General features: G+C 41.4%; 70 protein-coding genes, 1 rRNA gene, 2 pseudogenes and 2 other annotated features (1 of these 75 cut by a window edge). Of the genes and pseudogenes, 68 read left to right on the top strand and 5 right to left on the bottom strand.

Going from position 1 to position 55162, the window contains the following annotated elements; genetic code table 11:
- The 60 genes from ispF to rpsI (BLR93_RS16945) all read left to right on the top strand — a co-directional run.
- A protein-coding gene (gene ispF / locus BLR93_RS17250; RefSeq protein ID WP_093217360.1) for a 2-C-methyl-D-erythritol 2,4-cyclodiphosphate synthase crosses the window boundary here: on the top strand, positions 1-314 show its 3' portion. It extends 169 nt beyond the left edge of the window; the window shows 314 of its 483 coding nt (coding positions 170-483); its start codon lies beyond the left edge, outside the window; its stop codon occupies positions 312-314.
- 145 nt (positions 315-459) lie between these two features.
- Entirely contained in the window at positions 460-1929 is a 1470-nt protein-coding gene (gltX, locus tag BLR93_RS17245) for a glutamate--tRNA ligase (RefSeq protein ID WP_093217357.1), read from the top strand.
- A gap of 43 nt (positions 1930-1972) precedes the next feature.
- Positions 1973-2186 (top strand) — a binding site (T-box leader).
- Between the two features lie 156 nt (positions 2187-2342).
- Complete coding sequence (cysE, locus tag BLR93_RS17240) at positions 2343-3011, top strand: serine O-acetyltransferase (RefSeq protein ID WP_093217355.1); 669 nt, start codon at positions 2343-2345, stop codon at positions 3009-3011.
- Positions 2992-4392, top strand: coding sequence for a cysteine--tRNA ligase (gene cysS / locus BLR93_RS17235; RefSeq protein WP_093217352.1), 1401 nt, complete (start codon positions 2992-2994; stop codon positions 4390-4392). Before cysE ends, cysS begins: the two co-directional genes overlap by 20 nt.
- A 5-nt stretch (positions 4393-4397) precedes the next feature.
- Positions 4398-4796: a Mini-ribonuclease 3 gene (locus BLR93_RS17230; RefSeq protein WP_093217350.1), complete on the top strand. Its 399-nt coding sequence runs from the start codon at positions 4398-4400 to the stop codon at positions 4794-4796.
- 6 nt (positions 4797-4802) lie between these two features.
- The gene (gene rlmB / locus BLR93_RS17225) at positions 4803-5546 is read left to right on the top strand and encodes a 23S rRNA (guanosine(2251)-2'-O)-methyltransferase RlmB (RefSeq protein WP_093217347.1); all 744 of its coding nucleotides are present in this window, start codon (positions 4803-4805) and stop codon (positions 5544-5546) included.
- Positions 5547-5549: 3 nt separating this feature from the next.
- The gene (locus BLR93_RS17220) at positions 5550-6059 is read left to right on the top strand and encodes an NYN domain-containing protein (RefSeq protein WP_093217344.1); all 510 of its coding nucleotides are present in this window, start codon (positions 5550-5552) and stop codon (positions 6057-6059) included.
- Between the two features lie 86 nt (positions 6060-6145).
- Positions 6146-6802 carry an RNA polymerase sporulation sigma factor SigH gene (gene sigH, locus BLR93_RS17215; RefSeq protein WP_093217341.1) on the top strand — a complete coding sequence of 219 codons (657 nt, stop codon included), beginning with the start codon at positions 6146-6148 and terminating at the stop codon, positions 6800-6802.
- A 70-nt stretch (positions 6803-6872) separates the two neighbouring features.
- The gene (rpmG, locus tag BLR93_RS17210; RefSeq protein ID WP_093217338.1) at positions 6873-7022 is read left to right on the top strand and encodes a 50S ribosomal protein L33; all 150 of its coding nucleotides are present in this window, start codon (positions 6873-6875) and stop codon (positions 7020-7022) included.
- Positions 7023-7062: 40 nt separating this feature from the next.
- The gene (secE, locus tag BLR93_RS17205; protein ID WP_093217336.1) at positions 7063-7242 is read left to right on the top strand and encodes a preprotein translocase subunit SecE; all 180 of its coding nucleotides are present in this window, start codon (positions 7063-7065) and stop codon (positions 7240-7242) included.
- 134 nt (positions 7243-7376) lie between these two features.
- A complete protein-coding gene (gene nusG, locus BLR93_RS17200) occupies positions 7377-7910 on the top strand; it encodes a transcription termination/antitermination protein NusG (RefSeq protein ID WP_093217333.1) in 534 nt (177 codons plus the stop codon).
- 320 nt (positions 7911-8230) lie between these two features.
- Positions 8231-8656, top strand: a complete 426-nt coding sequence (rplK, locus tag BLR93_RS17190) for a 50S ribosomal protein L11 (RefSeq protein WP_139184437.1) — start codon at positions 8231-8233, stop codon at positions 8654-8656.
- Between the two features lie 213 nt (positions 8657-8869).
- Complete coding sequence (rplA, locus tag BLR93_RS17185; protein ID WP_093217327.1) at positions 8870-9565, top strand: 50S ribosomal protein L1; 696 nt, start codon at positions 8870-8872, stop codon at positions 9563-9565.
- Between the two features lie 62 nt (positions 9566-9627).
- Positions 9628-9778: a sequence feature (ribosomal protein L10 leader region), on the top strand.
- Between the two features lie 57 nt (positions 9779-9835).
- Positions 9836-10336, top strand: a complete 501-nt coding sequence (gene rplJ / locus BLR93_RS17180; RefSeq protein WP_093217324.1) for a 50S ribosomal protein L10 — start codon at positions 9836-9838, stop codon at positions 10334-10336.
- A gap of 87 nt (positions 10337-10423) precedes the next feature.
- Complete coding sequence (rplL, locus tag BLR93_RS17175) at positions 10424-10789, top strand: 50S ribosomal protein L7/L12 (protein WP_093217321.1); 366 nt, start codon at positions 10424-10426, stop codon at positions 10787-10789.
- A gap of 125 nt (positions 10790-10914) precedes the next feature.
- On the top strand, positions 10915-11517 hold the full coding sequence (locus tag BLR93_RS17170; protein ID WP_093217319.1) for a class I SAM-dependent methyltransferase: 603 nt from the start codon (positions 10915-10917) through the stop codon (positions 11515-11517).
- Between the two features lie 608 nt (positions 11518-12125).
- The gene (gene rpoB, locus BLR93_RS17160) at positions 12126-15662 is read left to right on the top strand and encodes a DNA-directed RNA polymerase subunit beta (protein ID WP_093217314.1); all 3537 of its coding nucleotides are present in this window, start codon (positions 12126-12128) and stop codon (positions 15660-15662) included.
- A gap of 67 nt (positions 15663-15729) precedes the next feature.
- Positions 15730-19338 carry a DNA-directed RNA polymerase subunit beta' gene (gene rpoC / locus BLR93_RS17155; RefSeq protein ID WP_093217312.1) on the top strand — a complete coding sequence of 1203 codons (3609 nt, stop codon included), beginning with the start codon at positions 15730-15732 and terminating at the stop codon, positions 19336-19338.
- A 184-nt stretch (positions 19339-19522) separates the two neighbouring features.
- Entirely contained in the window at positions 19523-19774 is a 252-nt protein-coding gene (locus BLR93_RS17150; protein ID WP_093217310.1) for a 50S ribosomal protein L7ae-like protein, read from the top strand.
- Between the two features lie 104 nt (positions 19775-19878).
- A complete protein-coding gene (rpsL, locus tag BLR93_RS17145; RefSeq protein WP_053217621.1) occupies positions 19879-20292 on the top strand; it encodes a 30S ribosomal protein S12 in 414 nt (137 codons plus the stop codon).
- Between the two features lie 49 nt (positions 20293-20341).
- Positions 20342-20812, top strand: coding sequence for a 30S ribosomal protein S7 (rpsG, locus tag BLR93_RS17140; RefSeq protein ID WP_093217307.1), 471 nt, complete (start codon positions 20342-20344; stop codon positions 20810-20812).
- A 39-nt stretch (positions 20813-20851) separates the two neighbouring features.
- A complete protein-coding gene (gene fusA / locus BLR93_RS17135; protein ID WP_093217305.1) occupies positions 20852-22930 on the top strand; it encodes an elongation factor G in 2079 nt (692 codons plus the stop codon).
- Positions 22931-23060: 130 nt separating this feature from the next.
- Complete coding sequence (gene tuf / locus BLR93_RS17130; RefSeq protein ID WP_093217302.1) at positions 23061-24251, top strand: elongation factor Tu; 1191 nt, start codon at positions 23061-23063, stop codon at positions 24249-24251.
- Positions 24252-24714: 463 nt separating this feature from the next.
- Complete coding sequence (gene rpsJ / locus BLR93_RS17125; RefSeq protein WP_093217300.1) at positions 24715-25023, top strand: 30S ribosomal protein S10; 309 nt, start codon at positions 24715-24717, stop codon at positions 25021-25023.
- A gap of 31 nt (positions 25024-25054) precedes the next feature.
- Complete coding sequence (gene rplC / locus BLR93_RS17120; protein ID WP_093217297.1) at positions 25055-25684, top strand: 50S ribosomal protein L3; 630 nt, start codon at positions 25055-25057, stop codon at positions 25682-25684.
- A 24-nt stretch (positions 25685-25708) separates the two neighbouring features.
- Positions 25709-26332, top strand: a complete 624-nt coding sequence (gene rplD / locus BLR93_RS17115; protein WP_093217294.1) for a 50S ribosomal protein L4 — start codon at positions 25709-25711, stop codon at positions 26330-26332.
- A complete protein-coding gene (gene rplW, locus BLR93_RS17110; protein WP_093217292.1) occupies positions 26332-26622 on the top strand; it encodes a 50S ribosomal protein L23 in 291 nt (96 codons plus the stop codon). The genes rplD and rplW overlap by 1 nt, the downstream gene beginning before the upstream one ends.
- 31 nt (positions 26623-26653) lie before the next feature.
- Positions 26654-27484, top strand: a complete 831-nt coding sequence (gene rplB / locus BLR93_RS17105; RefSeq protein ID WP_093217289.1) for a 50S ribosomal protein L2 — start codon at positions 26654-26656, stop codon at positions 27482-27484.
- 57 nt (positions 27485-27541) lie between these two features.
- On the top strand, positions 27542-27820 hold the full coding sequence (gene rpsS, locus BLR93_RS17100; protein ID WP_093217287.1) for a 30S ribosomal protein S19: 279 nt from the start codon (positions 27542-27544) through the stop codon (positions 27818-27820).
- 18 nt (positions 27821-27838) lie between these two features.
- The gene (gene rplV, locus BLR93_RS17095; protein ID WP_093217284.1) at positions 27839-28180 is read left to right on the top strand and encodes a 50S ribosomal protein L22; all 342 of its coding nucleotides are present in this window, start codon (positions 27839-27841) and stop codon (positions 28178-28180) included.
- A 3-nt stretch (positions 28181-28183) separates the two neighbouring features.
- Positions 28184-28825 carry a 30S ribosomal protein S3 gene (gene rpsC / locus BLR93_RS17090; protein ID WP_093217282.1) on the top strand — a complete coding sequence of 214 codons (642 nt, stop codon included), beginning with the start codon at positions 28184-28186 and terminating at the stop codon, positions 28823-28825.
- Between the two features lie 17 nt (positions 28826-28842).
- Entirely contained in the window at positions 28843-29277 is a 435-nt protein-coding gene (gene rplP, locus BLR93_RS17085) for a 50S ribosomal protein L16 (protein WP_093217279.1), read from the top strand.
- Positions 29267-29467, top strand: a complete 201-nt coding sequence (gene rpmC / locus BLR93_RS17080) for a 50S ribosomal protein L29 (RefSeq protein WP_017473656.1) — start codon at positions 29267-29269, stop codon at positions 29465-29467. The genes rplP and rpmC overlap by 11 nt, the downstream gene beginning before the upstream one ends.
- Before the next feature lie 26 nt (positions 29468-29493).
- Positions 29494-29757, top strand: a complete 264-nt coding sequence (gene rpsQ, locus BLR93_RS17075; RefSeq protein WP_093217277.1) for a 30S ribosomal protein S17 — start codon at positions 29494-29496, stop codon at positions 29755-29757.
- 42 nt (positions 29758-29799) lie between these two features.
- Positions 29800-30168 (top strand): 50S ribosomal protein L14, encoded by a 369-nt coding sequence (gene rplN, locus BLR93_RS17070; protein WP_093217274.1) that lies wholly within the window; start codon positions 29800-29802, stop codon positions 30166-30168.
- 35 nt (positions 30169-30203) lie between these two features.
- Positions 30204-30515, top strand: a complete 312-nt coding sequence (gene rplX, locus BLR93_RS17065; RefSeq protein WP_093217272.1) for a 50S ribosomal protein L24 — start codon at positions 30204-30206, stop codon at positions 30513-30515.
- 26 nt (positions 30516-30541) lie between these two features.
- Positions 30542-31081: a 50S ribosomal protein L5 gene (gene rplE / locus BLR93_RS17060; protein WP_093217269.1), complete on the top strand. Its 540-nt coding sequence runs from the start codon at positions 30542-30544 to the stop codon at positions 31079-31081.
- 30 nt (positions 31082-31111) lie between these two features.
- Positions 31112-31297, top strand: a complete 186-nt coding sequence (locus BLR93_RS17055) for a type Z 30S ribosomal protein S14 (RefSeq protein ID WP_026569056.1) — start codon at positions 31112-31114, stop codon at positions 31295-31297.
- 29 nt (positions 31298-31326) lie between these two features.
- The gene (gene rpsH / locus BLR93_RS17050) at positions 31327-31725 is read left to right on the top strand and encodes a 30S ribosomal protein S8 (protein ID WP_093217267.1); all 399 of its coding nucleotides are present in this window, start codon (positions 31327-31329) and stop codon (positions 31723-31725) included.
- A 30-nt stretch (positions 31726-31755) separates the two neighbouring features.
- Positions 31756-32292 (top strand): 50S ribosomal protein L6, encoded by a 537-nt coding sequence (gene rplF, locus BLR93_RS17045; protein WP_093217264.1) that lies wholly within the window; start codon positions 31756-31758, stop codon positions 32290-32292.
- Between the two features lie 32 nt (positions 32293-32324).
- Positions 32325-32687: a 50S ribosomal protein L18 gene (gene rplR, locus BLR93_RS17040; protein ID WP_093217262.1), complete on the top strand. Its 363-nt coding sequence runs from the start codon at positions 32325-32327 to the stop codon at positions 32685-32687.
- Positions 32688-32708: 21 nt separating this feature from the next.
- Entirely contained in the window at positions 32709-33212 is a 504-nt protein-coding gene (gene rpsE, locus BLR93_RS17035; RefSeq protein WP_093217259.1) for a 30S ribosomal protein S5, read from the top strand.
- Positions 33213-33225: 13 nt separating this feature from the next.
- Entirely contained in the window at positions 33226-33408 is a 183-nt protein-coding gene (gene rpmD / locus BLR93_RS17030; RefSeq protein WP_093217257.1) for a 50S ribosomal protein L30, read from the top strand.
- 31 nt (positions 33409-33439) lie between these two features.
- Positions 33440-33877, top strand: a complete 438-nt coding sequence (gene rplO, locus BLR93_RS17025) for a 50S ribosomal protein L15 (protein WP_093217254.1) — start codon at positions 33440-33442, stop codon at positions 33875-33877.
- Positions 33877-35172 carry a preprotein translocase subunit SecY gene (secY, locus tag BLR93_RS17020; protein WP_093217252.1) on the top strand — a complete coding sequence of 432 codons (1296 nt, stop codon included), beginning with the start codon at positions 33877-33879 and terminating at the stop codon, positions 35170-35172. The genes rplO and secY overlap by 1 nt, the downstream gene beginning before the upstream one ends.
- Before the next feature lie 96 nt (positions 35173-35268).
- Entirely contained in the window at positions 35269-35922 is a 654-nt protein-coding gene (locus BLR93_RS17015) for an adenylate kinase (RefSeq protein WP_093217249.1), read from the top strand.
- Positions 35919-36665: a type I methionyl aminopeptidase gene (map, locus tag BLR93_RS17010; RefSeq protein ID WP_093217247.1), complete on the top strand. Its 747-nt coding sequence runs from the start codon at positions 35919-35921 to the stop codon at positions 36663-36665. Before BLR93_RS17015 ends, map begins: the two co-directional genes overlap by 4 nt.
- Before the next feature lie 16 nt (positions 36666-36681).
- Positions 36682-37017, top strand: a complete 336-nt coding sequence (locus BLR93_RS17005) for a KOW domain-containing RNA-binding protein (protein WP_093217243.1) — start codon at positions 36682-36684, stop codon at positions 37015-37017.
- The gene (gene infA, locus BLR93_RS17000) at positions 36995-37213 is read left to right on the top strand and encodes a translation initiation factor IF-1 (protein ID WP_003464670.1); all 219 of its coding nucleotides are present in this window, start codon (positions 36995-36997) and stop codon (positions 37211-37213) included. Before BLR93_RS17005 ends, infA begins: the two co-directional genes overlap by 23 nt.
- A gap of 29 nt (positions 37214-37242) precedes the next feature.
- Positions 37243-37356, top strand: a complete 114-nt coding sequence (gene rpmJ / locus BLR93_RS16995; protein ID WP_003156543.1) for a 50S ribosomal protein L36 — start codon at positions 37243-37245, stop codon at positions 37354-37356.
- A 23-nt stretch (positions 37357-37379) separates the two neighbouring features.
- Positions 37380-37745, top strand: a complete 366-nt coding sequence (gene rpsM / locus BLR93_RS16990; RefSeq protein ID WP_093217241.1) for a 30S ribosomal protein S13 — start codon at positions 37380-37382, stop codon at positions 37743-37745.
- A gap of 23 nt (positions 37746-37768) precedes the next feature.
- A complete protein-coding gene (gene rpsK, locus BLR93_RS16985; protein ID WP_093217238.1) occupies positions 37769-38158 on the top strand; it encodes a 30S ribosomal protein S11 in 390 nt (129 codons plus the stop codon).
- Between the two features lie 240 nt (positions 38159-38398).
- Positions 38399-39343, top strand: coding sequence for a DNA-directed RNA polymerase subunit alpha (locus BLR93_RS16980; protein WP_093217236.1), 945 nt, complete (start codon positions 38399-38401; stop codon positions 39341-39343).
- Between the two features lie 48 nt (positions 39344-39391).
- Positions 39392-39745: a 50S ribosomal protein L17 gene (rplQ, locus tag BLR93_RS16975; protein ID WP_093217233.1), complete on the top strand. Its 354-nt coding sequence runs from the start codon at positions 39392-39394 to the stop codon at positions 39743-39745.
- A 326-nt stretch (positions 39746-40071) separates the two neighbouring features.
- The gene (locus tag BLR93_RS16970) at positions 40072-40911 is read left to right on the top strand and encodes an energy-coupling factor ABC transporter ATP-binding protein (RefSeq protein ID WP_093217230.1); all 840 of its coding nucleotides are present in this window, start codon (positions 40072-40074) and stop codon (positions 40909-40911) included.
- Positions 40887-41756, top strand: a complete 870-nt coding sequence (locus BLR93_RS16965; protein WP_093217228.1) for an energy-coupling factor ABC transporter ATP-binding protein — start codon at positions 40887-40889, stop codon at positions 41754-41756. The genes BLR93_RS16970 and BLR93_RS16965 overlap by 25 nt, the downstream gene beginning before the upstream one ends.
- Positions 41749-42546 (top strand): energy-coupling factor transporter transmembrane component T family protein, encoded by a 798-nt coding sequence (locus BLR93_RS16960; RefSeq protein ID WP_093217225.1) that lies wholly within the window; start codon positions 41749-41751, stop codon positions 42544-42546. Before BLR93_RS16965 ends, BLR93_RS16960 begins: the two co-directional genes overlap by 8 nt.
- A gap of 20 nt (positions 42547-42566) precedes the next feature.
- Positions 42567-43307 (top strand): tRNA pseudouridine(38-40) synthase TruA, encoded by a 741-nt coding sequence (gene truA / locus BLR93_RS16955; protein ID WP_093217222.1) that lies wholly within the window; start codon positions 42567-42569, stop codon positions 43305-43307.
- 311 nt (positions 43308-43618) lie between these two features.
- Positions 43619-44056 (top strand): 50S ribosomal protein L13, encoded by a 438-nt coding sequence (rplM, locus tag BLR93_RS16950; protein ID WP_026569074.1) that lies wholly within the window; start codon positions 43619-43621, stop codon positions 44054-44056.
- An 18-nt stretch (positions 44057-44074) separates the two neighbouring features.
- Entirely contained in the window at positions 44075-44467 is a 393-nt protein-coding gene (rpsI, locus tag BLR93_RS16945) for a 30S ribosomal protein S9 (protein ID WP_093217220.1), read from the top strand.
- A 96-nt stretch (positions 44468-44563) separates the two neighbouring features.
- Here the strand turns inward: rpsI (BLR93_RS16945) and BLR93_RS16940 are convergent, their stop codons facing one another.
- Both BLR93_RS16940 and BLR93_RS16925 read right to left on the bottom strand, forming a co-directional pair.
- Positions 44564-44959, bottom strand: coding sequence for a tyrosine-type recombinase/integrase (locus BLR93_RS16940; RefSeq protein WP_245690189.1), 396 nt, complete (start codon positions 44957-44959; stop codon positions 44564-44566).
- Positions 44960-46573: 1614 nt separating this feature from the next.
- A complete protein-coding gene (locus BLR93_RS16925) occupies positions 46574-47035 on the bottom strand; it encodes a hypothetical protein (protein ID WP_093217212.1) in 462 nt (153 codons plus the stop codon).
- A gap of 126 nt (positions 47036-47161) precedes the next feature.
- On the opposite strand from BLR93_RS16925, the pseudogene rpsI (BLR93_RS16920) reads away from it, so the two are divergent.
- Both rpsI (BLR93_RS16920) and BLR93_RS16915 read left to right on the top strand, forming a co-directional pair.
- Positions 47162-47227: pseudogene (gene rpsI / locus BLR93_RS16920) on the top strand (30S ribosomal protein S9); the annotation flags it as partial.
- 64 nt (positions 47228-47291) lie between these two features.
- A pseudogene (locus BLR93_RS16915) lies at positions 47292-47578 on the top strand (hypothetical protein); the annotation flags it as partial.
- Between the two features lie 73 nt (positions 47579-47651).
- Here the strand turns inward: BLR93_RS16915 and BLR93_RS16910 are convergent.
- Entirely contained in the window at positions 47652-48020 is a 369-nt protein-coding gene (locus BLR93_RS16910) for a hypothetical protein (RefSeq protein ID WP_093217210.1), read from the bottom strand.
- A gap of 899 nt (positions 48021-48919) precedes the next feature.
- Between BLR93_RS16910 and cwlD the strand changes: the two genes are divergently transcribed.
- Together cwlD and BLR93_RS16895 are read left to right on the top strand one after the other, a co-directional pair.
- Complete coding sequence (gene cwlD, locus BLR93_RS16900; protein ID WP_093217204.1) at positions 48920-49633, top strand: N-acetylmuramoyl-L-alanine amidase CwlD; 714 nt, start codon at positions 48920-48922, stop codon at positions 49631-49633.
- Positions 49634-49741: 108 nt separating this feature from the next.
- Positions 49742-50797, top strand: a complete 1056-nt coding sequence (locus tag BLR93_RS16895; protein ID WP_093217202.1) for an Mrp/NBP35 family ATP-binding protein — start codon at positions 49742-49744, stop codon at positions 50795-50797.
- Positions 50798-51113: 316 nt separating this feature from the next.
- Here BLR93_RS16895 and gerD read toward each other — a convergent pair whose 3' ends face one another.
- A complete protein-coding gene (gene gerD / locus BLR93_RS18425) occupies positions 51114-51788 on the bottom strand; it encodes a spore germination lipoprotein GerD (RefSeq protein WP_093217199.1) in 675 nt (224 codons plus the stop codon).
- Between the two features lie 141 nt (positions 51789-51929).
- Between gerD and BLR93_RS16885 the strand changes: the two genes are divergently transcribed.
- Complete coding sequence (locus BLR93_RS16885) at positions 51930-52598, top strand: KinB-signaling pathway activation protein (RefSeq protein WP_093217196.1); 669 nt, start codon at positions 51930-51932, stop codon at positions 52596-52598.
- 19 nt (positions 52599-52617) lie between these two features.
- Here BLR93_RS16885 and pdaB read toward each other — a convergent pair whose 3' ends face one another.
- The gene (gene pdaB, locus BLR93_RS16880; protein ID WP_093217194.1) at positions 52618-53379 is read right to left on the bottom strand and encodes a polysaccharide deacetylase family sporulation protein PdaB; all 762 of its coding nucleotides are present in this window, start codon (positions 53377-53379) and stop codon (positions 52618-52620) included.
- 229 nt (positions 53380-53608) lie between these two features.
- On the opposite strand from pdaB, the gene BLR93_RS16875 reads away from it, so the two are divergent.
- The 3 genes from BLR93_RS16875 to BLR93_RS16865 form a co-directional block, all read left to right on the top strand.
- Positions 53609-53815, top strand: a complete 207-nt coding sequence (locus BLR93_RS16875) for a hypothetical protein (RefSeq protein WP_093217191.1) — start codon at positions 53609-53611, stop codon at positions 53813-53815.
- Between the two features lie 77 nt (positions 53816-53892).
- Entirely contained in the window at positions 53893-54549 is a 657-nt protein-coding gene (gene pgmB, locus BLR93_RS16870) for a beta-phosphoglucomutase (RefSeq protein ID WP_093217189.1), read from the top strand.
- A 342-nt stretch (positions 54550-54891) separates the two neighbouring features.
- Positions 54892-55162: ribosomal RNA gene (locus tag BLR93_RS16865) — 16S ribosomal RNA — on the top strand; the annotation flags it as partial.

The raw sequence follows: 55162 nt of genomic DNA, 5'->3' as shown, positions 1-55162 counted from the left end.
ATATCGGCAAGCATTTTCCGGATACTGATGCTGCTTTTAAAGATGCAGATTCTGAGAAGCTGCTGGCACATGTTTGGGAGATGGTGAAAGAAAAAGGTTACCTGTTGGGCAATCTCGATTGTACTATTATAGCCCAAGCGCCAAAAATGGCTCCTTACATTGATGAAATCAGGAAAAATGTCTCCAGAATTTTAGCAGTGGACCCTTCGCAAGTTAATATCAAAGCAACCACTACAGAAAAATTAGGTTTTACGGGCAGAAAAGAAGGAATTGCTTCCCAAGCAGTCATCTTACTGCGTAATAATCAACAATAGCCACTTACAATGGTAAAATGATATTAGAATGGAAAAGAAGGATCAGCACAAAAAGCCGAAGTTACTTTTCTTATCTTTTAAAGAAGAAATCAACGTACCGATATAGTGTACAGAGAGTTTGATCAAAGGAAGGAGCTAGACTGTTATGACAAAGGAAGTAAGAGTTCGTTATGCCCCAAGTCCGACTGGCAATTTGCACATAGGGAATGCCCGTACAGCTTTATTTAATTATTTATATGCACGCCATTTAGGCGGAAAGTTTATTATTAGAACGGAAGATACGGATGAAAAAAGAAACGTTGCTGGTGGCGAGGAAAGTCAACTTAACTACTTGAAATGGCTTGGCATAGAATGGGACGAAGGCGCAGATATTGGTGGCGAGTTCGGTCCATATCGACAAACGGAACGGTTGGATATTTACCAAAAGTACGTAGATGAATTATTGGAACGCGGATTGGCTTATAAATGCTATATGACTACAGAGGAACTGGAACAGGAACGCGAGGAGCAACGAGCGAATGGGCAAGTTCCTAAGTATTCGGGAGCGCACAGTAATTTGTCTGAAGAAGAAATTCAACAATTCGAAGCAGAAGGGCGTCAGCCGAGCATTCGTTTTCGAGTGCCAAAGGATGTTACGTATAAATTCGATGATATTGTCCGAGGCGAAATCACGTTTGAGTCCAGTGACTTTGGCGACTGGGTAATCGTAAAGAAAAATGGGATTCCTACCTATAATTTTGCTGTGGCCATTGACGATCACTTAATGGGGATTTCCCATGTACTCCGCGGGGAAGAGCATATCTCAAATACACCAAAGCAAATGATGATATATGATGCCTTCAATTGGGAGCTGCCGCAGTTTGGTCATATGACGTTAATATTAAATGAGAACCGGAAAAAATTAAGTAAACGGGATGAACATATTCTGCAATTTATTGAACAATATAAAAACCTTGGTTATTTGCCAGAGGCGCTGTTTAACTTTATCACCCTGCTGGGTTGGTCCCCTGTCGGAGAAGAAGAGATTTTCAATAAGGAGCAATTCATTGAAATGTTCGACCCAGAGCGGTTATCGACTTCGCCAGCCATCTTTGATCCGCAAAAGCTGAAGTGGATGAATAACCAGTACATCAAAGCGGCTGATTTTGACCATGTGGTTAAGTTGAGCCTGCCTCATTTGATCCACGCGGAAAGACTGCCGGGCAATATGGATAAAGACCAGGAGGATTGGGCGTTAGAGTTAATTGGCCTTTATAAGGAGCAATTAAGCTACGGAGCAGAGATTGTAGAGCTTACGGAGCTTTTCTTCCAGGAAGAAATCAAATATAGTGAGGAAGCTCTTACAGTGTTAAGAGAGGAACAGGTACCTGAAGTGCTTACAGCATTTGCTGAAAATCTTGCTTCCAGTGAAGAATTCACCCCGGAAGCAATTAAGGCACAGATAAAAGCCACGCAGAAACAAACGAAGCAAAAAGGGAAGAAGTTATTTATGCCAATTCGAGTAGCCACAACTGGACAAGCACATGGACCTGAACTACCTAATGCCATCCACTTGTTAGGGAAAGAAACAGTTATCAAAAGGCTGCATTCTGCTGTGGATCAAATAAAAGGATAAAAACTTCACATTTCCACAAAAATGTAATATAGTAATACTACAAATTTGAACGTCGAAGAGGAGAAGTAAAAAGCACCGGTCTTAGCCAGAGAGAATCACCATCGGCTGAAAGTGATTTTAAGGACGGACTTTTGAAATGCACCTCTGAGTCCCTTGTTGAATTAAGTAGATAAGGGCGGGTCTCTGCCGTTAACCGGAGCCTGAGTTGGGGGGATTGTCCCTCAAACAGAGTGGAACCGCGCCAAAGCGTCTCTGTGTTTATGCACAGAGGCGTTTTTTTGATGAATCACATCGTTGATTTTTAATTTATATAGGATATCAGCGGTTTCGCAAATTTTTGGCAGCTTGCCAACTTCTGCCGATTGGCTTGTCGCCATGTTAAGGGAATCTACCATGGAAGGAGGCGGGACGGTATGGGTTTTTTCAAAATGTTGAAAGAAGATATTGGGGTTGTGTTTGATCAAGATCCGGCTGCTCGCACCTATATAGAAGTGATTTTAACTTATTCAGGACTGCATGCTATATGGTCTCATCGGCTGGCTCATGCATTTTATAATTACAAATTTTATTTTATTGCCCGGGTAATTTCACAATTGAGCCGTTTTTTCACCGGAATTGAAATTCACCCAGGGGCAAAGATAGGCAAAAGGTTTTTTATCGACCATGGCATGGGCGTTGTCATAGGTGAAACGTGTGAAATTGGTGATAATGTAACGATTTTTCAGGGAGTGACTTTGGGGGGGACCGGTAAAGAAAAGGGGAAAAGGCATCCCACCATTAAGAATAATGCACTAATTGCCACAGGAGCTAAAGTATTGGGATCTATTATGATTGGAGAAAGCTCCAAGGTTGGGGCTGGATCGGTTGTTTTGCATGATGTCCCGGACCATTCCACAGTTGTTGGAATACCAGGGCGGATAGTAATCCAAAATGGAGAGAGGGTTAGGAGAGATCTGGACCATCATAAATTACCGGACCCCATTTCTGAATTGCTGAAGGAAATGGACTCGGAAATTCGGGAAATGAGAGACGAATTGGATCAGCTAAAAGGAGTGAAAAGTAATGGCAATACACGTGTATAATACGCTGACTCGGCAAAAGGAATTATTTAAAACAATAGAAGAGGGCAAAGTAAGGATGTATGTCTGCGGACCAACTGTCTATAATTATATTCACATAGGCAATGCCCGGCCTGCCATTGTTTTTGATACAGTAAGGAGGTACCTCGAATACCGAGGGTTTGACGTCAATTATGTATTGAATTTCACCGATGTAGACGACAAGATTATCAAGGCAGCCAATCAGCTTGGCGAGGAGGTTCCTGAGATATCGCAGCGCTTCATTGATGCTTACAAAAATGATGTTGCAGCCTTAGGGGTCAAGGAAGCTGTCGAGCACCCACGTGTAACGGAAAGCATGGATGAAATCATTGCATTCATCTCCGTATTGATCGACAAGGGCCATGCCTATGAGGCTGGTGGTGATGTTTATTTTCGAACACGCTCATTTGATAACTATGGAAAACTATCCCATCAGTCCATTGATGAATTGCGTTCCGGTGCAAGAATTCAGATTGGTGAAAAGAAAGAGGACCCATTAGATTTCGCCTTGTGGAAGCAAGCGAAACCGGAGGAAATTTCCTGGGAGGCGCCTTGGGGTGAGGGACGTCCGGGCTGGCATATTGAATGCTCGGCAATGGCAAAGAAATATCTTGGAGAAACGATTGATATTCATGCAGGTGGTCAAGATTTAGCCTTCCCCCACCACGAAAACGAAATAGCTCAATCAGAAGCAGGCAATGGCCAACAGTTCGCCAATTACTGGATGCATAATGGTTATATTAATATAGATAATGAAAAAATGTCCAAATCGCTTGGGAATTTCGTGCTGGCCCATGATTTAATCAAACAACATGACCCGCAAGTCGTCAGGTTCTTCATGTTGAGTGTTCACTACCGCCATCCTATCAATTTTAGCGAGGCTTTACTGGATAGTGCCAAAAATAGTCTTGATCGAATAAAAAATGCTTATTTAAATTTAGAGCACCGCAAGCAATCAAGCACAAATTTGGATGAGAGCAAGCAGGAATGGCTGCAAAAAACAGAAGAATATCAAAAGAGATTCATCGAGGAAATGGATGATGATTTCAATACTGCTAACGCTATTGCTGTATTGTTTGATATCGCTAAAGATGCTAACGTCTACTTACAGTCGCGCCATACATCAGAAGAAGTCATTGACAGCCTGATGAAGGTGCTGGAGGAACAGAGCGAGGTCCTTGGCATAAACCTTAAAACAGAAGAAGAACTGCTAGATCAAGAAGTAGAATCATTAATCGAAAAAAGAATCGAAGCAAGAAAAAACCGTGAGTTCGATGTAGCAGATCAAATTCGTGACGATCTGAAAAAACGGGGGATTATCCTGGAAGATACTCCGCAAGGCACACGTTGGAAACGGGGGTAAGGCCCATGACAGAAATAGAGATTAAGCAGATGAAAAGCCTAACACTAGCTTACATGGGTGATGCTGTCTATGAAATTTATGTACGCCGCCATCTAATTAGTAAAGGCAGCGTAAAGCCGGATCAATTACATCGTTCAGCAGTTGCTTTCGTATCAGCCAAGTCACAAGCTAAAGTTATACTTGAATGGTTGGGGAAACAGGAATTAACAGAAGAAGAGCAGGGCATTGTCCGGAGAGGGAGAAATGCTAAATCTGGAACAGTGCCCAAAAACACCGATGTACAAACTTATCGTTATAGTACGGCATTTGAAGCTTTGCTTGGCTATTTATACCTGGACGGTAAAGAAGAAAGGCTGCAGCAGCTCATAAATTCAGCGATAGAATATGTAGAAGAAAGGAGATGAATGAATATGCCAGAAGAATGGGTTATTGGAAAGAATCCTGTGATGGAAGCATTAAAGTCTGGACGTTCGATTAATAAAGTACTGGTCTCTGACCAATTGCAGCGCCAGGCTTTACAAAAAATTCAATCCCTAGCCAGAACAGGCGGAACAACCGTCCAGCAAGTACCAAAGCGAAAAATCGATCAAATGGTAGAAGGAAACCACCAGGGTGTAGCTGCTTCAGTGGCTGCATATCAATATAGTGAATTGGAAGATTTGTTTGCGGTGGCAGAAAAAAGGGGAGAAGCTCCGTTTTTTATGATTTTGGATGAAATAGAAGACCCGCATAATTTAGGATCCATCTTACGGACAGCAGATGCTGCCGGTGTCCATGGCGTGATTATTCCAAAGCGCCGTTCCGTTGGCTTGACGTCTACTGTGGCCAAAACATCAGCTGGGGCTATTGAATACATTCCTGTAGCTAGAGTGACGAATGTTGCCAAGACTATTGATGAGTTGAAAGAAAGTAATGTCTGGATCGTAGGCACAGCTGCCGATGGCTCAGAAGATTACCGGGAATTGGATGGAAATATGCCAGTCGCTTTAGTAATAGGTAATGAAGGCAAAGGAATGAGCCGTTTAGTTAAGGAAAAATGCGATTGGACAGTAAGGCTATCAATGAAAGGGAAAGTATCTTCTTTAAATGCATCAGTGGCAGCAGGTCTGCTTATGTATGAAGTCTATAGAAAACGGCATCCAATTGGTGAATAAGCGATGGTTGTATTAGTAGTAGACGGTTATAACATTATTGGGGCATGGGAAGAACTGAAAGAATTAAAAGATCATGATCTTTCCCAGGCTCGTGATCTTTTAATAGCCAAGATGGCTGAATACCAAGCTTATAAGGGTGACAGGGTGATCATCGTATTTGATGCTTACTATGTTCAAGGATTGGAAAAGAAGCAGCAGAATTATAAAGTAGAAGTAATTTTCACCAAGGAAAAAGAAACTGCTGATGAATGTATTGAGCGGCTAATCAAAGAGCTCAAAAATGTAAAAAACCAAGTATATGTAGCGACTTCGGACTTTACGGAGCAAAGGACAATTTTTGCCCAGGGAGCACTCAGAAAGTCTGCAAGAGAGCTGTATATAGAAACCCAAAACATTGAAAAAGAAATAGAAGACGAATTAAAAATGTATCGAAAAATCCAAACATCTACAAAAATCCCCATTAAAAAAGATATATTAGAAGTATTTGAAAAATGGCGAAGAGGTGGCAGATAGTTTTACCAGTTATTGACGATTGTGAAACGCTTACTGTATAATAATGTCTATATATTCAACGGCAGTATAGTCGGGGGGAATCCTGGGTGACCATCATACACAAGGAGACAGACAATCAGGAGTTAAACTACGAAATTCTTGAAGATGATGAACTTATCGAGTTAGTTCATAACGGCCAAAGCTACGCCTTGGACTATTTGATTAACAAGTATCGGAATTTCGTAAGAGCGAAGGCACGAACCTATTTCCTGATTGGGGCGGACAGGGAAGATATTGTGCAAGAGGGCATGATCGGGTTATATAAAGCGATTAGAGACTATAAAGGAGACAAGTTGTCATCTTTTAAAGCATTTGCTGAATTATGTATCACCCGGCAAATTATCACCGCTATTAAAACAGCTACCAGGCAAAAGCACATTCCTTTGAATTCCTATGTCTCGTTGGACAAGCCTATTTATGATGAAGAGTCAGACAGGACACTCATGGATGTTATTGCTGGTTCAAAAGCAGTCGATCCCCAAGAACTTATCATCAATCAAGAAAAGTTCGGAGATATGGAATGCAAAATGTCAGAATTGTTAAGCGACTTAGAGCAGCAAGTGCTGACCCTTTACTTGGATGGAAGGTCTTACCAGGAAATCTCCGTCGAATTGAAACGGCATGTTAAATCAATAGACAATGCATTACAAAGGGTAAAAAGAAAATTAGAAAGATACCTGGAAGTAAGTGAAATCAGTTTATAAGCATGACGTTGACAGGCTTATGCAACCGTGCTACATTTGTAAGGGATAAACCCTAAAGCGGGGTGACATAGTGAGACGTAAAGTTGTATTAGCCTGTGCGAAATGTTTAAGCAGAAACTATAGCACAGATAAGAATAAATCGGAGAATTCCGGGCGATTGGAAGTTCGAAAGTTTTGTAAAAGATGTGGAGCTCATACCCTGCATCGGGAAACGAAATAAGGAAAAGCCTGTCTGTAGGCCTAAGTTTGGGGGTACAAGCATGAAACTTATCACATTCTTTAAAAATGTTTCAAGAGAAATGAAGAAAGTAAGCTGGCCAAAAGGTCGAGAGTTAACTAGTTATACGATCACTGTTGTTAGTACAGTTGCATTTGTAGCCGTGTTTTTTGCAATAATCGATCTGGGAATTACTGAAATTCTTAATCTATTTTTTGAATAATCGTTACTAGTTTATGCTATAATAAAGATAATCATAACTTTTACCAGTCAAAACCCGTTGATACGGGTTTTTTAAATTGGCGGAAATATAGATCTCAATAAGGGAGGGAAGGGCAAGGATATTGTCCTGATAACATGGAAAAAAATTGGTATGTAGTCCACACCTATTCTGGATATGAAAACAAAGTGAAGACGAATTTAGAAAAGCGCTTAGAATCAATGGGAATGGAAGATAAAATCTTTCGTGTCCTAGTGCCAGAAGACGAGGAGACGGAAATCAAGAACGGAAAAAAGAAAGTGGCGAAAAAGAAAGTATTCCCTGGTTACGTATTGGCGGAAATGATCATGACAGATGATTCTTGGTATGTAGTGCGGAATACTCCAGGGGTGACAGGATTCGTAGGTTCCACCGGCGCCGGCTCAAAACCTATCCCTCTCTTGCAGGAAGAAGTAGAATTCATTCTTAAACGTATGGGAATGCAGGAACAGGTTACGGAAGTAGACTTCGAAGAAAAAGAAAGTGTTCGGGTGACCGATGGCCCGTTCACTAATTTTACCGGTTCGATAGAACATATCGATCTTGATAAACAGAAAGTCAAAGTTCATGTCAACATGTTCGGAAGAGAAACTCCTGTCGAATTAGAATTCTCCCAAATCGAAAAGTTATAAGAAAAGCGAAGGCGGCCGATCAGCTGCGAAAGCAGTGGACCGAACCGAAGGAGATAAAGGAAACATGCCCCTTCTTAGGGGTATGCCGACGTTGGGCGCAAAGTCCGTTCTTAGTCGGCCTTCCTCAAAGGGCGAATGGATGTTGAACTTATCGGGGCAGGGAGTTGTTGACTAAAACAGCAGTATTAAAACAACCCCTTGCAATTTGTGCGTAAAGATGCTAAAATTCTTATGTTCTTTATGCCCCGAGTATAAAGCTATAATTGAGTGGGAGGGGAAAACCCTATTACCACATCACGGACTTTAAGGAGGTGTGTCTCGTGGCTAAAAAAGTAATTAAAGTTGTTAAACTTCAAATCCCTGCAGGGAAAGCAAACCCGGCACCGCCAGTTGGACCGGCATTGGGTCAAGCAGGCGTTAACATCATGGGATTTTGTAAGGAATTTAATGCCCGTACGCAAGATCAAGCTGGTATGATTATTCCGGTAGAAATTACGGTTTTTGAAGACCGTTCATTTACATTTATCACAAAAACTCCGCCTGCTGCTGTACTTCTAAAGAAAGCAGCTGGAATCGAAACTGGATCAGGTGAACCAAATCGTAATAAAGTTGCGACTGTAAAGCGTGACAAAGTAAAAGAAATTGCGGAAACGAAAATGCCTGATCTAAATGCTGCTAACGTGGAAGCGGCTATGCGTATGGTCGAAGGAACAGCGCGTAGTATGGGGATTGTCATCGAAGACTAATCTTGCAGCGACTCTTATTTAGAGCAGAAGGTTGCGATGGTGGCGGTAAAGCCTTTCGCAACCTTTTTGCAGGATAAGAATAATGGATTGCATTTGCGATCTACAGCGTGGGCCGGCGTAGTGATTTTTAAAGAAAATTGGCGCCGAAGCCTGTTCCGCTTTTTAAAGTGGGAGGTATAACCGTTAAAACCACAATCAAGGAGGAAAAAAACAATGGCTAAGAAAACCAAAAAACAACAAGAAGCACTAAAGCTTGTTGATCGTACAAAAGCTTATGAAATAAAAGAAGCGGTTGAGTTAGTAAAGCAAACTGCTAAAGCGAACTTTGATGAAACAGTAGAAGCAGCTTTCCGTTTGGGAGTAGACCCTAAGAAAGCTGACCAGCAGCTGCGCGGTGCAATGGTATTGCCGCATGGTACTGGTAAAACTCAACGTGTGTTAGTATTTGCTAAAGGCGACAAAGCTAAAGAAGCTGAAAATGCTGGAGCAGATTACGTAGGAGAGCAAGATCTTATTGCTAAAATCAACCAAGGTTGGTTTGATTTCGATGTAGTTGTAGCTACTCCGGACATGATGGCTGAAGTCGGTAAATTAGGACGTGTATTAGGGCCTAAAGGATTAATGCCTAACCCGAAAACAGGAACTGTTACCTTTGAAGTGGAAAAAGCAGTACAAGAAATTAAAGCTGGTAAAGTAGAATACCGCGTCGACAAATCATCAAACGTGCATGTGCCGATCGGTAAAGTCTCTTTCGACCTTGAAAAGCTTGTTGAAAACTTCGAAGCTATTACTGATACTTTGGTGAAGGCTAAACCACAGGCTTCTAAAGGGATTTATATGCGTAACGCTTCTGTAGCGTCTACCATGGGTCCTGGAGTAAAAGTAGACGTTTCAAGTTTCGTGCGATAAAAAACTATTGACTTATGAAAGACACTCAGATATAATTTACAACGTTGCATAAGTTAAAGTAACCAAATATATACGTTATACCGTAGACAGCAGGTGCTCTCTAGAGCTTAATTTCCTGCCGAGGTGTGTGAATAGAAAAGATAACCAGCGGATGGTTATCTCATCGAAAACAGAGCCTCCAAGTCTACTTGGAGGCTCTTTTTCATTGCCTTTTCTTGTTTCGACAATAACATCTAACGGTATGATGAAAAGTCAATAGGAGGTGGAATAATGTCAAGAACAATTGAGCACAAAAAACAAGTTGTAACTGAAATTGCAGACAAGTTCCGTGAAAGCCAATCAACAATTCTAGTCGATTATCGCGGACTTGACGTTTCTGAAGTAACTGAACTTCGTACGCAGCTTCGTGAAGCTGGTGTAGAGTTTAAAGTTTACAAAAACACAATGACCCGCCGTGCGGCAGAAGAAGCTGATTTGGCTGAGCTAAACGATCAATTAGTTGGACCGACTGCTATTGCGTTCAGTAACGATGATGTAGTTGCCCCTGCTAAAATCCTTAACAATTTTGCTAAGGAACACGAGGCTCTGGAAATCAAAGCCGGCATCATTGAAGGTAGTGTTGCAACACTTGAACAAATCAAGGAACTTGCAGATCTTCCAAACTACGAAGGTATGCTTTCTATGCTGCTTAGCGTGCTTCAAGCACCTGTACGTAACTTTGCTTACGCTACAAAAGCAGTGGCAGAACAAAAAGAAGAACAAGGCGCTTAATTACCACCTTCATGTAAGGTGGCCCGTTAAAAGGCCTTTTGTCGAAGCATCGTAAAATATAATAAAATTTCCAAGGAGGAAGTAAACATGTCTAAAGAACAAATTATTGATCAAATTAAAGAAATGTCAGTTCTTGAATTGAATGACCTTGTTAAAGCTATTGAAGAAGAATTTGGAGTAACTGCTGCTGCACCGGTTGCTGCTGCAGGAGCTGCTGGCGGCGGAGAAGCTGCTGCAGAACAAACTGAATTTGATGTTGTTCTTGAAAGTGCTGGATCTTCAAAAATTAAAGTTGTTAAAGCAGTTCGTGAAATCACTGGTCTTGGACTTAAGGATGCTAAAGATCTTGTAGATAATGCTCCAGGAGCAATCAAAGAAGGCATTGCTAAAGAAGAAGCTGAAGAAATGAAAACTAAGCTTGAAGAAGCAGGCGCATCTGTAGAATTGAAGTAAGTAAGTATAAAAGCTCGCCTTAACCGGCGGGCTTTTATTTCACTTAAAACCTTAAATGATTTTTCATCTGAATATTAACCTCATATCCTATGAGTAACTTTTAAAGAGAAAAGCAGGTGCTTATTATGTCCGAGCATTATTTCTCCCGAACTCCGAAATCGGAGAGTGATCCACAAACATGGAGTTACGAGTTAAGAGGGAATCGGTTTTCCTTTACTACTGATCAAGGGGTGTTTTCTAAGAAGGAAGTAGATTTTGGATCTCGCACTTTAATCGAAGCTTTTGTCGAACCCGGGATTGAAGGTCGGTTTTTGGACTTAGGCTGTGGTTATGGACCGATAGGACTATCCTTGGCGAAAGCCTTTCCTCAACGCCATGTGACTTTAAGTGATATTAATGAAAGGGCGCTGGACTTGGCTAGACAGAATGCCTTGGCGAATAATATCGAAAATGTGAATTTTAAAATCAGTGATCGTCTCCAATCCTTCCGAAACGAAACATTTTCAGCTATAGTAACCAATCCTCCAATTCGTGCGGGGAAAAAAGTGATTTACGATATGTTTGAGGAAAGTTTTGAAGCATTGCTTTCCAAAGGTGAATTAACGATAGTGATACAGAAAAAGCAGGGAGCCCCCTCAGCCCAAAAGAAATTAGACGAGTTGTTTGGGAATGTGGAAACACTGAAGAAAGATAAGGGTTATTATATTTTTAGATCTATAAAAGAATAACGATAAATAAAGCTATCTAGAAACTGTTGTGTAAAATCTTGCAGTTGACTCGCAGTTTCTGCTGTGGTAATATTAAAAAATGCCAATAGGCGACTTCCCTTGTCAAGGGTTATTTTCAAAAAAAGATGTATAATCTTATTGATAAAGGAAATAATGGTGAAATCGGCAAAATTTCCCTTTATTATCATAGCTTGCTTCTCAAGCTAGCGAAATGAAGGAGTAATTTAACGTTTTCCCTTTTTAAAAAAATTTAAATTTTTTTAAATGGATTTTAGCATTTATAAGCACAATCAGCTGCAAGGCTGCGAATCTAACGTTAGATGGATGAAAATTGTGATACAACATTCGCCCGTTGCGAATGTCTAAATAAGAATCTTGTGATAGATGTATGACGGTCACAAGTTTGTTCGGTATGTTTGCCGGACAATTTTGCGCTTATTGAAGCAGTCGATTGCAATCATCGGGCTGCAAGAAAGATAAGGGCAGTAACTGCTTGCCTTAAAGTAGTATAGCTATGGCGTCTTACATAAGAGAGCCAGGAAGTTTCTACTATCAACTTTTACAGGCATGCAGCGTTTTTCTAATTCTTGATTTGAGGGGTGAATCAGTTGACAGGTCAACTAGTTCAGTATGGACGACACCGCCAACGTAGAAGTTATGCACGCATTAGTGAAGTACTAGAATTACCAAATCTAATCGAGATACAAACCGCTTCTTATGATTGGTTTCTAGAAGAAGGTTTACGAGAAATGTTCCAGGATATTTCTCCAATAGAAGACTTCACAGGGAATTTATCTTTGGAATTTGTGGATTACAGTCTAGGGGATCCCAAATATCCTGTCGATGAGTCCAAAGAAAGAGACGTTACTTACAACGCTCCTCTTCGTGTCAAAGTTCGTTTGTTGAATAATGAAACAGGCGAAGTGAAAGAGCAAGAAGTATTCATGGGCGATTTCCCGCTTATGACAGATACAGGGACCTTTGTTATCAATGGTGCTGAACGAGTTATTGTTTCGCAATTAGTTCGTTCGCCTAGTGTCTACTATAGTGAAAAACATGACAAAAACGGTAAAAGGGGCTATACGGCTACCGTAATCCCGAACCGTGGCGCTTGGTTGGAATTTGAAACCGATGCAAAAGATGTTGTCCATGTTCGTATCGACCGTACAAGAAAGCTTCCGATTACGGTTCTTTTGCGTGCACTCGGTTTTGGTACCGATCAAGAAATCATTGACTTACTTGGAGACAATGAATACTTAAAGAATACGTTGGAAAAGGACAACACGGAAAACAGTGAAAAGGCATTGCTTGAAATATACGAGCGCCTGCGTCCTGGAGAACCACCGACAGTTGATAATGCAAAGAGTCTTCTTGTTTCACGGTTCTTCGATCCAAAGAGATATGACCTTGCCCACGTTGGGCGTTACAAGATGAATAAAAAACTTCATATAAAGAACCGTTTATTCAATCAAGTATTAGCAGAGACATTAGTTGATGAAGAAACTGGAGAAGTGCTAGCGCAAAAAGGCGACAAAATTGACCGCCGGCTTCTAGATAAACTATTGCCGCACCTCGAAGGCGGAGAAGAAAACTTCGGTGACGATGTGCTTGAGCCGCATGATGGAGTGCTTGAAGAACCAATTAAGATACAGTCAATCAAGATTGTTGATCCAACGGATCCAGAAGGTGAAAGAACGCTTAACGTCATTGGCAATGGCAATGTAGATAAAAGCGTGAAAAATATAGCGCCTGCTGATATCCTGGCTGCTATCAGCTATTTCTTTAATCTGTTGCATCAAGTTGGCGGAACTGATGATATTGACCATTTGGGAAATCGAAGGCTTCGTTCGGTAGGGGAGCTTTTACAAAACCAATTCCGTATCGGCTTATCCAGAATGGAACGTGTTGTTCGTGAACGGATGTCCATCCAGGATACATCCTCAATCACGCCACAACAGTTGATCAATATCAGACCTGTTATAGCTTCGATTAAAGAATTCTTTGGAAGCTCCCAGCTTTCCCAGTTTATGGACCAAACGAATCCATTGGCGGAGTTAACGCATAAACGTCGTTTGTCTGCCCTCGGACCAGGTGGTTTAACAAGGGAACGTGCAGGGATGGAAGTACGTGACGTTCACTATTCCCATTATGGGCGTATGTGTCCAATTGAAACGCCAGAGGGGCCAAACATCGGTCTGATTAACTCTTTGTCATCTTATGCAAAAGTAAACAAATTTGGGTTCATTGAAACACCTTACCGCCGTGTTGATTTAGAAACTGGCAGGGTAACAGAACACATTGATTACTTAACTGCTGATGAAGAGGACAACTATGTAGTTGCTCAGGCAAATGCGCGTCTGAACGAAGACTGGTCATTTACTGACGAAGAGGTAATCGCAAGATTCCGAGGAGAAAACACTGCTGTCCCTCGTGACCGCATTGATTATATGGACGTATCGCCTAAGCAGGTAGTATCAGCTGCAACAGCTTGTATTCCTTTCTTGGAAAACGATGACTCCAATCGTGCGTTGATGGGTGCGAACATGCAGCGACAGGCTGTTCCGTTGATGCAGCCGGAAGCACCGACAGTAGGTACTGGAATGGAATATGTTAATGGTAAAGATTCCGGAGCTGCAGTTATTTGTAAGCATGAAGGTATTGTAGAAAGAGTAGAAGCGAAAGAAGTTTATGTTCGCCGTATCTCTGAAGTGGATGGAAGACAAGTCGAAGGTGACTTAGACCGCTATCGCTTACAGAAGTTCATTCGTTCCAACCAGGGAACTTGTTATAACCAGCGCCCGATTGTTAGTGTCGGCAACCATGTCACCAAAGGCGAAGTTCTTGCAGACGGTCCTTCTATGGAGGATGGAGAGCTCGCCCTAGGCCGAAATGTACTTGTCGGATTTATGACTTGGGAAGGCTATAACTATGAAGATGCTATTATCATGAGTGAACGCTTAGTGAAAGATGATGTTTATACTTCCATCCATATTGAAGAATATGAATCTGAAGCAAGGGATACCAAGTTAGGGCCGGAAGAGATTACGAGAGATATTCCTAACGTAGGGGAAGACGCTTTAAGAGACCTTGATGAGAGGGGGATTATCCGCGTCGGAGCTGAAGTTGGCGACGGAGATTTGCTTGTAGGCAAGGTAACCCCTAAAGGTGTAACTGAGCTATCTGCAGAAGAGCGGTTATTACATGCTATTTTTGGAGAAAAAGCTAGGGAAGTAAGAGATACTTCATTGAGAGTTCCCCATGGAGCTGGCGGTATCGTACTTGATGTGAAAATTTTCAACCGTGAAGATGGAGATGAATTGCCTCCGGGAGTCAACCAGCTTGTCCGTGTTTATATCGTTCAGAAGCGTAAAATCTCTGAAGGGGACAAAATGGCAGGCCGTCACGGTAACAAAGGTGTTATATCGAAAATTTTACCAGAAGAGGATATGCCGTTCTTGCCGGACGGAACTCCGATAGATATTATGCTTAACCCATTAGGCGTACCTTCCCGAATGAATATCGGACAGGTATTGGAACTGCACCTGGGAATGGCAGCAAGGCAGCTTGGCCTTCATGTCGCGACTCCGGTATTTGATGGAGCAAGAGAAGAAGACGTTTGGGAAACACTTGAAGAAGCCGGAATGCCTCGTGATGCTAAAACCGTTTTATATGATGGCAGATCAGGTGAGCCGTTCGACAACCGTGTATCCGTTGGTGTCATGTATATGATCAAGCTGGCTCATATGGTAGACGATAAATTGCACGCACGTTCTACAGGACCTTATTCTCTAGTGACACAACAGCCATTGGGCGGTAAAGCTCAGTTTGGCGGTCAGCGTTTCGGAGAGATGGAGGTATGGGCGCTTGAAGCATATGGAGCCGCTTATACTCTACAGGAAATCCTGACGGTGAAGTCGGATGATGTAGTAGGACGGGTGAAAACATATGAAGCTATCGTCAAAGGCGACAATGTTCCAGAACCAGGCATTCCTGAATCCTTTAAAGTGTTGATTAAAGAATTGCAAAGTCTTGGCATGGATGTAAAAATGCTTTCAGCCGATGAAGAAGAAATTGAGCTTAGGGATATTGAAGAAGAAGATACCCAATCAGCAGATAATCTAAATCTAGAAGTTGAAGAAAGCTAAGTTCAATTCTATGGTTAGAGTTCTATGCTTAGGTTAAAACCTGGATACTAAAAGGGAGGTAGGCCCCTTGCTAGATGTAAATAATTTCGAGTTTATGAAAATAGGTTTAGCTTCTCCTGATAAGATTCGTTCTTGGTCTTTTGGTGAAGTGAAAAAGCCGGAAACAATCAATTATCGTACGCTAAAGCCGGAAAAAGATGGATTGTTTTGTGAGAGAATATTTGGGCCGCAGAAGGACTGGGAATGTCATTGCGGTAAATATAAACGTGTCCGCTACAAAGGGGTAGTGTGTGACCGTTGTGGTGTCGAAGTTACCAAGGCAAAAGTTCGCCGTGAGCGGATGGGGCATATTGAGTTAGCTGCCCCTGTCTCTCACATTTGGTATTTCAAAGGAATACCAAGCCGTATGGGACTTGTTATGGATATGTCTCCGCGGGCACTGGAAGAAGTTATTTATTTTGCAGCATACATTGTTACCGATGCTGGAGATACTGCGCTTGAGAAAAAGCAATTGCTTTCGGAAAAAGAGTACCGTGCTTATCGCGATAAGTACGGCCAATCTTTTCAAGCACAAATGGGTGCCGAGGCTATTAGGAAGCTATTGCAGGACATTGACTTAGATAAAGAAGTAGATCAGTTAAAAGAAGAGTTGAAAACGGCTCAAGGGCAGCGCAGAACACGTGCAATCAAACGATTGGAAGTTCTGGAAGCTTTCCGCAACTCAGGCAACGAACCTTCGTGGATGATTTTAGATGTACTGCCTATCATTCCGCCGGAATTACGTCCTATGGTTCAATTGGACGGCGGACGTTTTGCAACATCTGATTTGAACGATTTATACCGAAGGGTAATCAACCGGAATAACCGCTTGAAGCGATTATTAGATCTTGGAGCGCCAAGCATCATCGTGCAAAACGAAAAGCGTATGCTTCAGGAAGCTGTTGATGCGCTAATTGATAACGGGCGCCGTGGCCGTCCAGTCACAGGTCCGGGGAACCGTCCGCTTAAATCGTTATCTCATATGCTAAAAGGTAAGCAAGGTCGTTTCCGCCAAAACTTACTTGGTAAGCGTGTGGATTACTCAGGCCGTTCTGTTATCGTTGTAGGACCGCATTTGAAAATGTATCAATGTGGATTGCCGAAGGAAATGGCAGTGGAGCTGTTCAAGCCTTTCATTATGAAAGAGCTTGTTGAAAAAGGGCTTGCCCACAACATCAAATCAGCTAAACGTAAAATCGAACGGTTGCATCCGGAAGTATGGGATGTACTTGAAGAAGTAATTAAAGAGCATCCAGTGTTGCTTAACCGTGCGCCGACACTACACAGGCTCGGCATTCAAGCTTTTGAGCCAACGTTGGTGGAAGGTAGAGCTATCAGACTGCATCCGCTTGTTTGTACAGCATATAATGCAGACTTTGACGGTGACCAGATGGCCGTTCACGTACCGTTATCTGCTGAAGCACAAGCTGAGGCCCGTATTTTAATGCTGGCTGCCCAAAACATCTTGAATCCTAAAGATGGTAAGCCAGTAGTAACGCCATCACAGGATATGGTTTTAGGTAACTATTACATTACGATGGAGCGGGAAAATGCTGTCGGCGAAGGAATGATCTTCAAAGATTTAAGTGAAGCCTTGATTGCTTACCAAAATGGCTATGTCCATTTGCATACGAGGATTGCGGTTAGTGCATCCTCCTTAGGAAATGAGACATTCACAGAGGAACAGGCAAGCAAGTTGATTATCACTACAGTAGGTAAGTTGATTTTCAACGATATGCTTCCAAATTCGTTCCCTTATATGAATGAACCGACCCAGGAAAACCTTGAGCTTCACACTCCGGAACAATACTTTGTGGATAAGGGAGCAAATGTGAAGGAAATAATCGCAGAACGTGATATTATTTCTCCATTTAAAAAAGGCATATTGGGTGACATAATTGCAGAAGTCTTTAAACGCTTCAAAATCAGTGAAACATCGAAAATGCTTGATCGCATGAAGGACTTAGGTTTCAGCTATTCTACGAAAGCGGGTATCACAGTTGGTGTATCTGACATTGTAGTATTGGCAGAAAAAGAAGAGATTCTTGATGAAGCCCAGGGCCGTGTAGATAAAGTGTTGAAACAATTCCGCCGTGGTTTAATCACGGAAGAAGAACGTTATGATCGGGTTATCTCCATTTGGTCTCAAGCCAAGGATAATATTCAAGAGAAATTGATGAAATCATTGAACCCGAGGAACCCAATCTTTATGATGAGTGATTCAGGTGCCCGTGGTAATGCCTCTAACTTCACCCAGCTTGCTGGTATGCGTGGGTTGATGGCCAACCCGGCTGGCCGGATTATTGAGTTACCGATCAAATCAAGCTTCCGTGAAGGTTTGACAGTGCTTGAATACTTTATTTCGACTCACGGGGCTCGTAAAGGTCTTGCCGATACAGCATTGAAGACGGCTGACTCTGGTTACTTAACAAGAAGACTTGTTGATGTGGCTCAGGATGTTATTATCCGGGAAGAAGATTGTGGTACAGATAAAGGCTTGACTGTCCAATCGATAACAGAAGGGACAGAAATGATTGAGCCGCTTATCGACCGTTTAATCGGAAGGACTTCGTTCCAGGTAGTACGTAATCCGGATACTAAAGAGGTTCTAGTCGATAAAAATGAAGTGATTTCTGAAGACACAGCTAAGCAAATTGTTGATTCGGGAATCGAAGAAGTTACTATCCGCTCCGTATTTACATGTAATACGAAGCATGGCGCTTGTAAAAAGTGTTACGGAAGAAACCTTGCCACAGGCGATGAAGTAGAAGTTGGCGAGGCAGTAGGTATCATTGCTGCTCAATCTATCGGTGAGCCAGGTACACAGCTTACAATGCGTACCTTCCATACCGGCGGTGTTGCAGGAGACGATATCACCCAAGGTTTGCCGCGTATTCAGGAGCTATTCGAAGCGCGTAATCCTAAGGGTCAAGCGGTAATCAGTGAAATAATCGGAACAATCCAGGATGTAAATGAAATAAAAGACAAACAAGAGATCGTTGTTCAAGGTGAAGTGGAAACACGAACCTATACTTCTCCATATGGAGCAAGGTTGAAGGTTGCTGTCGGGGACAAAGTTGAAGCCGGCCAGGAACTTACTGAAGGATCAGTTGATCCGAAAGAGCTCTTGAAAGTCCAGGGTATCGATGGCGTACAACAATACTTGTTGAAAGAAGTACAGAAAGTGTACAGAATGCAGGGTGTTGAAATTGGTGATAAGCACGTGGAAGTAATGGTTCGCCAAATGCTTCGTAAGGTACGCGTGGCCAATGCCGGGGATACAGAAGTATTGCCAGGATCTCTATTGGAGATTCACCAATTCAGGGATGCCAACCAAAAAGTACTGCTCGAAGGCAAACAGCCAGCAGTCGGAAGACCTGTCATTCTTGGTATCACAAAAGCATCGCTTGAAACGGATTCCTTCTTATCAGCTGCATCCTTCCAGGAAACAACTCGTGTGTTGACTGATGCTGCTATTAAAGGAAAACGTGACGAACTTCTAGGCTTGAAAGAAAATGTTATTATCGGTAAACTCGTGCCAGCTGGTACAGGGATGCCGAAATACCGTAAAATTCAAGCGGAATTAGAAGAAGAAAAAGCGGTCGAAATGCAAGAAACAGAAGAAGTGACACAATAATTACTTTGTAAAAGACAAGGTATAGCAGGGAAGCAGGCAGGAACCTGTTAATGCTCTAAGAGGCATTACAGTTTCCTGCACCCTATATATAATTAAATTCGAATTTTAAGTTGACATTAAAATTCGAGGATGATACTATATTTGAGGTGCTTCCGTTTATCCTTGTTACTTTGGAGGATAGCTAATGTCTTATGAAAAAGTGGCACAGGTTAAAACAGGTTTGATAATTGGAACCAAGCAGACAATGAAAGCCATGAAGAATGGCGAAGTAAGTGAAGTAGTTATTGCCGATGATGCTGATCAGCAAATAACTTCTAAAGTGTCGCGTCTTGCAAATGACTTGGGCATACCATGCGACAGAGTTGATTCAAAGAAAAAACTCGGCGAAGCATGTGGCATAGATGTAGGTACAGCGACAGTGGCAATTAAGCAATAAAGTTTTGGCGAAGAGGAAGATATCGCGAAAACTTTGTTTTTTGCCTTGTTATGAACCACCTGGATATGTGGTATTACAAAACGTTAACGGAAGGAGGAAATTACATGCCTACAATTAATCAATTAGTACGTAAAGGCCGCGTGAGCAAAGGCAAGAAATCTGACTCACCTGCACTTAACAAAGGCTATAACAGCTTTAAGAAAAGCTTGACTGACCAGTCTTCTCCGCAAAAACGCGGTGTATGTACTCGTGTTGGTACTTTGACACCGAAGAAACCGAACTCTGCATTGCGTAAATACGCTCGTGTTCGTTTAACTAACGGGATTGAAGTTACAGCTTACATTCCTGGTATTGGGCACAACCTTCAAGAGCACAGTGTTGTTCTTATTCGCGGAGGACGTGTTAAAGACTTGCCGGGTGTACGTTACCATATTGTTCGGGGTGCTCTTGATACGGCTGGAGTAGAAGGCCGTGCACAAGGACGTTCCAAATATGGTACAAAACGACCTAAAAAATAATGCGGGTTAATCGATAGATAACCATGAAAAGAAGAAAGGAGGAAATTTAATGCCACGTAAAGGACCAGTAGCAAAACGTGATGTATTACCTGATCCGTTGCACAACTCTAAGCTTGTCACTCGTTTGATCAACCAAATTATGATCGACGGACAACGCGGAAAAGCACAAAAAATCCTATATAGCGCATTTGAACTTGTTCAAGAACGTAGCGGCCAAGACGCTATGGAAGTGTTTGAACAAGCTATGAAAAATGTAATGCCTGTACTTGAAGTACGAGCACGCCGTGTGGGGGGTTCTAACTACCAAGTACCGGTTGAGGTTCGTCCAGAGCGACGCCAAGCCCTAGGCCTTCGTTATATTGTTAACTATTCCCGCCTTCGCGGTGAAAAGACAATGGAAGAACGTCTGGCAAATGAAATTCTTGATGCTTCAAACAACACAGGTGCTTCTGTTAAGAAGCGCGAAGATATGCATAAGATGGCAGAGGCTAACAAAGCATTCGCCCATTACCGCTGGTAATCAAAAAACTAATATTTTTATTAGGAAGGAGAAAGATGCATGGCTAGAGAATTCTCCTTGGAAAAGACACGTAACATCGGTATCATGGCGCATATTGATGCAGGTAAAACCACTGCTACCGAGCGTATTCTTTTCTATACAGGACGTATCCACAAAATTGGTGAAACCCACGAAGGTGCTTCCCAAATGGACTGGATGGAACAAGAACAAGAACGTGGGATTACGATTACTTCCGCAGCGACTACCGCTCAGTGGAAAGGTCATCGTATAAACATTATTGATACTCCAGGACACGTAGACTTCACTGTTGAAGTTGAACGTTCTTTGCGTGTACTTGACGGTTCAGTAGCAGTACTTGATGCTCAATCAGGTGTGGAACCGCAAACCGAAACTGTATGGCGCCAAGCCACTACTTACGGAGTTCCGCGTATCGTATTTGTAAACAAAATGGATAAAGTAGGTGCAGACTTCCTTTATTCTGTAGGCACTCTAAGTGATCGTTTAGGAGCAAATGCTCACCCTGTTCAATTGCCTATTGGGGCGGAGGATAATTTCGAAGGAATTATCGACCTCATTACAATGGAAGCCTATTATTACTTGGATGATTTAGGAACACGAGCAGAAGCTCGACCGATTCCTGATGAATATAAGGATCAAGCGGAAGAATACCGGACTAACTTGTTAGAGGCGGTAGCGGAGCTTGATGAAGATCTAATGATGAAGTACTTGGAAGGCGAAGAGATTTCTAACGAAGAGTTGAAAAACGCTGTTCGTACTGCTACTTTAGGTGTAGATTTCTACCCTGTATTTTGTGGATCCGCCTTTAAAAACAAAGGTGTACAGCTGCTGGTTGATGGTGTTATTGATTACTTGCCAGCGCCGACAGATGTACCTCCAATCGAAGGGCATATACCACAAACAGAAGAAAAAGTAGTGCGTAAAGCAGATGACAGCGAACCATTTTCTGCCTTGGCGTTTAAGGTTGCTACAGACCCTTATGTTGGAAAGCTGACTTTCTTCCGGGTTTACTCAGGCACATTGGATTCCGGTTCATATGTAAAGAACTCTACAAAGGATAAGCGTGAACGTGTAGGACGTATTCTTCAAATGCACGCAAACTCCCGCGAAGAGATTTCTACTGTATATGCTGGAGATATTGCAGGTGCTGTTGGTCTTAAAGACACAAGCACAGGTGATACCTTATGTGATGAAAAATCACTCGTTATCCTTGAGTCTATGGAATTCCCTGAGCCGGTTATCGATGTTGCAATCGAACCTAAAACAAAAGCTGACCAAGATAAAATGGCAGTAGCTTTAGGTAAGCTGGCAGAAGAAGATCCAACTTTCAGAACTGAAACTAATCCTGAAACTGGTCAGACAATTATTTCTGGTATGGGTGAGCTTCACCTTGATATCATTGTTGACCGTTTGAAACGCGAATTTAAAGTTGAAGCTAATGTTGGTGCCCCTCAGGTTGCTTATCGTGAAACTTTCCGTGGCTCTGCTGAAGTTGAAGGAAAGTTTGTACGGCAGTCTGGTGGTAGAGGACAATACGGACACGTTTGGGTTAAATTTGAACCAAACGAAGAAGGCGCTGGCTTTGAGTTCGTTAATAAAATCGTTGGTGGTACTGTACCTCGTGAATACATCCCTTCTGTTGAAGCTGGTATTAAAGAATCAATGGAAAATGGGGTATTGGCAGGCTATCCGCTAATCGATGTGAAAGCTACATTATATGATGGTAGTTATCATGATGTAGACTCGAATGAAATGGCCTTTAAAGTAGCTGCTTCAATGGCGCTTAAAGCCGCTAAGAATAAATGTCAACCAGTTATTCTGGAACCAATGATGAAAGTTGAAGTTATTATTCCAGAAGAATACATGGGAGACATAATGGGTGACGTAACCTCTCGTCGCGGCCGTGTAGAAGGTATGGGTTCACGTGGTAACACGCAAGTAGTTAACGCGTTCGTACCGCTATCTGAAATGTTCGGTTACGCTACAGCCCTTCGTTCAAACACGCAAGGTAGAGGTCAGTACACTATGCACTTTGACCACTATGAAGAAGTGCCGAAAAGCATTTCTGAAGAAATTATTAAAAAAAATGCTGGTGAATAATTGATTTTTTGTCATTCATCGCGTATAACTTGTATTGTAAGCTTAGAAACGGCTTTTAAAGTTGTTTCTAAGCGGCAAATACATTGATTATAAAATCAACACTTTTACTTACTTAAAGGAGGAAATATAAATGGGTAAAGAAAAATTCGATCGCTCCAAAGACCACGTTAATATTGGTACAATTGGTCACGTTGACCACGGTAAAACTACTTTGACTGCTGCTATTACTACAGTGCTGCACAGCCGTTCTGGTTCTGGTACTGCAATGGCATACGATCAAATCGACGGAGCTCCTGAAGAAAAAGAACGTGGAATCACAATTGCAACTTCCCACGTTGAGTATGAAACAGAAAACCGTCACTATGCGCACGTTGACTGCCCAGGTCACGCGGACTATGTTAAAAATATGATCACAGGTGCTGCTCAAATGGATGGTGCTATCCTAGTAGTATCCGCAGCAGACGGTCCAATGCCGCAAACTCGTGAGCATATCCTTCTATCTCGCCAAGTTGGTGTACCGGCAATCGTTGTATTCCTTAACAAAACTGACATGGTTGATGACGAAGAGCTACTAGAATTAGTAGAAATGGAAGTTCGTGACCTATTGTCTGAATATGACTTCCCTGGTGACGATGTACCAGTAGTAAAAGGATCAGCTCTTAAAGCTCTAGAAGGCGACGAAGAGTATGCAAGCAAAATCTTCGAACTAATGGACGCTGTTGATGAGTATATCCCTAGACCAGACCGTGACACTGAGAAGCCATTCATGATGCCAGTTGAGGACGTATTCTCTATCACTGGCCGTGGTACTGTTGCAACAGGACGTGTAGAACGTGGTGTTGTAAAAGTTGGTGACGAAGTAGACATCATTGGTCTTGCTGACGAAGCTAAGAAAACTACTGTAACTGGAGTTGAAATGTTCCGTAAGCTTCTTGATTACGCAGAAGCTGGCGATAACATCGGTGCACTACTACGTGGTGTAGCACGTGATGATATCGGACGTGGCCAAGTACTTGCAAAGCCAGGTTCTATCACTCCTCATACAAAGTTTAAAGCAGAAGTTTATGTTCTTTCTAAAGAAGAGGGTGGACGTCATACTCCATTCTTCGGTAACTACCGTCCACAGTTCTACTTCCGTACAACTGATGTAACTGGTGTTATCACTCTTCCAGAAGGCGTAGAAATGGTTATGCCTGGAGACAACGTAGAGATGAGTGTAGAACTTATTTCTCCAATCGCTATCGAAGATGGAACTAAGTTTTCTATCCGTGAAGGCGGACGTACAGTAGGCGCTGGCGTTGTTGCTTCTATCCAAGAATAAATAAACAATCAACATTTGTACAAACAGACAGCGAAAATTCGCTGTCTGTTTTTTATTGGACAGACTGCTTCCCGAGACTACGAGATAAGTGTACGTTTTTAGACATTAGCGTTTCAAAGATTACTATCTATAGTAATAAAAAATAAAGCTGTGATTGTTCAGCATCTGGGCAGCTAAAATTTTGATATGCTAATTCACATTAATTTCCATGAAAAAAGTTCAGTAAAGCCTTGAAAACCGGGCACTAACTCATGTATAATACGTGAAGTGCCGTTAAATAATTGCTTTAATATATTTACGGTTGCAATGACCACTATTATTCTATATAATAAATAATGTTGGTCATAAAAGGCGATGATGCGGAAGGTTGTTGACACGCCCGGCCCCTTTGCCATGGCGGGTGTGTGAAGGAATTTTCGCGGAGAATGTCTATTACAAAATGGGCGATAAAGGAGGGAAAATAATGGCAAAAGAAAAGATTAGAATTCGTTTAAAGGCGTATGATCACCGTATCCTAGATCAATCTGCTGAGAAAATCGTAGATACAGCGAAGCGTTCAGGTGCAAATGTTTCTGGACCAATCCCGCTGCCTACAGAAAAGTCTGTGTACACAGTGCTTCGTGCTGTGCACAAATATAAAGATGCTCGTGAGCAATTTGAAATGCGCACACATAAACGTCTTATTGATATAGTAAGTCCAACACCACAAACTGTTGACTCGCTAATGCGTCTTGACTTACCGTCCGGTGTGGACATTGAAATCAAATTATAATAGAAATAAAAGAAATTAGGAGGTGTGACGGATGGCGAAAGGAATCTTAGGACGTAAAGTCGGCATGACACAACTTTTCTCTGAAGAAGGAGAATTGACCCCAGTAACTGTGATCCAAGCTGACCCTAACGTTGTTCTTCAAAAGAGAACTTTAGAAAATGACGGGTATGAAGCAATCCAACTGGGTGTAGATGATAGAAAAGAAAATAGAACAAACAAGCCTCAAAAGGGCCATGCTGAAAAAGCAAACACAACACCTAAGCGCTACATTCGTGAAATCCGTAATACTAACCTTGATGAATATGAAGTAGGTCAAGAGGTTAGTGTTGAGATTTTTCAAGCTGGAGACAAAATTGATGTAACTGGTACTTCAAAAGGGAAAGGATTCCAAGGTGCAATCAAGCGCCACAATCAATCCCGCGGACCAATGACTCACGGTTCCCGTTATCATAGAAGACCAGGTACAATGGGTGCTATCGACCCAATGCACGTATTCAAAGGTAAAAAACTACCTGGACAAATGGGCGGAGAACAAGTAACTCTTCAAAATCTTGAGGTTGTTAAAGTTGATGCCGAGCGTAACCTTTTGCTTGTAAAAGGGAACGTACCAGGAGCTAAAAAATCATTCGTTAAAATTACGAGTGCAATAAAGGCTAACTAATCATAAACGAAGGGAGGATATGTCATGCCTAAAGTAGCACTTTTTAACCAAGGCGGTTCACAAGTTGGCGATTTGGAACTTAACGATACCGTTTTTGGAATAGAACCAAACACACATGTATTGCATGAAGCTGTTGTTATGCAACGCGCTTCTTTACGCCAAGGGACACACGATGTCAAAAATCGTTCTGAAGTACGCGGTGGTGGACGTAAACCATGGCGCCAAAAGGGTACAGGTCGTGCTCGCCAAGGATCTATCCGTTCCCCGCAATGGGTAGGCGGTGGAACAGTATTTGGCCCTACACCACGCAGCTATAGCTATAAATTACCTAAGAAGGTACGTAGGTTGGCACTTAGATCTGCACTTTCTTCTAAGGTAAAAGAAGATAGCTTGGTTGCTCTTGAAAGTCTATCTTTTGACGCTCCAAAAACAAAAGAAGTAGTGAGCATGCTTGCTGCTCTTAACGTGGAAGGTAAAGCGTTGATTGTTACTGCTGATCAAGACGAAGTTATTGCGCGTTCTGCCAACAACTTGCAAAACGTAAAAGTTTTAACAGTAAGCGAAGTTAACGTACTAGACTTGCTTACGCATGACAAGCTGATTTTAACTAAAGAAGCAGCTGAAAAAGCAGGGGAGGTGCTTGCATAATGAAGGACCCTCGTGATATTATAAAGCGCCCAATAATAACCGAACACTCTGCTGACCTTATGGCAGAAAAGAAATATACGTTTGAAGTTAGCACAAAGGCTAACAAAACTGAAGTCAAAGATGCAGTTGAACTAATTTTCGGTGTCAAAGTCAAAAAAGTGAACACTATGAACCTAAAAGGTAAATTCAAGCGTATGGGACGTCATGGTGGATACCGTCCAGACCGCAAGAAAGCCGTTGTTCAATTGACAGAAGACAGTAAAGAACTTGAATTCTTTGAAAGTGTATAAATAAAAATCAACAAAAAAGGAGGGAAAACAGATGGCGATTAAAAAGTATAAACCAACCTCAAATGGTAGACGCGGCATGTCTAGTTCTGATTTTGCAGAAATCACAACTAACCAGCCGGAAAAATCCCTGCTAAGCCCGCTTCATAAACGTGGCGGACGTAACAACCAGGGTAAATTAACAGTTCGTCATCAGGGCGGTGGGCATAAGCGTCAATATCGTATTATTGATTTTAAACGCGATAAAGATGGAATACCAGGACGCGTTGCTACGATCGAATATGATCCAAACCGCTCCGCTAACATTGCATTGATCAACTATGTAGATGGTGAAAAGCGTTACATCCTAGCACCAAAAGGCCTTACAGTAGGTACGGAAATCATTTCTGGGCCAGAGGCTGATATTAAACTAGGGAATTCACTTCCTCTACTAAACATTCCTGTTGGTACAATTATTCATAACGTTGAATTGAAGCCGGGCCGCGGTGGGCAGCTTGCTCGTTCTGCAGGTGCGCAAGCTCAAATTCTAGGTCGTGAAGACAAGTACGTACTAGTAAGACTAGTATCCGGGGAAGTTCGTTTAGTACTAGGAACTTGCCGTGCAACAATAGGTCAAGTAGGTAATGTGGAACATGAACTTATTAATGTAGGTAAAGCAGGACGTTCTCGTTGGAAAGGTATGCGCCCGACAGTCCGCGGTTCTGTAATGAACCCTAACGATCACCCGCATGGTGGTGGTGAAGGCCGTGCTCCAATCGGACGTAAATCACCAATGTCACCTTGGGGTAAACCTACGCTTGGTAAGAAAACTCGTAAACGCAACAAACCTACGGATAAATTCATTGTTCGTAAACGTAAAAAATAACGGGATTGAAAGGCGGGCAATCATTCCCGTCTGTCAATCACAAAGGGAGGTTTATGTATGGGTCGCAGCTTAAAAAAAGGACCTTTCGCAGATGACCATTTAATGAAAAAAGTCGAAAAATTGAACGAAGACGATAAAAAACAAGTTGTAAGAACTTGGTCTCGCCGTTCTACTATATTCCCTAATTTCGTTGGTCATACCATCGCTGTATATGATGGTCGCAAACATGTACCGGTTTATATCACTGAAGATATGGTCGGGCACAAATTGGGTGAATTCGCGCCATCCCGCACGTTCAAAGGGCATTCTGGCGATGACAAGAAAACAAAACGCTAATGAGAGGAGGCACTCTTGATGCAAGCAAAAGCCGTTGCAAAATCTGTTCGAATTGCTCCTCGTAAAGTTCGTTTAGTCGTAGATTTAATTCGAGGAAAAAATGTCGGAGAAGCAGTCGCAATATTAAACCATACACAACGTGGCGCATCACCGGTTGTTGAGAAAGTTTTAAGATCAGCTGTTGCTAATGCTGAACACAATTATGAAATGAACCCGGACGATCTAGTAGTTTCTGAAGCATTTGTAAACGAAGGCGTTACTTTGAAACGTTTCCGCCCTCGCGCTATGGGTCGTGCAAGCCAAATCAATAAAAGAACCAGCCATATCACTGTGGTTGTAACAGAAAAGAAGGAGGGATAATCAGTGGGTCAAAAAGTTAATCCTGTAGGACTTCGTGTCGGTGTCATCCGCGATTGGGAATCCAAATGGTACGCTGGCAAAGATTACGCAGATTTATTGCATGAAGACATCAAAATTCGTGAATATATTGAAAAACGCCTGAAAGATGCAGCAGTATCCAGCATTGAAATCGAGCGTGCAGCTAACCGTGTTAATATTTCTATCTCTACTGCGAAACCAGGAATGGTTATCGGTAAAGGCGGTTCTGAAGTAGAAGCACTTCGTAAATCACTTAACGCATTGACTGGCAAAAGAGTTCACATCAACATCGTTGAAGTGAAAAAAGCAGACCTGAATGCAACATTGGTTGCTGAAAACATTGCCCGCCAATTAGAAAATCGTATTTCTTTCCGTCGTGCTCAAAAACAAACGATTCAACGCGCTATGCGTGCAGGAGCTAAAGGTATTCGTACTCAAGTTTCCGGTCGTCTTGGCGGAGCAGACATCGCTCGTGCAGAACATTACAGCGAAGGAACTGTACCACTTCACACACTACGTGCTGATATCGACTACGGTACTGCAGAAGCAGATACTACGTACGGTAAACTAGGTGTAAAAGTGTGGATCTATCGTGGAGAAGTCCTTCCAACTAAAAACAATCAATAAGGAAGGGGGAACGCATTATGTTAATGCCTAAACGTGTAAAATATCGTAAGCAGCATCGCGGCCGCATGAATGGTCAAGCAAAAGGCGGTACGACTGTTGCATTTGGTGAATATGGACTACAAGCTGTTGAAGCTTCTTGGATTACAAGCCGTCAAATCGAGGCTGCTCGTATTGCAATGACTCGTTATATGAAACGTGGCGGTAAAGTTTGGATTAAAATCTTTCCAGACAAACCTTATACTGCTAAACCTCTAGAGGTTCGGATGGGATCCGGTAAAGGTGCTCCTGAAGGATGGGTTGCAGTAGTTAAACCAGGCAAAATCATGTTTGAAATCGCTGGTGTTTCTGAAGAAGTAGCGCGTGAAGCATTGCGTCTTGCTTCTCATAAACTACCGATTAAAACTAAGTTTGTAAAACGCGAAGAAATTGGTGGTGAAATCAATGAAGGCTAATGAAATCAGAGAATTAACCACTGCCGAAATTGAACAAAAAGTCAAATCTTTAAAAGAAGAACTATTTAACCTGCGTTTCCAATTAGCAACAGGCCAGTTGGAAAACACAGCTCGCCTTCGTGAAGTGCGCAAGTCGATTGCGCGTATGAAGACAGTTGTTCGTGAAAGAGAATTGAGCGTTAATAACTAGTAAACCTGAGAGGAGGTTAGCCTCACATGAGTGAACGTAACAATCGTAAGGTCTATAACGGCCGAGTAGTATCAGACAAAATGGATAAAACCATTACTGTATTAGTTGAAACGTATAAATTCCATAAGCTTTATGGAAAACGTGTTAAGTATTCTAAAAAGTTTAAGGTTCATGATGAAAACAACCAGGCTAAAACTGGCGATGTAGTTCGTATTATGGAAACTCGCCCGCTATCAGCTACTAAACGTTTCCGTCTAGTGGAAGTTGTTGAAGAAGCGGTTATTATTTAATAAAGTTCGCTCGGAAGGATTCCGAAGGGAGGTTACAGCAGTATGATTCAACAAGAAACTCGTTTAAAAGTTGCAGATAACTCAGGAGCGCGTGAAGTGCTTACAATCAAAGTACTTGGCGGCTCAGGACGTAAAACTGCCAATATTGGCGATGTGATCGTTTGTACGGTGAAACAAGCAACACCAGGCGGCGTTGTTAAAAAAGGTGAAGTAGTAAGAGCTGTTGTTGTCCGTTCGAAGAGCGGTATGCGCCGTAAAGACGGATCTTATATTCGATTTGATGAAAATGCAGCAGTAATTGTACGGGAAGATAAAAGTCCACGCGGTACTCGTATCTTTGGACCAGTTGCCCGTGAATTGCGTGATGCAAAATTCATGAAAATCGTTTCACTAGCTCCAGAAGTATTATAAGCGAATTAAAAGCCTTGTAAGGAGGTGCAGCAAGTATGCATGTTAAAAAAGGTGACAAAGTTCAAGTGATAGCTGGAAAGGATAGCGGCAAACAAGGCACTATTCTAGAAGCTTATCCTAAGAAAGAACGTGTATTGGTAGAAGGTATCAATGTTGTGAAAAAACACGCTAAACCTTCCCAGGATAACCCGCAAGGCGGAATTCTTAACCAGGAAGCATCTATCCATGTTTCCAATGTGATGCCGATTGATCCTAAATCCGGCGAACCAACTCGTGTTGGTTATGAAGAACGTGACGGTAAGAAAGTCCGTATCGCTAAAAAATCCGGTGAAGCATTAGATAAATAAATTAGCGGCGAAAGGAGGGCTACTCGATGAACGAATTGAAAAAAAGATACCAAGAGGAAATCGTTCCTTCATTGGCAGAGAAATTTAATTATGATTCAGTAATGCAAGTACCGAAAGTAGAAAAAATCGTAATCAACATGGGTGTCGGCGATGCAGTTCAAAACACTAAAGCGTTGGATAACGCTGTTGAGGAACTTTCATTGATCTCAGGCCAACAGCCAATGGTTACTAAAGCAAAGAAATCAATTGCAGGTTTCCGTTTGCGTGAGGGGATGCCTATCGGGGCAAAAGTAACCCTTCGCGGAGAGCGTATGTACGAATTTCTTCAAAAGCTAATAGGGGTATCACTACCACGTGTACGTGACTTCCGTGGTATTTCTAGTAAAGCATTTGACGGACGCGGCAACTACACTCTAGGCGTAAAAGAACAATTGATTTTCCCAGAAATTAATTATGACAAAGTAAATAAAGTGCGCGGCATGGATGTTGTAATTGTAACAACTTCTAATACAGACGAAGAAGCACGTGAACTTTTAGCTCAGCTTGGCATGCCTTTCCAAAAATAAGCGGTAGAGCTAACACAAGGAGGGAAAATAGTGGCTAAAAAATCTATGATTGCGAAACAAAAACGCAAGCAAAAATTTAAAGTACAAGAGTACACACGTTGCGAACGTTGCGGACGTCCACACTCTGTACTACGCAAATTTAAACTTTGCCGTATTTGTTTCCGTGAACTTGCCTATAAAGGTCAAATTCCTGGTGTCAAAAAAGCAAGCTGGTAATCCCCGATCAGGGAAGGAGGTAATGAATAATGGTTATGACAGACCCAATTGCAGATATGCTTACTCGAATTCGTAATGCTAACATGGTCCGCCATGAGAAACTTGAAGTACCTGCATCTAAATTAAAAAAAGAGGTTGCAGACATTCTGAAGCGTGAAGGTTTCGTGCGCGATTACGAATTCATTGAAGATAACAAACAAGGTGTTTTGCGTATTTTCCTTAAATACGGCACAAACGAAGAAAGAGTAATCTCTGGCCTGAAGAGAATTAGTAAGCCTGGATTGCGCGTTTATGCTAAAGCTGATGAAATACCAAAAGTATTGAACGGTCTTGGCATTGCGATTGTTTCCACTTCACAAGGTGTGCTATCTGATAAAGAAGCACGCGCGCAAGCTATCGGCGGCGAAGTGCTCGCATACATTTGGTAATCTATTTAGATAAGATAGGAGGTGCTTTGAATGTCTCGTGTAGGTTTTAAAATATTAGAAATCCCAGAAGGTGTAGAAGTCAAACAAGACGGAAACATCGTTACAGTTAAAGGTCCTAAAGGAGAGCTTACTCGTACTTTCCATCCGGACATCACCATTAAAATCGAAGATAACGTTCTTACTGTTGAACGCCCAAGCGATAATAAAGAACATCGTGCTCTTCATGGAACTACCCGAAGCTTGATCGGCAATATGGTTGAGGGAGTCCATAAAGGATACGAAAAGAGCCTTGAAATTACTGGTGTTGGTTACCGTGCTACTAAGCAAGGGGATAAAGTTATCATTAACGCTGGTTATTCACATCCAGTGGAAGTGGAACAACGCGAAGGAATTGAAATCGAAGTTCCTGCTAACACAAAAGTAACTGTAAAAGGAATCGATAAAGAGCTAGTTGGAGCAGTTGCGGCTAACATTAGAGCTATTCGTCCACCTGAACCTTATAAAGGCAAGGGTATCCGTTACGAAGGTGAATATGTACGTCGTAAAGAAGGTAAAACTGCAAAATAAGGTAGGTTAGGGTACAGAAAGGAGTGACCTAGATGATCACAAAGCCTGATAAGAACGTTGTGCGAAAGAAAAGACACACACGTGTCAGAAAAAATCTGTTTGGTACTGCTGAGCGTCCTCGTTTGAACGTTTACCGCTCTAACAAGCATATCTACGCACAGCTTATAGATGATATCAACAGCAAAACATTGGCCAGCGCATCTACAGTAGATAACGATCTTAGCCTGGATGCGACAGGAAACGTTGAGGCTGCCCAAAAGGTTGGCGAATTAATCGCTAAACGTGCAATAGAGAATGGACACAAGAACGTAGTATTTGACCGCGGAGGTTACTTATACCACGGACGTGTAAAAGCATTAGCAGAAGCTGCTCGCGAAGCAGGTCTTGAATTTTAATAGAAAAAGGAGGGACATATATTGCGTACAAACATTGACCCGAATAAATTAGATCTTGAAGAACGTGTAGTCACTATAAACCGTGTCGCAAAAGTAGTAAAAGGTGGACGTCGTTTCCGCTTTGCTGCACTAGTGGTCGTCGGCGATAAAAACGGTCATGTAGGTTTTGGCACTGGGAAAGCACAAGAAGTACCAGATGCCATCAAAAAGGCAATCGATGATGCGAAGAAAAACCTAGTTAACGTACCAATCGTAGGTACAACTATTCCACATGAAATTACTGGCGGTTTTGGCGCAGGAAACATTCTTATGAAACCCGCTGCAGAAGGTACCGGAGTTATAGCCGGTGGACCTGTACGTGCGGTACTTGAGCTTGCAGGTGTTGGTGATATCCTATCTAAATCATTAGGATCTAACACACCAATCAATATGGTTCGTGCAACTATTAATGGTTTAAGCGAACTTAAGCGTGCAGAAGATGTTGCCAAACTACGCGGCAAGTCAGTAGAAGAACTGTTAGGATAAGGAGGGAAATCACATGGCTAAAAAGTTAGAAATTACCCTCACGCGCAGTGTTATTGGCAGAACTGAAGGACAGAAGGTTACAGTCAAAACACTAGGCTTGAATAAAATTCGTCAGACGGTAGTCCGTGAAGATACTCCTGCCGTAAGAGGCATGATTAACAAAGTATCGCATTTAGTAACGGTAAAAGAAGTATAATTAACGAAAAGCGCAAAGAGGAGGTGCTCGCATGAAACTTCATGAATTGAAGCCAGCAGAAGCTCGTAAAAAACGTAATCGTGTTGGTCGAGGAATGTCTTCAGGTAATGGAAAAACAGCTGGGCGCGGACATAAAGGACAGAAGGCCCGTTCAGGCGGCGGAGTACGTCCAGGTTTCGAAGGCGGTCAAATGCCATTATTCCAACGTTTGCCTAAGCGTGGATTTACCAACATTCATCGCAAAGAATTTGCGATCGTAAACTTGGAAGCTCTAAACCAATTTGATGAAGGCACAGAAGTAACACCTGAGCTTTTACTAGAAACTGGTGTCGTCAGCAAGCTCAAAGCAGGCATTAAAGTTCTTGGAAATGGTAATGTTGAAAAGAAACTTACTGTAAAAGCTCATAAGTTCTCTGCCTCAGCTAAAGAAGCTATTGAGGCAGCGGGCGGTCAAACTGAGGTGATTTAATGTTCCGTACAATCTCCAATTTTGTGCGCGTGGCTGACATTCGAGAAAAAATTGTATTCACTTTGTTGATGCTGATCGTTTTCAGGTTAGGTACCTTTATTCCTGTACCATTTACCAATCGGGAAGCTATTGACTTTATGAATGATCAAAGTGTGTTTGGGTTCTTAAACACGTTTGGCGGCGGTGCATTGCAGAACTTCTCTATTTTTGCAATGGGAATCATGCCATATATCACCGCTTCGATTATCATGCAGTTGTTACAAATGGATGTTGTACCAAAGTTTACAGAATGGAAAAAGCAAGGAGAAGTTGGGCGGAAGAAGTTGGCCCAATTCACTCGGTATGGTACGATAATTCTTGCTTTTATTCAGGCTGCTACAATGTCTGTCGGCTTTAATGCAATGACAGGAGGAGACTTAATTAAAGATCCTGGATTTGGAAAGTTCGCAGTCATTGCCCTTGTATTAACAAGTGGAACTGCATTTCTAATGTGGCTTGGTGAGCAAATCACTGCCAATGGTGTAGGAAATGGAATATCAATCATCATTTTCGCTGGAATTGTTGCGGCAATACCAAATGGCGTAAACCAAATATTTGAACAGTATTTTGGCGGAGATGTCGGCAATGATCTGTTTATTAACATAGTCATTGTCGCATTAATTGTGTTGGTAGTCCTTGCAGTAGTTGTTGGAGTTATCTTCATTCAACAGGCGTTGCGTAAAATACCAATTCAATACGCCAAGCGTTTAGTGAACCGTTCTCCAGTAGGTGGGCAATCCACCCATTTACCATTAAAGGTAAATGCAGCCGGTGTTATTCCAGTCATTTTTGCCATTTCGTTTATTGTGGCACCGCGAACTGTTGCTGGCTTTTTTGAAGGAAACGGTGTAGCTGATAGGATTGAAACGATTTTTGATTACACACAGCCAATTGGAATGGTGATTTACGTAGTATTAATTATAGCCTTCACTTATTTCTATACATTTGTACAGGTAAATCCTGAACAAATGGCTGAAAATCTCAAAAAACAAGGCGGATACGTTCCTGGTATAAGGCCAGGAAAGAATACTGAAACGTATCTAACCCGAGTTATGTACCGGCTTACTTTTGTAGGTGCTCTGTTTTTGGCGGCCGTATCTGTACTTCCATTGATTCTTGGAAACTTGGCTGGTTTGCCTCAAGCGGTACAAATTGGGGGAACAAGTCTCTTAATTGTTGTGGGAGTTGCTTTGCAAACGATGAAACAACTAGAGAGCCAACTTGTTAAACGCCATTACAAAGGCTTTATCAAGTAAGTAGTCAAAGCCACTTGTAAACCATTTGCGGATGGGAAACAAGGCTTGGCAACAAGCTGAGTGTCTTTATAAGAAATGAGAGCGAGGGGAAATTCATTGAATCTAATCCTTATGGGACTGCCGGGTGCCGGGAAAGGTACACAGGCAGAAAAAATAGTTGATAAATATCAAATCCCTCATATCTCAACAGGAGATATGTTCCGTTTAGCTATCAAAGAAGGAACGGAGCTCGGTAAGAAAGCAAAATCTTATATGGATCAAGGGGAGCTTGTCCCTGATGAGGTTACTATTGGTATTGTCCGTGAGCGACTAAGCAAAGACGATTGCCAAAAGGGCTTCCTGTTAGATGGTTTTCCTAGAACAATTGCCCAGGCAAAAGCTCTGGAAGATCTTTTGGCGGATATGGGTGAATCCCTTGATTATGTGTTACATGTTGAAGTGCCAAAAGAACAACTTATCGAGCGTTTAACTGGAAGAAGGATTTGTCCGACTTGCGGAGCAACTTACCATGTCCAGTACAATCCCCCTAAAGTGGAGGGGAAATGTGACAAGGATGGTACAGAGTTAATCCAAAGGGATGACGATAAACCAGACACAGTTAAGAAACGTTTAGAAGTTAATTTAGAACAAACACAGCCAATGCTTGATTATTATAAGCAAAAAGGCTATCTGGCCGCCATTAATGGTGCTCAAGATATTGAACTTGTTTTTCAGGAAATTGATGAAAAGCTCCGGAGTCTTTCTCAATGATTATTTGCAAAACCCCACGCGAGCTTGAGATAATGGGTCAGTCAGGCAAAATTGTCGCGTTGACACATGAAAAACTCAAGAAATTCATTGAACCGGGTATAACTACCAGAGAATTGGATAATATTGCTGAAAAGTTCATTCGCAGCATGGATGCAATTCCATCTTTTAAGGGGTATAATGGATTTCGCGGGAGTATTTGCGCATCAGTGAACGACGAGCTTGTGCATGGTATTCCGGGCAACCGGAAGTTACAAGACGGCGACATTATCAGTATTGATATTGGTGCTAAATATAAATCCTATCATGGCGATTCGGCTTGGACATATCCGGTCGGTAATATTGACGAGGATACAAAGAATTTGCTGCAGGTTACAGAGGCGTCTTTATTAAGAGGTCTTGAACAAGCAAAGCCAGGTGTCCGCCTTTCAAATATATCGCATGCCATTCAAAGTTATGTGGAGCCTAAGGGGTTTAGTATTGTGAGAGAGTATGCCGGACATGGAGTGGGGCGGGAGCTGCACGAAGATCCTAATATCCCTCATTATGGCCCTCCTAATAAAGGCCCGCTTTTGAAGACTGGCATGGTCCTTGCCATTGAACCAATGGTGAATGCAGGAGAAAGGTTTGTTAAAACTCTTGCAGATAATTGGACAGTTGTCACCCAAGATGGTAAAATGTGTGCTCACTTTGAACACACCATTGCCATTACAGAAAAAGGTTTTAAAATATTAACAAAAGCCTAAGTGAAGGTGATTGTGGTTGAGTGAATCAGAGTCGAGTCCGCGAATAGGTCAAGTTGTTCGAATTGCACGAGGACGGGAGGCAGGTCAATTTGCGATTGTCATACAAATTCTTGACGATCGTTTCGTCTTGCTTGCTGATGGAGAGAAAAGAAAATATGATCGGCCGAAGAAGAAGAATTTGCATCATATTGAATTAATGGATTATATTTCTCCGGAAGTCCAGAACAGCCTTCTAGAAACTGGTCGCGTAACAAATGGTAAGCTGCGTTTTGCTCTATCAAAATTTGTCAATGATATAGTGACTGATTTAAAGAAGGGAGATCAACTCGATGGCGAAAGACGATGCAATTGAAGTGGAAGGTACCGTTACTGACACGTTGCCTAATGCAATGTTTAAAGTTGAATTAGAAAACGGTCATACAGTTTTAGCTCATGTCTCAGGTAAAATTCGGATGCATTTTATACGAATCCTGCCAGGGGACAAAGTGACGGTTGAGCTTTCCCCATATGATTTAACTAGAGGACGTATTACGTACCGTTATAAATAAATGCTCCGATCCAAAAGGAGGTATGGATGATGAAGGTAAGACCATCTGTAAAACCAATATGTGAAAAATGTAAAGTAATCCGCCGTAAAGGCAAAGTTATGGTAATCTGCGAAAACCCTAAGCATAAACAAAAACAAGGCTAAATTGAAGGAGGTGCACGTATCTTATGGCACGTATTGCTGGTGTAGATATTCCACGTGATAAGCGTGTAGTTATTTCCTTGACCTATATTTATGGAGTTGGAAAGACTACAGCACAAGAAGTCTTAAAAGAAGCTGGAGTTTCTGAAGATACTCGAGTTCGTGATCTAACTGAAGATGAACTAGGAAAGATTCGTCAAGCAATCGAGACGTATTCTGTTGAAGGTGACCTTCGCCGTGAAGTTTCCCTTAACATTAAACGTTTGATCGAAATTGGTTCTTATCGTGGCATCCGTCATCGTAGAGGGCTTCCATTACGGGGACAAAAGACGAAGAACAACTCTCGTACTCGTAAAGGCCCGCGTCGTACAATCGCTAACAAGAGAAAATAAGTAAAAAGGAGGTTAGTTAATCAATGGCTCGTAAAACAAATACGCGTAAAAAACGTGTGAAAAAGAATATTGACACTGGTATAGCTCACATTCGTTCAACATTCAACAACACTATCGTGACTATCTCTGATGTTCAAGGTAACGTAGTAAGCTGGAGCAGTGCTGGTTCTCTTGGCTTCAAGGGTTCTCGTAAATCCACTCCGTTTGCTGCGCAAATGGCTGCTGAATCTGCAGCAAAATCAGGGATGGAACATGGTTTGAAAACGCTAGAAGTAACTGTTAAGGGTCCTGGTGCTGGACGTGAAGCAGCAATCCGTTCACTTCAAGCAGCAGGTTTAGAAGTTACAGCCATTCGTGACGTAACACCAGTTCCTCACAATGGCTGCCGCCCGCCAAAACGTCGTCGTGTTTAATTTTATCCGTATATAATTTGTCACCCTGTCTATAATGGGTTATGATAGCTAAAAAGTACAGGAAGCCTGAGGAATAGATCAGTGATCTGGTTTCATTGGGCCTCCCTACAGCATCGCAAATGACAGAACACAATACGAAGTTGCATAGTGCAGAGAACGGTAACTGCCTACCTGGGGAATTTCGGTTAGACCATTAACGTCTAACCGGGGTTTCGACGTTTTGAAGGAGGGTTTTAATTAATGATTGAGATTGAAAAGCCAAAGATTGAAACGGTTGAGGTGAGCGACGACGCTACCTTTGGCAAATTCGTAGTAGAACCGCTTGAACGTGGATATGGTACTACACTAGGTAACTCCTTGCGTCGTATCCTTTTATCCTCACTTCCTGGCGCTGCTGTGACATCCATCCAAATCGATGGGGTACTCCATGAATTTTCAACGATTGAAGGAGTCGTTGAAGATGTTACGACTATTATTTTAAACCTGAAAAAACTGGCTCTTAAAATTTATTCCGATGAGGAAAAGACATTGGAAATAGATGTACAGGGAGAAGGAAAAGTTACAGCTGCTGACATTACTTATGATAGTGATGTGGAAGTATTAAACCCTGATCTTCATATTGCTACGTTAGGAAAAAACGCTAATTTACGTATGAAGATTGTAGCTGAAAGAGGTCGCGGATATCGCCCAGCTGAAACAAACAATCATGAAGATCTGCCAATTGGTGTAATTCCGGTCGATTCTATTTTTACACCAGTAGCACGTGTTACTTACCAAGTAGAAAACACTCGCGTTGGCCAGATTACTAACTTTGATAAGTTGACTTTAGATGTTTGGACAGATGGAAGCATAAGACCTGAAGAGGCTGTTTCTTTAGGAGCCAAGATATATACAGAGCATTTGAATATCTTCGTTGGATTGACTGATGAAGCCCAAAGTGCTGAAATCATGATTGAAAAAGAAGAGGACCAGAAAGAGAAAGTTCTGGAAATGACTATTGAAGAATTGGACTTATCTGTCCGTTCTTATAATTGTTTAAAACGTGCTGGTATCAATACAGTGCAAGAGCTTGCTCATAAGTCGGAAGAAGATATGATGAAAGTTCGCAATCTTGGTCGAAAATCGTTAGAAGAAGTAAAACACAAACTAGAGGATCTTGGTCTAGGTCTACGTAACGAAGATTAATAAGTGAATAGACACCTTTAGAAATTCCGGAAAAGGGAGGGATAATCCATGGCTAGAAAACTAGGTCGTACTACTGATACACGTATGGCACTACTTCGCAACCTTGCCACAGACTTGATTATTCATGAACGATTAGAAACTACAGAAGCTAAAGCAAAAGAGCTTCGTTCTGTTGTCGAAAAAATGATTACGCTTGGTAAGCGTGGCGATCTTCATGCCCGTCGTCAAGCAGCTGCATTCCTATATAATGCAGAAGCAAATGAAAATGAAGATGTAATCCAAAAATTATTCTCAGACATTGCTGCACGTTATGATGAGCGTCAAGGCGGTTATACTCGCGTCCTTAAATTGGGACCTCGTCGTGGTGACGGAGCAGAAATGGCGATTATTGAGCTAGTTTAATTTTTTTAGTGTATGCTTGAAGGGCAGGACAGAATCTCTTTCACGAGGTGAATCCCAGCCCTTTTTTGTTGCATACAAAAGAAAGAGATGAACTATTGGGACTGTAAAGTTGTGAGTGAATCCATGATTTTGCGGATTCATTTCTAAAAAGAGTTACCTTTAAAAGCAGCAGCTTTGTGCTTATTTTGGGTGAATTTCCGAATTACATAGAGTCAAAGCCTGTGACTAAGTGATTATTATTTTGTCCAGAACTGGCATTTAAGGTCTTTCGACATGGAGTTGTTATTTCCGGGGAAATATTTACCGCGGTAGTAAGGAGGCCCATAATGGGGTATAACTTTATTGAATTCAAAAATGTATCTTTCCGTTATGGTGAAAACATGCCGTGGGTGCTGGAGAATGTTAGTTTTCAAATTAAGTCTGACGAGTGGATTGCTATTATCGGCCATAATGGATCAGGAAAATCTACTATTGCGAAGCTGATGAATGGTCTGCTGTCTCCTCAAAAAGGTACTATTTTGATTGATGGCATGGAAGTAAATGAGGACACTATTTGGGAAATCCGTAAAAAAATCGGCATGGTTTTTCAAAATCCGGACAACCAGTTTGTCGGTACTACTGTTCAAGATGATGTTGCTTTCGGAATGGAAAACCGAGGAGTCCCTCGCCAGGAAATGCTCAAACGATTGGAAGATAGTTTGTCGGCTGTAGGGATGCAGGACTATGAATTGCGAGAACCGCACCGACTTTCCGGCGGCCAGAAACAGCGGGTGGCAATCGCGGGAGTTCTGGCCATATCGCCACAAGCGATTATTTTGGATGAGGCTACCGCTATGTTGGATCCAAATGGCCGAAAGGAAATTATGGATACTATTCGGTCGGTAAAGAAAAAACATCCATTATCTTTAATAACGATTACACATGATTTAAATGAAGTGACCCTTGTCGATCGGGTGATTGTGATGAATAAAGGGAAGGTTTGGCTGGAAGCATCTCCAAGGCAAGTGTTTTCCAGAAAAAAAGAACTACTGGAAATCGGTCTGGATATACCCTTTATAGCTAAGCTGGCTGGCCATCTGTCGCAACAGGGCATGCCTTTGAAAAATGAACCATTAAGCCATGAAGAGCTTCTGGAGGAATTATGGACATATCATTCAAAAATGTAAGCTATACGTATCAGTTAAACACCCCATTCGAACATAAGGCGATTGAGGATATGAGCTTTAATATACCTTCCGGATCCTTTGTGGCAATAGTAGGGCATACAGGTTCTGGAAAATCGACGTTGATCCAGCATCTCAACGGTTTACTGCAGCCCACAGCTGGGGAAGTCGCGATAGGTTCCTACCGTCTAACAGCAGAGAAAAAGTTAAAAGATTTAAAAGAACTTCGCAGTAAGGTTGGGATTGTTTTTCAATATCCAGAGCATCAGTTATTTGAAGAAACAGTTGCCAAAGACATTGCCTTTGGTCCTTTGAATTTTGGTGTAGAGCAACAGGAAATAGAGAAGCGTACGGCAGAAGCACTAAAAGCGGTGCAATTGCCAGAGGGAATGTTGGAGAGGTCTCCGTTCGAGTTGAGCGGTGGCCAAATGAGAAGAGTGGCGATTGCCGGTGTTCTTGCAGTCCAGCCGGAGGTTCTTATATTGGACGAACCGACTGCCGGGCTAGACCCGCGAGGCCAAAAAGATATGATGGAAATGTTCAAAAGGCTGCATAAACAAGAAGGATTGACCACTATATTGGTTACTCACAGTATGGAGGATGCTCTCGTATATGCTGATCATGTGATGATAATGGACCACGGCAGGAAGTATATGGAGGGCAGTCCGCAAGAAGTCTTTGTAAAGAAAGAGGAATTAAAAAGAGTTGATCTAGACGTTCCTGAAATTATCCAGTTCATCTTTAAGGTTAGAGAAATGTTCCCGACAGATTTGAACTATCATGGGCAAACGATACCAGAATTAGCTGAGGAATTGGGAAGAATCACCAGGGGTGATATCCATGAATAATGCATTCATTATCGGACAGTATGTTCCAGGTGAATCAATTGTTCATCGGTTAGACCCACGAACGAAAATGGTGGTTATTTTCTTGTTTGTCATTATCGTTTTCTTTGCAAATTCTTTTTGGAGTTATGCCCTGCTGGCTGTATTTTCTCTGGCGTGCGCCTTGTTTACCCGGATTAAATTTTCCTATATTATTAAAGGATTAACACCTGTATGGTTTTTAATCATTTTTACTTTTCTTCTACATCTTATTGTGACAAAAGAAGGAGATATTCTCTTCCGGATTTTTACTTACCCTGTATACGCAGGAGGAGTGATGCAAGGGGCTGCAATTTCCTTGCGTTTTTTTCTCTTAATCATGGTTACATCTTTACTAACGTTGACCACGACCCCGATAGAAATCACGGATGCGATTGAAAGTTTATTGCAGCCCTTGAAAAAGATAAGATTCCCTGTTCATGAATTAGCATTGATGATGTCTATTTCCTTAAGATTTATTCCAACCTTGCTGCAAGAAACAGAGAAGATTTCCAAAGCCCAAGCTTCCAGGGGTGTAGATTTTAAAACCGGAAGAGTAAAAGAGCGAATTCAGGCGGTTGTACCGCTGTTAGTCCCTTTATTTGTCAGTGCCTTTAAAAGAGCTGAAGAACTGGCAATGGCAATGGAAGCAAGAGGATATCAAGGCGGAGAAGGACGGACGAAGCTGCGCGAATTAAAAATCCAACAAAGAGATATTCTTGTATTTGGAGTGTTTGCATTACTAATCGTCGGCTTGTTATTCACCCGCGCATAAGAAAGTAGGTCTGTGATAAATTGCAAAGGTTAAAATGTATAATCAGCTACGACGGCACCCATTTTTCCGGGTATCAAATTCAGCCGAATGGCCGGACTGTTCAGGAAGAAATAGAAACGGTGCTTGAGAAAATCCACAAAGGTAAGCATATAAGGATCGTTGCATCCGGCCGGACAGACGCAGGCGTACATGCGAAGGGACAGGTGATTCACTTTGATTCGAATATCGCTATGCCGGAAGCTAATTGGAAAAAAGCAATTAATGCTCTCTTGCCGAAAGATGTACAAGTGAAAAAAGCGGAAAAGGTGTCTGACGATTTTCACTCTAGGTACGATGTAAAAGAAAAAGAATATCGCTACTTTGTATTGAATACAGAAGACAGAGATGTTTTTCAACGCCATTTCAGCTGGCAGCATGCCGGAAATATAGATGTGGGGGCCATTCAGTCAGCCTGTAAACTACTCGAGGGAAAGCATGACTTCTCCTCTTTTTGTTCTGCGAAAACGGATTTAAAGGGAGATAAAATTAGGACAATATATGAGGCATCCTGTTATAAAAAAGAGGATATGCTCGTTTTCTGTTTTAAGGGAAATGGCTTCTTATATAATATGGTGAGAATATTAGTGGGCACTTTGCTGGAAATTGGAAAAGGCAAAAGAAGTGCCAGAGATATCCCTGGCATTATTCGTGCAGAAAATCGTGGAGAAGCAGGAGAAACCGCGCCACCACAAGGATTGTTCTTATGGAATGTTGACTACTGAGATAACCAAAAGAAAATTCCGAAAAAAAATTAGTAAAGCAACGCATCCCCGTGTAACATTTTCTTGACAATATCCTTATATTGTTATAGTATGATTAATGGCATTTTATTTCTATACCACGATTAGCCCCGGAAAGTTAATTCGTGTAGAATAGATGGAAATACGCAAATCTGCCCAATCGCTTTTGGTTTGAATAATTAACTGACAAGCGGGTGTATTACCTGCCTACAGTGATTTTTCTCTAATAGAGTTGGGTAGCGACGCTAGATAAAATTGATTATGGAATATTGAAATTCAGGAGGTAACGGATCATGCGCACAACTTTCATGGCGAATGAAAATAATATTGAACGCAAGTGGCTTGTTGTGGATGCTGAAGGACAAACGCTAGGTCGTTTGGCAAGTGAAGTTGCTGCGATTCTTCGCGGTAAGCATAAACCAACATACACACCGCATGCTGATACAGGTGATCATGTAATCATCGTAAACGCTGAGAAGATTGAACTTACAGGTAACAAGCTTAATGATAAGATGTACTACCGTCATTCTAATCACCCAGGTGGTTTAAAGCAGCGGAATGCGAATGAAATGCGTACAAAATACCCAGAGCAAATGCTTGAACTTACTGTTAAAGGAATGCTTCCTAAAGGCAGCCTTGGCCGTAAAATGGGTAAGAAATTGCACGTGTTTAGAGGACCGGATCATAACCATCAAGCACAAAAACCAGAAGCATACCAGCTTCGCGGATAATTAAAGGAGGTAAAAACAGTGGCACAAGTACAATACTACGGCACCGGACGCCGTAAAAGTTCAACTGCACGCGTACGCTTAGTACCAGGTACTGGACGTATCGTTGTAAATAATCGTGACGCCGAAAGCTATTTCCCATATGAAACATTGCGTACTATCATCAAGCAGCCTTTGGCTATTACTGAAACAGAAGGAAGCTATGATGTACTAGTAAATGTTGATGGTGGAGGATTCACTGGCCAAGCTGGAGCAATCCGCCACGGTGTTGCCCGTGCTCTACTAGAAGCAGATCCAGAATACCGTTCTGCGCTTAAAAGAGAAGGGTACCTTACTCGCGACTCCCGCATGAAAGAACGTAAGAAATACGGTCTTAAAGGCGCTCGTCGTGCACCACAATTCTCGAAGCGTTAATAAACCTTATATACCAAGGGTTTACCCTCTTTGCTCTTATCGAGCAGAGAGGGTTTTTTCATGTCCAAATTTGGAATACCCCTTGAATACCCCAAGTTAAAATTTCATGTACCTCTGGAACATATCGGCTGTTTTCTCCTTCGCTTCATCGGTCACATGAGTATAAATATCCATCGTGGTTTGAATATCGGAATGGCCGAGGCGGACTTGTACATCTTTGATTGAAGCTCCGGCTGCAAACAAAAAACTGGCATGTGTATGCCGGAATGCGTGAACATTTATTTGTGGCAGCTCTGGGTTCTTTAAATAAATCTGCTGGAGTTTTTCATTTAAGTAAGCCAGTCGACAATAATCCATTTCATGTTTTAATTGATTATAAACCGTAAAGACTGGCTGTCTTTCATCAGATTGAAAAGGAGCAGCAAGTTCTAACGTCAAATAGTGCTGTATTTGCTTGCTACGCCATTTTTTCAAAATCGCTAGTTTTATCATCTAGGTTTCACGAGAAACCAGTAACTGAGGGACAAATCTGGTATCGAGATAATTGTATAAGTAGCTGTTGTTTGATTATATAAGAGTCGCATAAGAGAGGAGGAGGCTAAGGGTCAACAGCATCTCTATGTCCCTGTGACCCGGGCAATGTATATTGTTGTAGTTCTGGCTAATAGGTATTTTAAGTATTATGTAATACAATTTTGTAATCAAATTATTGATTATTTAATTGAGATTTTCAGCGGAAAGGCAAAAAAGTTTACCTGAGTAAATACATGTTATAATGTATCATCATAATAATTGTTCTTATCATAAGTAATAGTTTTCTTATGACGTATAGGCTGCATATATATGGACATGGAGAGATAATAAAAATGGCAGAATGGCGGGATTAGTTATGGCTAAAAAAAGCATCAAGACTTTTCGAATCCTAAATTGCAAAAATTATATTACCACTACTTAAAAGAAAAATTATTAAGCTAAACCTGTATTTTAAGCAGCTTTCTGTTTAGAATACCTTTTCGCATATTTGTATTTTATTCGAGAGGTGACATACATGATGAAAATTACAGATAGGATAAATTCTTTATTGGTTGCTTTCTTAATTTTAACCATAACAATAGGAATGCTAACGTATATAAGATTCGAGCAAAGTTTTAGTATATTCCTTGTTACAGGTTTATATATCATAGCATTCCTTATTTTAGGTTCGGTATTAACAATTGCAGTTGATTTTTTGACACAAAAACTCAATGTAGGTAAAACTGTGAATTACTTAATATGCGTAGTGTTTTCTTTATTACTCGCCTTGTTATTTATAGATAGTTATTTAGATATGGCTTTAATATTCATTTATTGTTCAACTATACTATGGGTTAGTAACCAATTTTTTTTAAAACGGACCGAGAATCATAATTGATGAATTAAAAAAGATGTGATTTTGCTCTCACTTTACTAATATTAGTGGTTAGTTAAGTAGCCGAAACATGGTATAAGCCATGTATCCATTCTGAGTCAAAGTAAATTAACAAACATTTAGCATTCCAATTAACATATAAATTGGAATGCTTATTTTTGATAATTTAACAATATTTATACCCAACATGATAGCAAATTGACACTTTAATTAGCAGGTAAGCATGACGATATCTATTTACGTCGATCAATTTAAAAAATAGGTAGGAAGATAAACGGTTGACGGTCAATTTCGAAGCCCCTTTAGGGGCTTCGTTGGTAAAGTGCCTTTATAAGGCGAAACTAAAACCGCCTGTTTTACGGGCGGATAGATATTGTTGATTTTCTCCATGATTAAGTTAAAAAAAGATCTTAAACACACCGAATATCAACAAAGTAAATATCACCTGAATCATAACAAATAGTGCATATCCTTTATTGGGATTTTTTTGTTGGTTTTTTTGATAATATTTAATTACCAGGTACTCATTTGAAAAGCAAGTAATGTTAACGAGTGATAAAAATAAAATTGTTATGATTAAGGCATTGTCATAAGATAAAAAAGAGGTTGAAAAAAGAATAAGCGAAATTACAAGAAAAATGTAAGAGTATCGAAAATTCTTAGGTATTATCGTCATATCTCACAAACTCCTTCTGATGTTATTCGGCCGCGGTATAAGAACCACTGTAAATTAACCCTATTGCTGTGAGGGCATCACCACAACTGAAGCCCATTGTAGATACGACACCTTCTTGCTCATCCATATTGTCTTTCATTTCTTGCGCAATGTCATTAGCTGTTTCTTTTACTACAGTGTCACCGCCTGCCATATAACGATTAAATTTAATGTTGCTTGATCGTAATTGACCAAGGTTAAGTGAAGTGTCCAAGCTTTTAAGATTATGCGCCAATTCATTTTTATTGACGATTTTAATTTGCTTGTTTCCTTCTGAATCTGTGTAATTCTCTAGCTGATTAGAGACAGTTTGCAATAGTTCTAGTTGCTCTTGTGTTAAGTTGCTATTCTTTGTTTTAGAGGGTAAAGCTTGAGCTGATACTGAGCTTCCAACTATTCCGACGAACAACACAGTGGCCATGAATACAAAGGTAAGTTTTTCCACACCCTCAAATACAACATCCTCCTAATAGTTTTCTAGTTTACAATAAGATCCCACGAAACCCTAAAAGGAAAAAACGGTGATTTAAAGCGGTTATCAAATACCATATAACGGAAAATAAACCCGCCTTTGAAAGAACGTAAGAAATACGGTCTTAAAGGCGCTCGTCGTGCACCGCAATTCTCGAAGCGTTAATAAACCTTATATACCAAGGGTTTACCCTCTTTGCTCTTATCGAGCAGAGAGGGTTTTTTCATGTTCGAATTTGGAGTCTCAGTACACATCCTATGAATATCAAGAAGAAACCAAAAAAAGAGGCATTATCACAAGCATGACCCGACGAGGGGACTGCTTTGATAATGCCGTCATTGAAACTTTCTATCCTTCCATAAACTCCGAAGAATTCATCCCTGCTATACGAGGGTTACTACCAATTCTACAGAACGAGAAAAAGTAGAATCAAACATGTATTATTATAATTACTGTCGACCATTTTCAAAATTAAACTGCCAGACTCCTATACAATTCAGAGTCATGGCAGCCTAGGTGTTTTATTTAGTCTTATTTGATTGTGTCGCTCCAAGTTCAGATGAGAGCTTTTCCTACATGAGTGACTCATTTAATTAAGTGATGTTATTTCACCAGTACTTTTACTTACAGCGTACAAGCCTATTTTTTCTTTGAATTGAGAATCATCTTCGCCAACTACGTTATATGCTTTCATAACATAGCTGTCTTTTTCTTGTTCTTTTTCTTCTAAGTGAAGCTCAAAATTGTTGGACGGATGATTTTGCTTCTCCAAGTATCTAAACAATTTCTCTGCAGCCCACTCTTCAGTCATCTTCTCATTGGAACTATTGTCTTCGGTATGATCCTGAACAGTATCTTGCATTTTAATATATATTGTTTCATCACTATTAAAGTTAATGGCTAGCAAGGTAAATACACTAGCAAATAGAATGACACCTATAACGATATATCTTTTCATGATTTATTACCCTCCTATATGAACTTGGCTCTATTGGAGATAATGTAAATATGCCCTCACAGGTGAAAAATTCTATCTACAGGGGGATAGAGCATCCTTAAGTCATTAAACATTTACTGAGCCTTCTGGTAAGATATTTTTAGATTTAGCCAATTAATGGATATCTATGCTCTCTCCATTATAGGTAGGTATCTTGTATTTAAACAATAAAGAAATTATACCGAATCATTTACAGTTTCTCCAATTATAAAATACATTTTCCGTCTACGAAATTATAGAAATGGAACTTACACAATTTTGGTGTAATAGGGGTTCTTATCACCTGGATGTGCAGTATAGCCAGTGATATCACGGTTACGGGGCCCCCTAAAGAGGTAAATATTGAATTATCTTCTACAAGTTCTGCAGATAAGACAAGTGGTAATAATCTTGATAACAACCTTATGATGGCGACGTCAGAGGCAACAGGTACAAAGACGGTAAGTCGAACAACTTTACAGGGTAATGCATACAAAATCACTTATAATCAAGCCGCAACATATTCGTCAACCCCAGCTCGTGAGGCATGGGAGTAAGCGCTTCAGTATCTGATACTATGGTAGATGGCGTTAATTACGAAATAAACATACATTATTATCCAAATACAATTCTTCCAAGCATTGATACTAAAGGATTTCGATTGATTAGGTATCCTCAAGATTTAATTGTATAGTTCTCAAAACGTTAATTGGATTTATCAAACCGAAACCTCTGGCATTAAGCCAGGGGTTTTTTTGTTATCGACGATAAATGCCTCGTTCCTGTAATGCCGCCGGTATTCACGTCAAATTACTGTCATAAACCGTAGCCTTGTCCCATATAGTTGAACAACAGGACGAACGTTTTAGGGGGATAAGACAATGAGAAAGTACGTAAAAGTGACCATTTGGATGATCGGTGTTATTCTGTTGGTCTTATTAATTCAATATCCAATTCAACAATCGACAGATTCCTGGGATTCATGGTCACTGCCATTGTCAGGAAAAGTAATTGTACTGGATCCGGGACATGGAGGACCAGATGGAGGAGCAGAAGGAAGCGATGATACGCAGGAAAAGGAAATCGCGCTGATTGTCGCTAAAAAGCTGCAAAACTACTTGCAGCAGGCAGGTGCATTAGTCTTTTTGACAAGAGAGAATGACCAGGATCTCGCAAGTGAAGGCACAAAAGGGTTATCAAGAAGGAAATCGGAAGACATACGTAACCGTTTGGCCTTCATTAAGGATAAGGAAGCGGATTTCTTTGTAAGTATTCATTTGAACGCCCTCCCGTCTAAGCAATGGTCCGGCGCCCAAACATTTTATTTCCCACCCAAAAAAGAAAATGAAAACTTGGCCAAATTAATTCAGGCAGAGATTAAGCGAAATTTGGAAAACACCAATCGGGAAGCACTTGCTCTTAATAGCATGTATTTGTTAAAGCATGCTTCATCACCAGGGGCCTTGGTGGAAATTGGTTTTTTGTCTAATGAGCATGAGCGGGAATTGTTAAAATCCAACAATTATCAGGAAAAAATGGCTGCCAGTATTTATGAAGGAATCCTTCGCTATGTAACAGAAGGCAAAGAAGATTGAATGGAGAGCACCATACGAATCGATAATCCATATCACTTAGAATCCCTGTGAGATATGTTATACTAGCAGTGAAGGGACAAGCACATCGATTAAAGGATGGTGACACATTTGCTAACACAAGAGCAAGTTTATGAATTATTAAATCCGATTGAGGACCCGTTTTTACATACCACCTTTGAAAAAACCGGCGCGATTGAAGAGGTACGCATTAAGGAAGAGAAGAAGCATGTAAGCGTCAAGATAGCGATTGCCAAAACAAATACAGGCGAACAGATGCAATTGCAGCAGGAGATAGTAAATGTACTAAAGAAAGCAGGTGCAAATACAGTCGGGCTCCGCTTCGACCAACTGCCGGAGGAAGTGATAGAAAAATATCAGCCTGCAGAAGACCAGGATAAGGCACACTCGCTCTTAGGCGAAGGATCCAAAACTAACTTTGTAGCCATTGCCAGCGGTAAAGGCGGGGTAGGGAAATCAACAGTGACCGTAAACCTTGCTGTAGCTTTAACCAGACTAGGAAAAAAAGTTGGAATTATAGACGCAGACATATATGGGTTTAGTATTCCGGATATGATGGGAGTGGAGGAGCGCCCTGTCGTTCGTGGGGAGAAGATTATACCTGTTGAACGCTTCGGTGTTAAACTCGTTTCTATGGGATTTTTTGTGGAAGATAACTCACCGATTATTTGGCGCGGCCCTATGCTCGGAAAAATGCTTACAAGCTTTTTTAAAGAAGTTGAGTGGGGCGAGCTTGACTACCTATTGCTTGATCTGCCGCCAGGTACAGGAGATGTAGCACTTGATGTTCATTCCATGCTGCCGTCTTCTAAAGAAATTATTGTAACAACTCCACATCCAACAGCTGCCTTTGTTGCTGCCAGAGCTGGTCAGATGGCTTTACAGACAGACCATGAAATTATTGGAATAGTTGAAAACATGGCCTATTTTGAAAGTAAAGTAACTGGAGAAAAGGAATATGTTTTTGGAAAAGGCGGCGGAAAGAAGCTTGCGGAATATCTAAAAACGAAAGTAATCGGCCAGTTACCGTTACAGCAGCCTTATGATGAAGATGGAGTGTTTGCTCCTTCGGTTTATCAAGAGGACCATCCTAACGGAAAAGAATACAGGAAAGTTGCTGCGAAAGTAATTGATACTTTTGAATGATCATTTGAAAAATAGCAGGCCTGTTACAAAGGTCTGCTTGCAGGCTGTTCGGGAATTCTCGAATGGCCCTTTTTTTGTTTCGATTAAAAAAAGAAATGAAATCAGGGTTAATGGAAGAAATAATTCTGGAGGAGACAGATAAGCAAGGTTTTATAAGGAGAAGCGGGCGTTCCTTCACGGAAAATGAGCGGTCAGCCCTTCCCTTAAAGAGATAAAAAAGCTTGCAGAAAAACCCTGAGGCTTCTCTACAAGCTGGGCAGACATTGGATCTGCTTTTTAAGGTGCGTTTCGGAAGAAGGGGAAGTGTAGCACTGGCTTATCCGCCACCGCCTTGTCCACCGCCTTCACCTTGTCCTCCACCACCGCCCTGGCCGCCTTGACCACCTTGACCGCCACCTTGACCAGAACCACCACCTTGACCTTGAGAGCCTTGGGTTGGTTTCATCTGTTCAGCGGCTTTCAGGATGATGTCACTCATTTGCGCCTTGAACATTGGGGATTCCATGGTTTCTTGAACCGTCTTTTCTAAATGTTCCCGGAATTGCTGACTTTTTAATGCACTCACCATTTGCTCCGTCATTTCCGGGTTTTGAAATAATTCCATCATCTGCTTTTGGAATGCAGAATCGCTCATTAGTCCCTTCATTACGTCTTTGTGCTGATCTTGAAGGGTCTTAGAGAACGATTCGACAAATTTGGGATCGTCGAACATCTTTGTCCAGAATTTTTTTCCTTCTTCGGAAGTTAATGCTTTATTGACAGAGTCTTTGACGGTGTTACCCTCAATCACATAGGTTTTTTGCATCTCTTCATCAGAGAGAACCTCTGTGATTGCTTTCTTTCCTTCATCGGTTTTCAATATATCGGTAACCATTTTTTTGGTGGTGTCGTAATTGCCTTCTTCTCCACTTGTAGGATTGCCCCCGCCTCCGCAAGAGCTTAGCATAAGCAGAGAAGCACAAATCATCATTGCTGGAATGAGTCTAAACACAAAGGGTCAACTCCTTTTATTCCACTTACTTAATCTTAATATGGTAAGGATCAGAAAAAATATGTATGGGTAAGGAAAAAACTAAGGATTCATGGTAAAATACCAGAGGGACAAGGTACTCGTTAATTAGGAGGATATATAGTGAGCAGCAGAAATTGGGTACATATGTTTTTAACTACACTGTTAGTCGGCGCGGTTTCTACAATTTTAACCAGCTTTTTTGTAAAGGCTAATTCTTATGCTGAATTTTTAAAGCCTATAGATTTATTTGAACTTTTAGGGTTATTGGTATTTTTTACGGCGCTTGGATTAGTATTCAGCTTAATCAGCCAAATGGGTTTTTTCGCATACCTTACGATTAATCAATTTGGTTTGGGAATGTTCAAGGGATTTTGGACTCCTATTCAAGTTGTCTTGGTTTTATTTACTTTGTTTGATTTAATTTATTTTAGATACAAGTCAGCGGACGGAGAAGTTGCCATTTTCATTTATATACTGGTAGCTGTGGTTTTATTAGGTTACAGCTTGATCATTGCTGGGATTAAAGCAAAGGAAACAAACTCCAGGGCATTCATACCTGCTTTGTTTTTTATGTTTGTAGTCACTTCAATTGAATGGGTGCCTGGACTTCGTTCCACTGGCAGCGACTATGCCTGGTTAATGATTATTCCGTTATTAGCATGTAATACATATCAGTTATTGCTGCTGCATCGAATAACAAACCAGAAAGAAGCAACACAAGGAAAAGCATTAACAGCAGAAACAAAACCGAAAAAGAATAAAAAGAAAAAAAGCAAGCGTAGAAATTAAGACGCTTGCTTTTTAATCATTATTCAATTGCCTCTGATTCAGCTTCTGTCCTGGCAATCAACTCGGAGATTGTTACGTAATGAAACCCCTTGTTTTTAAGACCGGGCAAAACAGTTTCAAGAGCGCTGGGCGTCTGCTTCACAGAATCAGAAGCATGCAGTAGGATAATGTCCCCGTTGGCAGTATTTTTAAGAATATTATCGATGATGTTTTGTTCACCCGGATTTTTCCAATCCTGAGGATTTACATTCCACTGGATGACTTTAAACCCAAGTTCTTCGGCCATGGCCAATATCTCCTTATTAAAGTGGCCGCTTGGTGTACGAAGTAACTTGGTTTCCGGGTAACCGAGCTTCCGAAAAACCTCCTTGGCGTAGGTCAAGTCTTTCCTTACTTGTTCCTTCTCCTGGCTTAAATAACTTTTATAACGATAACCGAGCATTCCGATTTCATGTTCATCTTCTGCAATCTTATCCACAATTTCCGGATGCCGTTCGGCCCATTCCCCGCTTAAAAAGAAAGTTGCTTTTGCCTTGTGTTTTTTCAATTGTTCAAGGATTGGTTCCACTTTTTCATTTCCCCAGCTAATGTTAAAGGTTAAGGCGATGTCAGGATCCTGGTCGTTACCTTTGCTTAAGGCGGCGGGACTTTCTTTGCTTGAGAATACCGATAATGTACTTTCGCTATCTATCCATAAGATAAAAGCAGAAAATAGCGCAGCTATCATGATGAACGCCCACCTTTTCCATCGATTCCATTTCAGTACATAAAAATGTTCCATTTCTCCCCTCCTTTTGGACTTGCTCTATTTTATGATGGAAACTCCCTGTTAATGAGCTTGTGGGGAAGGATTGTCTTTGCAGGATTCAAAATTTTATTATTATTCACATTTACAGCGAGCTTACATTTTATTTACCGCTGTCTTTATAAAACGCAGAGAAATGGAAAAAATAATAAATGATTCAACCTGGTAAAGTGAAAATAAGGAGAATCCATTAAGAGGTGATAAGATGCTTGGGTTTATAGTCAATGATATGGAACAAAAGGAGATAGAATATCTTATTAAGAGAGAATTGGAAGAAATGCTTATGGATCTTCAAGATAAGCGGATAGATCATCGGGTAAGAAGAGCAATCAAAGAACGGTACCGGATTCTCTTTCAGCTATTTCGCAGAGTAGCGGAAGAAAAGGAGTGCATAAAGTACATACCTAAGTGACTAATGGATTGTTAGTAACCATTCTGTTAATATGTTATATTCGGTTTACAGCATATAATCTGGATGGAGGATGGTTTATGGCTAAGATAGAAGCGATTATTTATGATCTTGATGGAGTAATCACTGATACTGCTGAATACCATTTCCTAGCATGGAAAACATTGGCCGATGAACTTCACATTCCTTTTGACCGTGCTTTTAATGAACAATTAAAAGGGTTGAGCAGAATAGATTCTTTAAATTTGATTCTTGAGCAGGGCAGCAAGAGTTATACGGAGAAAGAAAAAGAACAACTGGCTGCTAAGAAGAATGAGCATTACCAGACATTGATTAGGAAAATCAGCCCGGACGATTTGCTTCCGGGAGTAGAAGCCTTTATGAAGGAAGTAAAGCAAGCAGGCATAAAAACAGGCCTGGCTTCGGCTAGTAAGAATGCCCAAACAGTTATTCAGAAGCTCGAAATTACAGACTTATTAGATACAGTAGTAGATGCAGCTGAAGTAAAACGGGGAAAACCTGATCCAGAGGTGTTTTTGACTGCAGCAGAACAATTGGGGGCAAATCCGGATAACTGTATAGGGATTGAGGATGCCCGCTCGGGTGTGGCCGCTATTAAGTCGGCTGGCATGTTCGCGGTAGGAATTGGAGACCGGGAGACATTATCCAGGGCTGACTGGATTATTGAAGATAGCAGCCTGTTAAGCTTAAGCCTGCTTAAACAAAAATATGATTGATTAGAGACAGACTTCTGGGGATATATGGTCAGTGAAACTAAGCTGAAATTTGACTGTGGATATCCGCCAGAAGTTTTTAATAATTTCTATTGATAATGGATTATGGATATGTTATATTATTTTTTGTTGCAAGTTGGCGCCGTAATTATTGCTGAATGATTCGTTCAACTTTGGTTACATTTTTATTGAAAAACCGTTGACACTTACATGCAACCATGATATAGTATATTTCGTCGCCAAAAACGGCGGCCCGCAAAATTTGATCTTTGAAAACTGAACAAAACAACCAGTATGTCAAGTAAGAAACAAGCTAGTTTTTTGAACGAGCAAGCAAGCTCATATTTTATGGAGAGTTTGATCTTGGCTCAGGACGAACGCTGGCGGCGTGCCTAATACATGCAAGTCGAGCGCGTGAAGCAGCCGGATCCCTTCGGGGTGAAAGCTGTGGAACGAGCGGCGGACGGGTGAGTAACACGTGGGCAACCTGCCTGTAAGACTGGGATAACCCCGGGAAACCGGGGCTAATACCGGGTAATACTTTTCTTCGCATGAAGAGAAGTTGAAAGGCGGCTTTTCGGAGCTGTCACTTACAGATGGGCCCGCGGCGCATTAG

It is taken from the genome of Sediminibacillus albus, from assembly GCF_900101125.1.
GTDB classification, from domain to species: Bacteria; Bacillota; Bacilli; order Bacillales; family Amphibacillaceae; genus Sediminibacillus; species Sediminibacillus albus.
Note: the sequence above shows the minus strand (reverse complement) of the source record. Positions and strands in the feature narration are given on the sequence as shown.

What these genes read in the sequence shown, in the direction of transcription:
- gltX (WP_093217357.1), top strand. Translation starts at nt 460, where the DNA reads ATGACAAAGGAAGTAAGAGTTCGTTATGCCCCAAGTCCGACTGGCAAT.
- cysE (WP_093217355.1), top strand. Translation starts at nt 2,343, where the DNA reads ATGGGTTTTTTCAAAATGTTGAAAGAAGATATTGGGGTTGTGTTTGAT.
- cysS (WP_093217352.1), top strand. Translation starts at nt 2,992, where the DNA reads ATGGCAATACACGTGTATAATACGCTGACTCGGCAAAAGGAATTATTT.
- BLR93_RS17230 (WP_093217350.1), top strand. Translation starts at nt 4,398, where the DNA reads ATGACAGAAATAGAGATTAAGCAGATGAAAAGCCTAACACTAGCTTAC.
- rlmB (WP_093217347.1), top strand. Translation starts at nt 4,803, where the DNA reads ATGCCAGAAGAATGGGTTATTGGAAAGAATCCTGTGATGGAAGCATTA.
- BLR93_RS17220 (WP_093217344.1), top strand. Translation starts at nt 5,550, where the DNA reads ATGGTTGTATTAGTAGTAGACGGTTATAACATTATTGGGGCATGGGAA.
- secE (WP_093217336.1), top strand. Translation starts at nt 7,063, where the DNA reads ATGAAACTTATCACATTCTTTAAAAATGTTTCAAGAGAAATGAAGAAA.
- nusG (WP_093217333.1), top strand. Translation starts at nt 7,377, where the DNA reads ATGGAAAAAAATTGGTATGTAGTCCACACCTATTCTGGATATGAAAAC.
- rplA (WP_093217327.1), top strand. Translation starts at nt 8,870, where the DNA reads ATGGCTAAGAAAACCAAAAAACAACAAGAAGCACTAAAGCTTGTTGAT.
- rplJ (WP_093217324.1), top strand. Translation starts at nt 9,836, where the DNA reads ATGTCAAGAACAATTGAGCACAAAAAACAAGTTGTAACTGAAATTGCA.
- rplL (WP_093217321.1), top strand. Translation starts at nt 10,424, where the DNA reads ATGTCTAAAGAACAAATTATTGATCAAATTAAAGAAATGTCAGTTCTT.
- BLR93_RS17170 (WP_093217319.1), top strand. Translation starts at nt 10,915, where the DNA reads ATGTCCGAGCATTATTTCTCCCGAACTCCGAAATCGGAGAGTGATCCA.
- BLR93_RS17150 (WP_093217310.1), top strand. Translation starts at nt 19,523, where the DNA reads ATGTCTTATGAAAAAGTGGCACAGGTTAAAACAGGTTTGATAATTGGA.
- rpsL (WP_053217621.1), top strand. Translation starts at nt 19,879, where the DNA reads ATGCCTACAATTAATCAATTAGTACGTAAAGGCCGCGTGAGCAAAGGC.
- rpsG (WP_093217307.1), top strand. Translation starts at nt 20,342, where the DNA reads ATGCCACGTAAAGGACCAGTAGCAAAACGTGATGTATTACCTGATCCG.
- fusA (WP_093217305.1), top strand. Translation starts at nt 20,852, where the DNA reads ATGGCTAGAGAATTCTCCTTGGAAAAGACACGTAACATCGGTATCATG.
- tuf (WP_093217302.1), top strand. Translation starts at nt 23,061, where the DNA reads ATGGGTAAAGAAAAATTCGATCGCTCCAAAGACCACGTTAATATTGGT.
- rpsJ (WP_093217300.1), top strand. Translation starts at nt 24,715, where the DNA reads ATGGCAAAAGAAAAGATTAGAATTCGTTTAAAGGCGTATGATCACCGT.
- rplC (WP_093217297.1), top strand. Translation starts at nt 25,055, where the DNA reads ATGGCGAAAGGAATCTTAGGACGTAAAGTCGGCATGACACAACTTTTC.
- rplD (WP_093217294.1), top strand. Translation starts at nt 25,709, where the DNA reads ATGCCTAAAGTAGCACTTTTTAACCAAGGCGGTTCACAAGTTGGCGAT.
- rplW (WP_093217292.1), top strand. Translation starts at nt 26,332, where the DNA reads ATGAAGGACCCTCGTGATATTATAAAGCGCCCAATAATAACCGAACAC.
- rplB (WP_093217289.1), top strand. Translation starts at nt 26,654, where the DNA reads ATGGCGATTAAAAAGTATAAACCAACCTCAAATGGTAGACGCGGCATG.
- rpsS (WP_093217287.1), top strand. Translation starts at nt 27,542, where the DNA reads ATGGGTCGCAGCTTAAAAAAAGGACCTTTCGCAGATGACCATTTAATG.
- rplV (WP_093217284.1), top strand. Translation starts at nt 27,839, where the DNA reads ATGCAAGCAAAAGCCGTTGCAAAATCTGTTCGAATTGCTCCTCGTAAA.
- rplP (WP_093217279.1), top strand. Translation starts at nt 28,843, where the DNA reads ATGTTAATGCCTAAACGTGTAAAATATCGTAAGCAGCATCGCGGCCGC.
- rpmC (WP_017473656.1), top strand. Translation starts at nt 29,267, where the DNA reads ATGAAGGCTAATGAAATCAGAGAATTAACCACTGCCGAAATTGAACAA.
- rpsQ (WP_093217277.1), top strand. Translation starts at nt 29,494, where the DNA reads ATGAGTGAACGTAACAATCGTAAGGTCTATAACGGCCGAGTAGTATCA.
- rplN (WP_093217274.1), top strand. Translation starts at nt 29,800, where the DNA reads ATGATTCAACAAGAAACTCGTTTAAAAGTTGCAGATAACTCAGGAGCG.
- rplX (WP_093217272.1), top strand. Translation starts at nt 30,204, where the DNA reads ATGCATGTTAAAAAAGGTGACAAAGTTCAAGTGATAGCTGGAAAGGAT.
- rplE (WP_093217269.1), top strand. Translation starts at nt 30,542, where the DNA reads ATGAACGAATTGAAAAAAAGATACCAAGAGGAAATCGTTCCTTCATTG.
- rpsH (WP_093217267.1), top strand. Translation starts at nt 31,327, where the DNA reads ATGGTTATGACAGACCCAATTGCAGATATGCTTACTCGAATTCGTAAT.
- rplF (WP_093217264.1), top strand. Translation starts at nt 31,756, where the DNA reads ATGTCTCGTGTAGGTTTTAAAATATTAGAAATCCCAGAAGGTGTAGAA.
- rplR (WP_093217262.1), top strand. Translation starts at nt 32,325, where the DNA reads ATGATCACAAAGCCTGATAAGAACGTTGTGCGAAAGAAAAGACACACA.
- rpmD (WP_093217257.1), top strand. Translation starts at nt 33,226, where the DNA reads ATGGCTAAAAAGTTAGAAATTACCCTCACGCGCAGTGTTATTGGCAGA.
- rplO (WP_093217254.1), top strand. Translation starts at nt 33,440, where the DNA reads ATGAAACTTCATGAATTGAAGCCAGCAGAAGCTCGTAAAAAACGTAAT.
- secY (WP_093217252.1), top strand. Translation starts at nt 33,877, where the DNA reads ATGTTCCGTACAATCTCCAATTTTGTGCGCGTGGCTGACATTCGAGAA.
- map (WP_093217247.1), top strand. Translation starts at nt 35,919, where the DNA reads ATGATTATTTGCAAAACCCCACGCGAGCTTGAGATAATGGGTCAGTCA.
- infA (WP_003464670.1), top strand. Translation starts at nt 36,995, where the DNA reads ATGGCGAAAGACGATGCAATTGAAGTGGAAGGTACCGTTACTGACACG.
- rpmJ (WP_003156543.1), top strand. Translation starts at nt 37,243, where the DNA reads ATGAAGGTAAGACCATCTGTAAAACCAATATGTGAAAAATGTAAAGTA.
- rpsM (WP_093217241.1), top strand. Translation starts at nt 37,380, where the DNA reads ATGGCACGTATTGCTGGTGTAGATATTCCACGTGATAAGCGTGTAGTT.
- rpsK (WP_093217238.1), top strand. Translation starts at nt 37,769, where the DNA reads ATGGCTCGTAAAACAAATACGCGTAAAAAACGTGTGAAAAAGAATATT.
- BLR93_RS16980 (WP_093217236.1), top strand. Translation starts at nt 38,399, where the DNA reads ATGATTGAGATTGAAAAGCCAAAGATTGAAACGGTTGAGGTGAGCGAC.
- rplQ (WP_093217233.1), top strand. Translation starts at nt 39,392, where the DNA reads ATGGCTAGAAAACTAGGTCGTACTACTGATACACGTATGGCACTACTT.
- BLR93_RS16970 (WP_093217230.1), top strand. Translation starts at nt 40,072, where the DNA reads ATGGGGTATAACTTTATTGAATTCAAAAATGTATCTTTCCGTTATGGT.
- BLR93_RS16965 (WP_093217228.1), top strand. Translation starts at nt 40,887, where the DNA reads ATGGACATATCATTCAAAAATGTAAGCTATACGTATCAGTTAAACACC.
- BLR93_RS16960 (WP_093217225.1), top strand. Translation starts at nt 41,749, where the DNA reads ATGAATAATGCATTCATTATCGGACAGTATGTTCCAGGTGAATCAATT.
- rplM (WP_026569074.1), top strand. Translation starts at nt 43,619, where the DNA reads ATGCGCACAACTTTCATGGCGAATGAAAATAATATTGAACGCAAGTGG.
- BLR93_RS16940 (WP_245690189.1), bottom strand. Translation starts at nt 44,959, where the DNA reads ATGATAAAACTAGCGATTTTGAAAAAATGGCGTAGCAAGCAAATACAG.
- BLR93_RS16910 (WP_093217210.1), bottom strand. Translation starts at nt 48,020, where the DNA reads ATGAAAAGATATATCGTTATAGGTGTCATTCTATTTGCTAGTGTATTT.
- cwlD (WP_093217204.1), top strand. Translation starts at nt 48,920, where the DNA reads ATGAGAAAGTACGTAAAAGTGACCATTTGGATGATCGGTGTTATTCTG.
- pdaB (WP_093217194.1), bottom strand. Translation starts at nt 53,379, where the DNA reads ATGGAACATTTTTATGTACTGAAATGGAATCGATGGAAAAGGTGGGCG.
- BLR93_RS16875 (WP_093217191.1), top strand. Translation starts at nt 53,609, where the DNA reads ATGCTTGGGTTTATAGTCAATGATATGGAACAAAAGGAGATAGAATAT.
- pgmB (WP_093217189.1), top strand. Translation starts at nt 53,893, where the DNA reads ATGGCTAAGATAGAAGCGATTATTTATGATCTTGATGGAGTAATCACT.